The following is a 57671-nucleotide window of genomic DNA, read 5'->3' on the forward strand; positions in this document are numbered from 1 at the left end:
GAGCGCCTCGCGCGTGGGCTCCGGGTTGATGAAGTGGGCGAAGGCGTAGGGGAGGCCGATCTCCGCCGCCGCACGAGCGCTCCACATGCTCGAGCCGAGCAGCCACACGTCGGGGCCTCCGGGCATGTCCGGCGTGACCAGGATGCGGCCGAATGGGTGCGCCTGGGGGAACTCGCGGCGAAGAAACGCGAGGAGTTCCAGCAGTTGGTCGGGAAAATCGTCGACCCATTCCTGACGGCTCCGGTCGCGACGCAGCGCGTAAGCTTCGAGCGGCGCGCTGCCGGGCGCCCGGCCGATGCCGAGGTCGATCCGGCCCGGGTACAGCGCGTGCAGCACCCGGAAGACCTCGGCAACCTTCAACGGGCTGTAGTGGGGCAGCAGGACGCCGCCGGACCCGACTCGGATGCCGGAGGTTTCCGCCGCGACGCGGGCGATCAGGACCTCCGGGGCCGGACTCGCAAAGCCGGGCGTCGCGTGGTGCTCGGCGATCCAGTACCGCTCGTAGCCGAGGGCGTCGGCGCGCTTCGCCAGGTCGATCGTGTTGCGCAGCGCGTCCGCCGGCGTCGAACCGGAGGAGACCGGGGACTGATCGATGATGGAGAGTCTCACCGGTGAACCTAACGACGTGTGCCGCCGGAGAATTTCCGGCTTTCTGATTCCAACGCCGGGCGGCTAGGAGGAAGGGAATGGCCGACTCCAACGGTCTGTTACGCGCGGCCGCCGATCGATCGCTGCGCTATCTCGACGAGATCCGCGACCGGCGCGTGGCGCCGGGTCCGCAGCCGATCGATGGGCTGAAGGCGCTCGGCGGCCCGTTTCCGGAAGGTCCGACGGACCCGGCGGCCGTGCTGGCGCTGCTGGACGACGTCGGGTCGCCCGCGACGGTGGCGTCGGCGGGCGGCCGGTACTTCGGCTTCGTGATCGGCGGCTCGTTGCCCGTGACGCTCGCCGCCAACTGGCTCGCGGGAGCGTGGGATCAAAACGGCGGCCTCGTGGTCTCGTCGCCGGTCGCGGCGGCCCTCGAGGAGATCGCGCTGCGGTGGCTCGTCGACGCGCTGGCGCTGCCGGCCGGGACGGGGGGCGGCTTTGTTACCGGGGCGACGATGGCGAACTTCACGGCCCTGGCCGCGGCCCGGCACGCCGTGCTTGCCGCCGCCGGTTGGGACGCGGAAGCCGCCGGCCTGCTTGGAGCGCCTGCCATCACCGTGATCGTCGGCGACGAGGTGCACATCAGCCTGCTGCGGGCACTGACGCTGCTCGGGCTCGGCCGCGATCGCGTCACTCGGGTTCCGGTGGACACGCAGGGGCGCATGCGGGCCGAGGCGCTGCCGCCGCTGCGGGGGCCGGCCATTGTCTGCGCGCAGGCGGGCAACGTGAACAGCGGCGCGTTCGACCCGATCGGGCAGATCTGCGAGGCCGCGCACGCGGCCGGCGCCTGGGTGCACGTGGACGGGGCTTTCGGGTTGTGGGCCGCGGCCGCGCCGGAGCGATCGCATCTGACCCGGGGCGTCGAGCGGGCGGACTCGTGGGCGCTCGACGCGCACAAGTGGCTCAACGTTCCGTACGACAGCGGTCTCGCGTTTGTCCGGCAGCCCGAGCACTTGAGATCGGCGATGGCCACGTCGGCGGCGTATATCCCGCAGACCGAGCAGCGGGAGCCCTTTCAATACACGCCGGAGATGTCACGCCGCGCCCGCGGGGTGGAGATCTGGGCGGCGCTGCGCGCGCTCGGCCGCGCGGGTCTGGCGGATCTCATCGAGCGCACCTGCCGGCAGGCGGCGCGCTTCGCCGCGGGACTGCGCGACGCAGGATACGAGATCTTGAACGATGTCGTGCTGAACCAGGTGCTGGTCGCGTTCGGAGACGACGAGACGACCCGCCGCGTCATCGCCGGCGTACAGTCGGACGGGACGTGCTGGTGCGGCGGGACGGTGTGGCACGGCCGCGCGGCGATGCGCATCAGCGTGTCCTCGTGGGCGACGACGGACGAGGACGTCGACCGCAGCCTGGCAGCGATGCTTCGAGTGGCGCGAGCCATGCGCGCCTGACCGCGGGTACCTCGGAGGCGGCCTAGCGATGATTGCCGCGCTGCTCCACGCGATCGATCTGGCGTCGGCGATGCTCTGGGAGATCCTGTGGCCGCTGATTCTGGGTTTCGCGCTGTCTGCCGCCGTGCAGGCGCTCGTCTCCAAGCGGCAGATGGTCCGGCTGCTGGGCGACGATTCCCCTCGATCCATCGCGCTGGCGAGCCTGTTCGGGTTCGCGTCGTCGTCGTGCTCGTACGCGGCGGTGGCGCTGGCCCGGTCGCTCTTCCGTCGCGGCGCGAATTTCACCGCCGCGATCGTGTTCCAGTTCGCGTCGACCAACCTGGTCATCGAGTTGGGGATCATCATGGCGGTGCTCCTCGGCTGGCAGTTCACCGCCGCCGAGTTCATCGGCGGACCGATCATGATCGTCCTCCTGTGGCGCCTTTTCCGCGCCACCCTCCGTCCGCCGCTCGTCGACGAGGCGCGCCGCCAGGCCGACGCCGGCCGCACGGGGCGGATGGAGGGGCACGCGCAGATGGACATGGCCGTGGTGGACGACCGGCCGCTGCTTGTCCGTCTGACGTCGCCGGAGGGCGTCACGGCCATCAGCCACCACTTCGTCATGGACTGGGCGGCGGTATGGCTCGACGTCGCGGGGGGCCTCTTGATCGCCGGGGCGATCGCGGCGTGGGTGCCGGACGCGTTCTGGCGGACCTTTTTTCTGACGGGCAGTCCCCTCGGCAACCTCCTTTGGAGCCCGATCGTGGCGCCCCTCGTGGCCATTCTCTCGTTCGTCTGCTCGGTCGGAAACGTACCGCTCGCCGCGGTGCTCTGGAACGGCGGCGTCAGCTTCGGCGGGGTGGTGGCGTTCATCTTCGCGGACCTGATCGTCCTGCCGATCCTCGACATCTACCGGAAGTACTATGGCCGCCGCATGGCGCTCTATTTGCTGGTCACGTCCTACGCGGTGATGGCGGCCGCCGGCCTCCTGGTCGACCTGCTCTTCCGCGCGGCGGGACTGGTGCCGAGAGTTCATCACGCCATCGTCGTCGAGGCGCGCCTGACGTGGAACTACACCTCAATTCTGAACCTTGTCTTTCTCGCGCTCGCCGCCGTGCTCGTCTGGCGGTTCGTCCGCACAGGTGGGCCGGAGATGTTGCGGATGATGAACGCGCCGGCCGGAACGAAAGCGTCGTGAGGCGAGAAGGGCCGAGGGGTTCGCCCCGACGCACCTGAAGGCTAAGTTGACAGCGGGCCGGGAACCGAGGCATACTGCAGCACGGGGGATTGCGAGGACCGGATGACCTGGAAGTTCTCCGTCAGCACCCAGACAGACCCTGAGGCCCTGCGAATCGTACGCCGGATGATCCGGGACCTCGTCGAGCGAGAAGGCGGGTCAGAGGAGGACGGCTGGAGCCTCGAACTCGCCCTCGGCGAGGCGTTGTTCAACGCCCGCAGCCATGCCTACGGCGACGCGACCGGGCCCGTCGAGGTCGCCGTCTCGTTCGACCAGGGCGTCTTTACGCTGACCGTGCGCGATCGCGGCGCGCCGGCCTCGGTGCCGCAGATTCCCCGCGATCTCCCCGCCGACCGAAAGCGTCTCGGCCTGTTCTTGATCTCGGCGGTCGTCGACCGCGTCGACGTGAGCCAGAACGAGGACGCGGCGGGGGGCCTGCGTGTCACCATGATCAAGAGAGTTCAGCCTTCGGTTATGCCGTCGATGTCAGAGTGAGATAAGCGCACCCCGGTCCAACGCCCGCTCTGGTTTCCTCGTCCTGAAAACTTATCAAGTCTGAAATGTCACCGATCCCTTGCGTGCCGGTATAGGGTGCCTGGCGACGTAAGTCGGACGCCTGAGGGGGAATCGGGTCCTCGTCGGATTCTCTCCGCGGAGGCGGTAACGCTACGTTCTTTATGAAGGGGATTGCTCTTCTTGAAGGGAGACACGCTATGCCCGTAGCCACGTCAGACCGCGTAACTGTTGAAGGACACGTCAGCCGCGGCTTTGAGGCCGTCCGCGACGTGTTTGCCGAGAACGTCGCTCAGAGGGATGAACTGGGCGGCGCCTGTTGCGCCTATTACCGCGGCGAGAAAGTGGTCGACTTGTGGGGCGGCGTTCGGGACAAGCGAACTGGCGAGCCGTGGGAGCGGGATACCATGGTCCTCGTTTGGTCCGCGACCAAGGGACTCGCCGCGATGACAATGGCCCTCGCCCACTCCCGAGGCTGGCTCGACTACGAGGCGCCGGTGTGCCGCTACTGGCCGGAATTCGCGCAGCAGGGGAAGGAGAAGATCACCGTCCGTCAGCTCCTCGCTCACCAGGCCGGGCTGTTCGCCTTTGATGAGCCCGTCGATCGCAGCGTGGTCGCCGACCTGGATCGCCTGGCGATTGTGCTGGCCCGTCAGAAGCCCGCGTGGGAGCCGGGGACGCGGCAAGGCTATCACGCCCTGACCCTCGGGTTCTATGAAGGCGAGCTCCTGCGGCGCGTGGATCCTCAACATCGCAGCCTGGGACAGGTCTTTCAGGACGAGATCGCGTCGCCGCTTGGGCTGGACGTCTATATCCGTGTCCCGGAGTGGATCCCGAACTCCAGGCTGGCATGGCTCGCACCGCCGAGCCCGATTGACATGCTGCTCAACTTTCCGCTTCGCCTCACGCTGGACTCGATGAACCACCACTCGAACATCTACCGGGCGTTGATCGCGAACCCGGGGACCGGGATCGTCCTCGACAAAGACCGCGTCTACGCGCGCAACTTCGAAGTGCCGTCCGGGGGTGGCGTCGGCACTGCGCGAGGTATCGCGCAGGCCTACAGCGTCTTTGCCACGGGAGGACGGGAACTGGGGTTGCGCCCCGAGACCCTACAGTCGTTAGCAGCCCCGGCGATCCCGCCGACGCGCGGCTTTTATGACGAGTGCATGAAGGGCTTCGGCGCGGAGTTCGCCCTCGGTTTCATGAAGTCGAGCCGGGCTTGGCCGTTCGGCAGCGCGGGTTCGTTCGGCGCACCCGGAAGCGGTGGTTCGCTCGGCTTTGCCGATCCGGTGGCCGGCGTCGGCTACGCCTACGTGACCAGCCAGATGGGGACGCGCTTGGCAGGGGACCCGCGCGATGTGGCGCTGAGGAACGCGGTCTATTCCGTGATCCGACCGGCCTGAATGTCCATGCCGCGTGGATGAGGCGCGTCGGGGGGGGACATCGAGGGCCTCCCCCTCTAGCCCGCGCCCGCGTTGACGGGATATAGGAGATAAGACACCCCGAAACACCATCGAACCGTCTCGTTTTTATAGCCAGGCATCAGAACATTCGAGTCCCCGGACAAGCGAGAATCTCCGAAAAGCCATGCACGCGACGCGATTATCCTCGATCGCTCGAAAGGTCCGAAGGTTCACATTCCGCGCGCAACGAACCCCCGACCCTAATCGGCGGCGGCGATCTTCCGTCGTGGGGGCTGACTGATGGCTCGTAGGTCAGGGAAGCGGGTCGCGAAGGGACGGGTACGCCGGCAGCCGACGCGGTCCACTCGGCAAAAGAGCAGCGCAGGCTCGTCTCTTCCGGCGCGTTTCCACAACCTCCCCACCCAACTCACTACATTCATTGGCCGCCAGCAAGAGAGCGCGGAGATCAAGCGCCTTCTCGGCACGACACGATTGCTCACGCTGACGGGATCAGGCGGCTGCGGCAAGACCCGGCTGGCGCTCCAGGTGGTGGCCGAGGTGGTCGGCGATCATCGCGACGGCGTGTGGCTCGCCGAATTTGCGCCCCTCGGGGACCCGATCCTCGTCCCTAAGGCGGTTGCCTCTGCATTAAGCGTGCCGGAGCAGCGTGGCCGCGCAGTTACTGAAACGTTGGTGGATGTGCTCCGGTCCAAAGCTCTGTTGCTCGTGCTGGACAATTGCGAGCATCTACTGGAGGCGTGCAGAGATCTCACCGTGGAGCTTCTACGCATGTGCCCGCAGGTGCGCATCCTGGCCACGAGCCGCGAAGGATTGGGCATCCCGGGCGAAATTCTATGGCGGGTTCCCTCCCTTTCTGTGCCGCAGGATGTCCGCCATCTCCCGCCAGCCGAGGAACTGGTTCTGTATGACGCGGTGCGCCTGTTTGCTGACCGCACAACGGCAACCGCTCCGAGATTTGCGGTCAGTGCCGAGAATGCGGCCGCAGTAACAAGGATCTGCCAGCGGCTGGACGGCATCCCGTTGGCGATTGAACTGGCCGCCGCCCGAATGAAAGTGTTGACGGTCGAGCAGATCGCGTCTCGGCTGGATGATCGGTTCCAACTACTGACGGGAGGTAGTCAAACAGTTCTTCCACGGCATCAGACGCTCCGCGCAGCGATTGATTGGAGTCACAACCTGCTCTCGGAGTCGGAGCGAACCCTATTTCGGAGGTTGTCAGTATTTGCCGGCGGATGGACCGTAGAAGCAGCCGAATCGATTTGCTCAGGCGGAGGCCTCGAGATCGGTCAGATCCTCGACGTACTAACATCTCTCGTGGACAAGTCACTTGTACTCGTGGCGACGCAGGGTGGTGAAGCGCGCTACCGACTCCTAGAGACTATGCGTCAGTTCGCTCATGATCAGCTGGTGACCGCTGACGAAGAGAGTGATGTGCGGATCAGGCACGAGGACTGGTACCTCAACTTCGCCGAGCGCACTGCCCGAGAACTCTCAGGACCGCGATCTGGGCGCTTGGTTGAATTGTTCGAGACGGAACACGACAATCTGCGAAGCGCCTTGGAATGGACGAGAGTCCAGAGGAATGGGGCCGAAGCAAGGTTACGGCTCGTGGGGGCACTATACGGGTTTTGGTATCGGGCCGGGCACTGGCGCGAAGCGAGTGAATGGCTGGCTAGCGCGCTCGCAGGCAGCGATGCGGCATCGCTTCCGCTGCGCACGAAGGCCTTCACGGCGGCCGCTCAGTTCGCATGGCGCCTTGGTGACCATAGACGCGCCGCAAGGCTCGGCGAGCAAGGTCTAGTCCTTTGTCGACAACTAGGCGACAAGGAAGCCAGTGCCTGGCTGCTCACCTATATCAGTGTGGCCGCAATGCACCAGGGCGACTATGACCACGCGACCGCGCTTTGCGAGGAAGCTCTGGGCATCGGACGGGAACTAGGGGACAAGAATATCATTTCCATGCAGCTCGCCCACTTGGGAATCGTGGCTCGGCATGTTGGTGAATACGAACGCGCCGCGACGTTACAGACTGAAAGTCTCGCTATCGCGAGAGAACAGCACGATAGCGCGAGCATCGCCTTCGTCCTTCGCAATCTCGGCAAACTGGCACTCCGCCAAAAAGATCCGCAGCGCGCGTCAATCTATTTTACGGAGAGCCTGGTCCTATCCAACGAGAGTAGCGACAAATGGCTCAGCGAAGAAGCACTAGCAGGACTCGCGGCGGTTTCATTAGCCGCCGGCGACTATCGAAGATCGGCTCGCTTGATGGCGGCGGCAGAACGTCTCCGCGAAATCCTAGGCTGGCACCCGTCGCCCCCCGATCAAGCCGATTATGATGAATGCCAGGCGGCTGCGCGCACCGCACTTGGCGATGCCGCGTTTGCGGTCGCCCGGACGCGTGGGCAGGCGATGACGCTTGAGCAAGCGGTCGAGTACGCGCTGGCATCCGTCAGGTCGAAAGAACGTGCAGGACATCCGACGCGCGACAGAAGACCAAAGAGCGACTCTGTCACCACCCGGGAACTTGAGGTTGTTAGGCTTGTCTCGCGCGGTTTCACGAACCGGCAGATTGCTCGAGCGCTCGTCCTGTCGCGACGGACGGTTGACGCGCACGTGCAAAACATTCTAAACAAACTCGGTTTTGATTCCCGCTCGCAGATCGCTGCTTGGGCGACCGAACGGAGCCTTCGTGGCCATGTGGACCCTGAAGCCTTCACCTATGATGATGATCCTTCGCACGTTCACCGGGATACCTAGGTAAGGCAACTCAGTCCTCCAAAAACGAAAATAGGTAATACGCTCGGTAATTCCCTCGATGTTGAGGACCTCGGATTCCGGCTAATGTGATGTCGACATAGGACGGACACCGGGATCGGTGGGATTGGAAGATGATCGACGACCCCAGACTCCTCCCGTGGATCGCTGAACAGAAAATTGCAGAGGCTCGCGAGGCGGCGAAGCGCCGTAGGTTGGCATTAACGGCCAAGCGCTCGCAGCATGATCCCCAGCGGGACAAAGCGTCGTTGGCCAATTGGCTGCCGATCGCTCGCCGATTTATTGCGAGCTTATGCGGGCGGAGCCGACTGACACGCCACGTACCCTGCAGGACTCGATGAGTGCCAAACAGGCGTGCGGGCCAGCGCGGGTCTTCGTTATCTGCGGCTCTACGACGGTGATCTCGAACATGTGAGGCTTGGTCTGCAACAGTGGGCGCGTGTGGAAAGGAAACGATAATGCAGTGGGCGACAGGGCTGAGAGTCCTCGCTACCGCGCTCGCTGCCGGTATGGTCGCATGCGCTGCGAGCGACGTCAGGAAGTCTTTCGTGGTTTCCGACACATTCCTCGAAGCGGCACCTCGTGCGGCGCCCACGTCTCCGATCTTACCCGGCCCTCAGAGCCGTCAAGTGTCCTACGGGAATTCCATCGCAGGCATGCCGCCACAACCTGTGGATCCACAACGTCGCAGCATCGTCGCCCCAGGCCACGCGCTTGGCCCTGTGATGCTCGGCATGCGCGGAGTGGAGGCAGACTCAGCGGCGGCACAATTCGCGCGCACGACCGGCCGCGTTATCGACGTGCTTTTTCAGGATGGGCTGGTGGTGGCAGTCGGAACAGTCGTGAGCACGCGCGACCAACTTGTCAACATGTTCGGCGCAGCGAGGGTTGTGCGTGAGGGACACGATAAGCTGGCGCTGATATTCGCAAGTGGACTCGTAGCGGAAGTCCGCCAAACTCAGGCGGGAGATAGTACTGTAACCTATCTCGCCGTCCAAGCAACAAGTAGTATGGCGGTGCCTGCTATCGGCAATTTTGCTCCATGGATTGAGGGCGTAACGGATGGCGTCGCAGTGGCTTATCTTCCTATCCAATCGGAAAACAGTATGTCCGCGTCAGGTATCAGTCATCTTTCCCAGTGGAGTGACGAGCCGGCGGAAGGCGCGATTGTCCCAGGGCGCTCCATTGGGCCGGTGGCCCTGGGCATGTCGATTCAGAAGGCACGCGAGGCCGCCTCTATCTTCGGAAAACAAACCAGGTGCAGCATCGATCTGCTTGCAGCACACGAAGTTGTGATTGCCGCAGGTACTCCTTGGGCCGCGTGCTTGAACCTTCAACTACCATACCAGACCGCGGCGCCAATAGTTGTTATCGGCAGCCCGCCGGCGGTACTTGCCGATATGTATGGCATCCCTTGGGTTGTGCAATTGGGTGCAGATCGCTCGGCGCACGTCTTTACTAACGGCCTTGTAGCTCACGTGGGCGTTCTTCATGTGCGGGGCGGTTTCGTGACTTACTTAGCAGTCCAACCGCGCGGTTGGAGAACGGTGCCGACGATCGGACACTTCATCGATCGGTCAGAAGCACTGGTAGCGAAGCGATGAAGGAAGCGACGCACTAACAGAGGGATACAAGCCATCCGCGAGTGAGGTTACCAAGGCGGTGGATTGCCTTTCCGCAATTGTGAGGTGACCGCGACAGTCACCGGGAAGTGAATCGTGAACAAGGAGATTGGTCAAGCCTCCGGTAAAGAGATCGACACCGCGGTCGACTTAAGTTCGTAAGAAGCGCATTGTGTTGCCGAACGGCGGATGGCTGGAGCTTGATGGCATGTGTGACACACCGAAAGTCCCGTGTGAAGCAGACGAGGAGAGGGCCCGGTGGCCATTGTTGGCGAGGTTGAAAGCCTGTGGCGGTACCCCGTCAAGAGTATGCGCGGGGAACAACTGAGCGAGGCGTTTGTCAGTTTCGCCGGCATTTTCGGCGACCGCCTTTTTGCGTTCCGTGGCGCCGCCAGGCCCAAGGCGTTCCCGTACCTGACCGGGCGAGAGCAAGCAACGATGCTGCTTTACCGGCCGCGCTTCCGCCATCCTGAAAAGGCGACGAAACCGCCGAACTGGGCCGAGGCCGAAGATGCCGGGCCTGGGCTGAATCCGATTCCCGCGAATGCGCAGGATCTCGCCGTCGACGTCGAGACCCCTTCGGGCGCCATGCTTGCCGTCGATGACCCGGCGCTCGCGCGGGAACTGAGTGAGCGGCTCGCCAAGCCCGAGGGGCTCACGTTGCTGCGCTCTGACAAGTCGATGACCGACTGTCGCCCCGTTTCGCTGTTCTCGGTCCAAACCGCGCGCCAGCTCGGCGCTGAGCTCGGCACCAACATGGACAAGCGGCGGTTCAGGGCCAACATCTTCGCGGATCTCGCGCCTGCGGCAGGATTCGCGGAAGACGACTTCGTCGGCCGGACGCTCCGGATCGGCCGTAGGGTCGTGATCTCGATCCTCGAGCGCGACTCGCGTTGCGCCATGATTACGATCGATCCCGATACCACGGAACGCAACCCGACGATCCTTAGCCACGTCGTTAAGACCCGAAACGGCGAGGCGGGCGTGTACGGCGCCGTGCTCGTCGAAGGGGTGATACGGGTGGGGGACCCGATCGAATCGAGCGGCTGAGTTTACAAAAAATTATTACCGCCTTATATTCGATCGTTGACAATCGGCCTGACGGCATCTTGGCAAGGTAGGTTAAGATCGTGTCGCTACCGCCAGATGTCGTGGAAAGCGCTAAAGAGCGCACAGGGGGGCGTCATTCGGCGGAGCATCGGTAGTACCCCGGCAATGCGTTGACCAGTCCGGGCCACGCCTCCTATACTAAAGCCACGCCAGTGTCCACGATCCAGATCCCCGGAGGTGCTGCATGGAGCTCACCGGCAAGCGGGTTGCCGTCCTCGCCGAGAACTACTACGAGAACCTTGAATTGTGGTATCCGGTCATGCGGTTTCGCGAAGCCGGGGCGACCGTGACGATCGTCGGCCCTAAGGCCGGCGAGGCGTACAAGAGCAAAGAAGGGTATCCTGCCAAGGCCGACATCTCGATGGAGGACGCGAAGGCGTCCGACTTCGACGCGGTCATCGTCCCGGGCGGCTACGCGCCGGACCACATGCGCCGCCACCAGGCGATGCTGCGGCTCGTCCGCGAGACGTTCCAGCAGGGCAAGGTCGTTGCCTCGATCTGTCACGCGGGGTGGGTGCCGATCTCGGCCGGGATTCTGAAGGGCAAGACCATGACCTGCGTCAGCGCGATCAAGGACGACGTCATCAACGCCGGCGCCACGTACGTCGACAAGGAAGTCGTCGTCGACGGCAACCTGATCTCGTCGCGGACGCCCGCGGACCTGCCGGCGTTCTGCCGGGAGATCATCAAGGCGCTGAGCGTCGCCAAAGTCGGGGCGCGGGCGTAACGGCAGACGGACACCATGCGCCGGGCCGGCCGGACGCCACGATGATCATCGAGGGGTTCCCGGTCGGCCCGGTCGGCGCCAATTGTTACATTTTCGGGGACGACGCGACCCGGGACGTCTTTGTCATCGACCCGGGCGACGAGGCCGAGCGGATTCTCGCCGTGCTGCACCACCTGAACGCGCGCCCGATCGCGGTCGTGAACACGCACGGCCACTTCGATCACGTGCAGGCCGTGGACGCCGTCCGCCGCGCGACACACGCGCCGTTCTGGATTCATGAGGCGGAGCGGCCGGTGCTGGAGAGCGGGCCCGCCCGGGCTAAGGTGCTCTTCGGGATCGACCTGCCGCCGTCGCCGGTGCCGGACCGCTGGCTCACCGAGGGCGACGTGCTGCGCGTGGGCAGCCTGCAATTGACCGTCCACCACACGCCCGGCCACAGCCCCGGCGGCGTGTGCCTGGTCGGCGACGGTCTCGTGTTTACCGGCGACACGCTGTTCGCGGGCAGCGTCGGCCGGACCGACCTGCCCGGCGCCAATCAGGACGCCTTGTTCGCGTCGATCGCCCGGGTGCTGCTGCCGCTGCCCGACGACACCGTCTGCTATCCCGGCCACGGTCCCGAAACGACGATCGGCGAGGAAAAGCGGAGCAATCCGTTCGTCGAGCCGCTCGTCCGGGCGTCGCAGCGGCCGCACCGCGCCTGATGGCCGTGTGGGGCGGAGGGACCGCGCCGGAGGCCCGAGAAGTACGCGCGCCGTGAGCGCCCGTATCGAGACGATCCAGGGCATCGGCCCGCGCGAGCTGCGCGCGCGCATCCGGCGCGGCGAGTGGCGCAAGCCCACGGCGGGACTCGCCGCCGGGTACGCGCAGGCCAACCTGGTCGTGCTGCCGCGCGACGCGGCGTACGACTTCCTCGTCTTCTGTCAGCGAAATCCGAAGCCGTGCCCGCTCATCGAAGTGACGGATCCGGGCAGCCCCGAGCCGGCCGTCACCGCGCCGGGCGCCGATCTGCGGGTGGACGTGCCCAAGTACCGCGTGTACCGCCGCGGGCGGCCGGTGACCGAGGAGGACGACATCCGGCCGTACTGGCGCGACGATCTCGTCGCGTGTCTGCTGGGATGTTCGTTCACGTTCGAGGGCGCGATGCAGCGGGCGGGCATCCCCGTTCGCCACGTCGACTGCGGCCGCAACGTGCCGATGTACGTGACGTCGATCCCGTGCCGGTCCGCCGGTGCGCTCCACGGACCCATGGTCGTCAGCATGCGTCCGCTGCCGGCGGCGCACGTCCCGCGCGCCGTGCTGATCACGGGCCGCTACGTCCGGGCGCACGGGGCGCCCGTGCACATCGGCGATCCCACGGCGATTGGGATCAACGATCTCAGCCGTCCGGACTACGGCGAGCCGCCGGTGATCGAGCCCGGCGAGGCGCCGGTGTTCTGGGCCTGCGGCGTGACGCCGCAGGCGGTGGCGATGGCCGCGGGCGTCGAGTTCATGATCACCCACGCGCCCGGGCACATGTTCGTGACCGATCTGCGTGACGAGGATCTGACCGCGGGATAGCAGGGAGAAGGGGTGGGGAGATGGTGCGGTCCGGAGTGACGCGGCGCGAGTGGCTGAAAGTCGCATCCGGTGCGGCGGTCTTTGCGGCGGGCGGCTGGCGGGCGTCGCCGGTGTCAGCCCAGGGCGGGGAGATTGCGATCGGGGCCTTGTATCCGCTCACCGGGTCGCTTGCGCTCGTCGGTGCCGACACCCGGAAGGCGGTCGAGCTCGCAGCGGAGATCGTCAACACACCCCATCCGGACCTCGCACCCCTCACGCTGGCCGCTACGAGCGGCCTCCCCAAGCTCGGCGGCCGCAAGCTCCGAGTCATCTGGGCGGACGCGAAGGACCCGGCCACCGCCCGCGCGGAGGCGGAGCGGCTGATCGATCAGGAGAAGGTCGTCGCCCTCATGGGCTGCTACGCGAGCGGCTTCACGCAGACCGCGAGCATCGCCGCCGAGACGCGCGGCATCCCCTTCCTCAATCCGGAGTCGTCGTCGCCCACGCTGACGGAGCGGGGGTTCAAGTGGTTCTTTCGCACGGGGCCGCACGACCGGACGTTCACGTCGATGTTCTACCAGACGTTCGCCGACCTCAAGAAGCGCGGCCGGAAGATCAGCAAGTTCGCAATTCTGTCCGAGAACACCGAGTTCGGCGCGACCGCGGCCCGGGTCGAGGAAGAGATGGGCCGGCAGCAAGGCTACCAATTGGTGGCCCGCGAGATGTACACGTCGCCGCCCGCCTCGCTCGACGCGGAACTGGCGCGCGTCCGCTCGGCCGCACCGGACGTGCTGATCGCCAACAACTATTTGATCGACGCCGTGACGGCGATCCGGACGCTCAAGACGATGCGGTACATGCCGCCGGCGATCGTCGTGCAGGACTCGGGCTACGTGCAGCCCGACTACCTGAAGCAGACGGGCAAGGACGGCTACTACGTCATCAGCCGCGCGGCATGGGCGCTCGGCCTCGGCGCGCGCAAACCGCTGGTGCGCAAGATTAACGAACTGTTCCACGGCCGCTACAACCAGAACATGGACGAGACCAACGCGCGCAGCTTCACAGGATTCCTCGCGCTGGCGGACGCTCTCAATCGCGGCGGCGGCACCTCGCCGACGCAGATCCTGCAGGGTCTGCTGACGACGAACGTGCCCGCGAGCGACACCATCATGCCGTGGGGCGTCAAGTTCGACAAGGACGGGCAGAACGAACAGGCGAGCGGCGTGATGGTGCAGATCCTCGACGCCGCGTACAAGGTCGTCTGGCCCTTCGATCTCGCGGAGACCCCCATCGTGTGGCCGGCGCCCGCGTGGGACAAGCGCTAACCGCGACGATCGGCGGCGGCTTATTGACGGCCCGGCGCGGACCGCGCCGGGCCGTCCGCTGAGCGGGCCCGTGGACCTCTTCCTCGCCGCCGCGGTCGGCGGGCTCGTGATGGGGCTCGTTTACGCGCTCGTGTCGCTCGGCCTCGGCCTTATCTGGGGCGTCATGGACGTCATCAATTTCGCCCACGCCGAGTACATGATGCTCGCGATGTACGCGATGTTCTTCGCGAACCGGTGGTTCGGCCTCACACCGCCGGGCGGCCTCCTGGTGATTGTGCCGCTGGCCTTCGTCGCCGGCGTCGCGACGTACCGGGTGCTGATCCGCCGCGTGGTGCAGGCGCCGCCCGTGACGCAGATTTTCACGACGTTCGGCCTCTTGTTCTTCCTCCGCTACCTCGCTTTCGCGGCGTTCGGACCGAATTACCGCGGGATCGTGTGGCCCGCCGCGTCTGGCGCCGTCGTCATCGCGGGCGTGCCGGTCGGCGGGGAGAAGGTGGCGGCGGCGCTCGCGGCGCTGGTGACGTACGCGCTGCTCCACGCGTGGCTGCGCGGCACCAAGACCGGCAAGGCGCTCCAGGCCACCGCGCAGAATCCGCTGGCGGCGCTGGCCTTGGGGATCGAGGTCGAGCGAATGTACGCGCTCGCGTGGGGCCTCAGCATCGCCAGCGCCGCGGTGGCGGGTGTGTTTCTCCTGCCCTTCTATCAGGCGAGCCCCACCGTCGCCGACGCGTTCGTGCTGATCGCGTTCGCGAGCGTCGTGCTCGGTGGATTCGGCAGCCTGCTGGGACCGCTCGTCGGTGGGGTCGCGATCGGCCTGATCGAGGGCATCGCGGGGACCCTGCTCTCGCCAACGTTCAAACTCGTGTTTGTGTTCGCGGCGTTTCTGCTCGTCCTATTCGTCCGGCCGACGGGCCTGCTCGGCCGCGCGACGCCGTGAGCCCGCCCGTGCTGGCGCTGTGGATCGCGGCCGCCTGCGTCCCGCTCGCCGTCCACGACGCCTATTTGATGAACGGCCTCATCCTGACGTGCATCTACGGCACGGCCGCGCAGGCCTGGAACCTTCTCGGCGGGTACGGCGGCCAGCTGTCGTTCGGCCATGCGGTCTTCTTCGGCGCAGGCGCGTACACAAGCACGCTGCTGCTGACATCGGCGGCGGTGAGTCCCTGGGCCGGCATGTGGATCGGGGCCGGGGTCGCCGCGGCCGTCGCGTTGATCGTCGGGTACCCGACCTTCCGCCTCCGCCGCCACTACTTCGCGCTGGCGACGCTCGCGCTGGCGGAACTGGTCCGGATCGTGGTCCTCAACTGGCCGCTGGTCGGCGGGGCCGTCGGCCTGTACCTTCCCGTTCGGCTGATCGGCCGGACGGGCGCGATGATGTGGCGGACGAAGCCGCCGTATTATGAGCTGGCGCTCGCGCTGCTGGCCCTCGCGTGCGCGCTCGCGTGGCTCGTCGACCGGACGCGGCTCGGCATGTATCTCCGGGCGGTCGATCAGGACGAGGGCGCCGCGCAGGCCCTCGGCGTGCCGACGCGCCGTTACAAGCTGCTCGCGATTGGCCTGAGCGCGGGCCTCACCGCGCTCGCGGGCTCCGTGTTCGCACAGTACGTGCTCTACATCGATCCGTCCACGGTCCTCGATTCGTCCCGCTCGGTCCTGTTCGCCGTCATGGCGCTGCTCGGCGGCCGCGGCACCGTCATCGGTCCCGTGCTGGGCGCCGGGTTTCTGACGCTCTTGTCGCAGTACGCCGGCGGCGCCCTCGGCGGCCTTGGCCGGGGATACGATTACGTCTTGTACGGACTGGCGATCATGCTCGTCGCGATCTATGAGCCCCGTGGTCTTGCCGGTCTCTTCGCACACTTCCGTCGCGCGGGCGGCGGCGCGCCGCACGTCGAGCCCCAGGCGAACGGCGAGTCCGGTGCGGCGGCGGGGCGCCGCGATGCCGGCCCGGCCGTTCTCGAGGTGCAGGATCTCGCGATGCATTTCGGCGGCGTGCGGGCATTGCGCGGGGTGACGCTGGACGTGAAGCGGGGCGAGATCGTCGGCATTCTGGGCCCGAACGGCGCCGGCAAGTCGACGCTCTTCGACTGCGTCACCGGCTTTCTCGCCCCGTCCGGCGGCCGCGTCCTGTTGCGCGGCGGCCACGGCTCCCCGGATCGGCGCGGGCCGACGGCCATCGGCGGGCGCGCGCCGGCCTGGATCGCCCAGCAGGGCCTCGCGCGGACGTTTCAACTCATGCGGGTGTTCCCGGCGATGACCGTGATGGAAAACCTGTTGGTCGCCCACGAGCACCGCGGCGAGTCGCTCCTCGCGTCGCTCACGCCGAGTCCGGGGGCGGCGCACGTCCGCGCCGCGGAGCTGCTCCATTTCGTGGGGCTCGCCGGTCACCGCGACGCGACGGCCTCGGTCCTGTCGTACGGCCAGCAAAAGCTGCTCTCGCTGGCGATGGCGCTCATGCGGCGGCCGCGTCTTGTGCTCCTGGACGAGCCGGTCGCCGGCGTGAACCTCACGGTGATCGAGCGCATCAAGGAACACATCCGGGCGCAAAACGCCGCCGGCGTGACGTTCCTGATCATCGAGCACAACATGGACGTGATCATGGAGCTCGCCGACCGGCTGTATTTCCTGGCCGAGGGGCGCGTGGTCACGGAGGGCGCGCCGGAGGCGATCCAGCGCAACGAGGAGGTCCTCCGCCTCTACTATGGGCGCTGACAACGCGGGCCTGCTCGACGTCGCCGACGTGCACGGCGGCTACGGCCAGCAGGAAGTCCTGCGGGGGTTGTCGCTCCGCGTCCGGCCCGCCGAAACGGTGTGCGTGATCGGACCGAACGGCGCCGGCAAGTCCACCCTGCTCAAGATGGTGTTTGGCTATCTCCGGCCGGCGCGCGGCGACGTGCTCTTTGAGGGCGTCTCGCTCCTCGGGCGCCGTCCGCCGGAGATCCTGCGCCGGGGCATCGCCTACGTGCCGCAGGGCCCGAGTGTCTTGCCACATCTGACCGTCGAAGACAACCTCGAACTCGCCGCGTACGTGCGCTCGGACCGGCAGGTGCGCGGGGACGTGCAGCGCCTGCTCGAGGAGTTTCCGGGGCTGGCCGCGCGCCGGCGCGCCCGCGCCGGAACGCTGAGCGGCGGCGAGCGGCGGATGCTCGAGATCGCCCGGGTACTGCTGGTGAACCCTCGCCTGGTGCTGCTCGACGAGCCGACGATTGGGCTGTCCGTCGCGGCGACCGACTTCGTGTACGCCAAGGTGCGCGAATTCCACCGGCGCGGGGTCGCCGTGCTGATCGTCGAGCAGAACGCCCGCACCGCGCTGCGCAACAGCGACCGGGCGTACGTGCTGGAGCAGGGCCGCGTGCGGTTCGAAGGCAGCGGGGAAGAGATCCTGGGGCATCCGGACGTACGGCGGGCCTACCTTGGAGCACGGGCGTGAGCGAGATCCGCGTCTCCGCCGCCGGCGCGTCGCTGGACGGTGATCTGACGGTTCCCACGGACGCGCGCGGCGTGGTGCTGTTCGCGCACGGCAGCGGCAGCAGCCGTTTCAGTCCGCGCAACCGGCGCGTCGCCGCCGCCCTGCAGGCGCTCGGCATCGGGACGCTGCTGATCGACCTGCTGACGCGCGACGAGGAGGCCGCGGACCGGCGGACGGCGGAGCTGCGGTTCGACATCGGCCTGCTGGCCCGACGCCTCGGCGGTATCGTGGAGTGGCTCGCGGCCCGGCCCGAAGGAAGGCCGGGCACGATCGGGCTCTTCGGGGCGAGCACGGGCGCGGCGGCCGCCGCGATCGCGGCAGCCGGACATCCGAATCTGGTCGGCGCCGTGGTGTCCCGGGGCGGCCGAATCGACCTCGCGGGCGACGGCGTGTTGGAGCGTCTGGGGGCTCCCACGCTGCTGATCGTCGGCGACCGGGATGTGCCGGTGCTGAGGCTGAACGAAGCGGCGCTCGCCCGCATCCGCAGTCTGCGCGCGCTCGCGATCGTGCCGGGCGCCTCGCACCTGTTCGAAGAGCCCGGGGCGCTCGACGAGGTGGTGCGTCTCGCCGGTATGTGGTTCGGGCAGTATCTGAGCCGCAGGAGTTCCGCGCCAGAAGGCCAATCGTAGCGTTCACATTATTGCCCGAGGGGGGATGGAATGAAGCTGTCACGCGTTGCACTCGGCCGCGAACACCGGGTCGGTCCCGACACGGGTAGCGGTAAGTTACCTGATCCCGAAGGGTTCGGAGGTCATCACGTGGGTGAAATGACCCCGCGCGACTGAAGCCGCACTCGCGCAGATGTTCGACCGGGCCGGGGGCGCGGCTGAAGGCCTGCCCCCGGCCCGGGCACGTCTCCCGCACTTCGCCGGAAATCCCGCTTCCGAACCCGCCCGTCCCTAGTCCCGTTCGTCCGGAATCATCGAGGAGCGGCCCACCGAGCGCGGGTCCCGCGGCGGCCACCGCCCCGACTCCGCCAGCGTGAGAAACTCCAGCACCGCGGCGTTGAATGCCCCGGGCTCCTCCAGATTGACGACATGGCCCGTGTTCGGCACGACGAGCAGGCCGGCCGTCTTGATCTGCCGCTTCATGAACACGCCGGGCTCGAGACACGGCTCGTCCTCGTCGCCGGTCACGATCAGGGTGGGGACCGTCAACCGCGCGAGGCGGTCCTGCAGCGAATAGACCGTCGGCCGCCGTCCCTGCACGCCCCGCAGCGTCATCGCGCTGCCGGTCGTGGAGTGCCGCGCGAGCGCGTCGGCGAACGCGCGCCAGCCCTGCGGGTCCTTGCGCTGGAACTGCACGCGCATCGGGCCCTCCGCGTACACCGGCGCCACCGCGGCCATTCCGTTTCGCTGGATCCGCTCGCCGAGCGCGTCGGCGTCCCGCTGGAACGCCTCGGGCGTGTCGGAGCCGTAGCCGCAGTCGGCGACGACCAGCGACCGCGCCAGGTCCGGGTAGCGCAGGCCGAAGTGGAGCGTGGCGTAGCCGCCCATCGACAGGCCGCAGATGTGCGCCGGTCCGCCGGCGACCTGCTCGACGACGCCGCGCAGATCGTCGACGGCGATGTCCTGCGAGTACGCGTCGAGCGTCTCCGGCACATCCGACGGCGGATACCCCCGTGCGTTGTACGCGATCGCCCGGTACCGGCGGGCGAAATAGGCGACCTGGGGATCCCAGCTGCGGCAGTCGCCGGCAAACTCGTGGACGAAGACGAGCGGCGTGCCATGGCCGGTTGCCTCGTAGTAGAGCCGGACGCCGTTGACCGACGCGTGGGGCATCCCGCGCCTCCGATCAGGCCGGCCGCCCGGGCGGCGTGCCGGCGGCGCGCACCTCGACGCCGAGCGCGCGCTCCCAGACCTTGACGAGCGCGATCGTGTCCTCGCCGTCGAGGCCGAGGCCCCGCGCAAGCGCGTAGGTCAGGAGCGCCCCGGACGTCATCGGCTGCGCGTGGTTCACTTCCTCGGCGAGCTCGCGGCCGAGCCGGAGATCCTTGTGTCCGAGCTCGAGCCGGAACGAGGGCGCGAAGTCGTTCTTGAGAATGCGCGCGCCGCGGCCCGGTATGGCGAACGTGGCCCCCGACCCGGCGCTGAGCGCGTCGAGCATCTGCCGCGGATCGAGCCCGAGCCGCACGCCGAGCGGCAGCACCTCGGCGAGCAGCGCCATCGACCCCTGTGAGAGCATCTGGTTCAGGAGCTTGGTGACGTGCCCCGTGCCGGGCGGTCCCATGTGCATGATGGTGCGGCCCATCGCCTTGAGCGCAGGATGCACGCGCCCGACCGGGTCCGGTTCCCCGCCGACGTAGATCGTGAGGCTCCCCTCGGTCGCGCCGCGCACGCCCCCGGTGATGGGCGCGTCGACCATCGCGAGACGCCGCTCCCGCAGGCGGGCCGCGAGCATCCGCGTCGACGCCGGGCGGCTCGTGCCCATATCCACGAAGACGGCGCCGTCGCCCGCGGACTCCAGCACGCCGTCCGGACCGAGTACGACCTCTTCGACCTCTGTCGAAGTCGGCACGCAGGCGATGATGATCGTGGCGTCCGCGATGAGATCGCGGCGCGACGCGGCGATGCGGGCGCCCTGCGCTTCGAGGGCCCGCGCGGGCTCGGGATGCCGGTGCACAACCGTCGTCACAGAGAAGCCGCGGCGGAGGAGGTTGGCGGCCATGGGCTGCCCCATCGCGCCGACGCCGAGGAAACCGATGCGTTCGCTCATGCCGGGTGGTTCGGGCCGTCGCAAAGGGCCTCCTGGGAGGGCAGGGCTTCCTCCCGGCCGGGCCGTACAAATCGTGCAGCAGACAGGAGGGATCCCGCGTGCCCCGCACCATCGACCTCAACAGCGACCTCGGCGAGAGCTTCGGCGCCTACACGATCGGCAGCGACGAGGCGATGATGCCGGAGATTACCTCGGCGAACATCGCCTGCGGCCTGCACGGCGGCGACCCGCTCGTGATGGAGCGTACGGTGCGCCTCGCCCGCGAGCACGGCGTCGGCATCGGCGCGCACCCGGGCTTTCCCGATCTCGCGGGCTTCGGGCGGCGGGAGATGCGCCTGTCGCTCGCCGAGCTGCGCTCGACGGTCGTCTATCAGATCGGCGCCCTGTGGGCGTTCGCGCACGCCCAGGGCGCGGCGCTGCAGCACGTGAAGGGGCACGGCGCCCTCTACAACATGGCGGTCAACGACGAGGCGCAGTCGCGTGCGATCGCCGAGGCCGTGCGCGGCGTCGATCCCGGGCTCATTCTCGTCGTCCTGCACGGAACGGTGATGGAGCGCGTGTCGCGCGAGACGGGACTCCGGATCGCGCGCGAGGCGTTCGCCGACCGGGGCTACACGCCGGCCGGGACGCTGGTAAGCCGGTCGTCGCCGCAGGCCCTTATCACGGACCCCGACGCCGTCGCGCGCCGCGTCGTGCGCATGGTGACCGAAGGCGTCGTCGAGGCGGCGGACGGCAGCGAGATCCGCATGACACCCGACACAATCTGCTTTCACGGCGACACCCCGGGGGCGCCGCGGCTCGTGCACGCCGCGCGCGAGGCGCTGCGGCGCGCGGGCGTGGACGTCGCACCCATGGGCCGATGGCTCAAGTAACCACCGCCGCGCCGCCCTACGACTGGCGGCTGACGATCGCCGGCATCGACCAGAACGGCACGGAGATGGAGCGCGCCCGTCTGCGGGGCATTCTCGGACGGCCGCGGCCGGACACGAAGATCATCCGCGTGATCGAGGCGCGCCAGAACGAAGACGGCGGCTTTCCGCACCAGATGGCCTCCGGGCGCCTCTCGACGATCGACGCGACCGCGACGACGCTGGAGTGGCTGTGGGACCTCGCCCTGGCGGAGAGTCCGTACGTCGAGCGCGCGTGCACCTACCTGCTGTCGACCCAGCGGCCGGACGGCGCGTGGGACGAGCCGCCGGGACTGCTGCGGTATTCGCCGCCGCCGCGCCTGCTGCCGGGCGATCCGCGGGTGCGCTGCCGGGCCACGGCGCTGGTGGCGTTCTGGCTGGCTCGGGCGGGATACCGCGACGACGCGCCGCGCCGCGCCATCGATTACGTGGCCGCGCGCCAGGCCCCGGACGGGCGCGTCCTGGGATTTCGCGAAACGACGTGGCTGCTCGCCGCCGCGTCGTCGCTCCTCGACGGGCCGGCATCGGCCCTGACCGTGCGCGCGCTCGAGTCTCTGGCCGCCGTCCCGGACGCCCGCTGGAGCGTGGGGGCGCTCGCCGGGATGCTGGACTCTCTGGGCGCCGCGGGACTGTCCCGGTCGGTCGCGGTGATCGCCCGCGGCATCGACCGGCTTCGCGTGCTCGTCCGGCCGGACGGCACCTGGCTGTCGGAGGAGGGCGAGGCGTATCACATGGACGTGACGCTCGCCGCGCTGCGGGCGCTCGTCTTTCACGGCGCGGTCGTGCCGGCGGACCCGCCGCCGGCCCGCATGACATCGCCGCCGGCCGATTCCGGGCCTGCGGCGAGAGCCAATAACGCGCCGGCCACCGCGACTTCAGAGCCGGTCGCCGGGGCGGAGGGAACGACGGCATGAGCGAGCAGGTGATCAAGTCGCTGCAGACGATGTTCAGCGAAGCGCTCGAGGAGCGCCGGGGCATCGTGGTCTATTCGCGGCTCGAGCCGGCGGAGATGGACCGTATGGCGCGGCGGGTCGAGCGCGAGACGCTGGAGAAGTTCCGCGGCGCGCTGCCGGACGAAACGATCGACCAGCGGGTGCTCGACCTGCGCGAACGCCTGACGCGCATGGAGGGGGACCTGGCGGAGCTCGGCGAGGTCGGCGACATTCGCGAAGCCAGCCGGCAGCTGCAAACCGACGAGATCATCTGGCAGGCGTTCGAAGACATCGCCTGGATGCTCGGCTTCAACGAGGCGCGGCGCGACTAACGTGGCCGCCGGGCGCACGGAGCCCGCGGGTCCCGCGCCGGCCGCGCTCCACGCGCGGCTGGATGCGCTGGCGGACGCGCTCGTCGCGGAGATCCTGGCGCTCGCCGCGATCCCCGCGCCGAGCTTCGAAGAGCAGGAGCGCGCGGCGTACGTGGCCGCACGGTTCCGGGAGGCCGGACTCCGCGACGTCGCGATCGACGGCGCCGGCAACGTCCGCGGCCGCCTTTCCGGCGCGGCGCATCCGGCCGGCCGCGCTCTGCTCGTCGCGGCGCACATCGACACCGTCTACCCGCGCGCCGCGCACGAACCGCCCCGCCGCGACGGCGGCCGCCTCGTCGGGTCGAGCATCCGCGACAACTCCGCGGGAGCCGCGGCCCTGGTGATTCTGGCGCGCGCGCTGCGGGACGCCGGCGTCGCGCTGCCCTGTGCCGTCGAATTCGTCGCGACGACCGGCGAAGAGGGGCTCGGGGACTTGCGCGGGATGCGCTACCGCCTGCGGCCCGAGGAGGCGCGTCCCGACGCGGTGCTGGCCGTGGACGGCCCGCTCGGTCAGATCGTGCATCAGGGCATTGCGGTGCGGCGCTTCGCGGTGCGGTTCGAGACCGCGGGCGGGCACAGCTGGAGTCAGTTCGGCGAGCCGAGCGCGATCCATCATCTCGCGCGCGTCATCGACCGGCTCGCGGCGGCGCCGGTTCCCGCGGCGCCGAAAACAACCCTGAACGTCGGCGTCGTGCGCGGGGGGACGTCCGTCAACTCGATCGCGGCGTCGGCGGAGATGCAGGTGGACTTCCGATCGCTCGACGTGGCGCCGGTGGACCGGCTGAGTGAGACGCTGCGCGGTCTGGTGGCGGCGGAAGAGCAGGCCGGGGTGCGCGCATCGGTCACGATCGTCGGTGACCGCCCCGGCGGGGCGATCCCGGCGGATCATCCGCTGGTCGCGGCCGTGCGGGGCGGCTATCTCGCCTGGGGCGTCGAGCCGCGCCTCACCGCCGCGAGCACCGACGCCAACATCCCGCTGGCGCTCGGCATTCCGGCCGTCTCGGCCGGCGTGTCATCGGGCGGCAACACGCACGCGCCCGGGGAGTGGCTGGAGATCGAGTCGCTGCGGCCGGGCATACACGCCCTGGCGGAAAACGTCGCGCGGGTCGCGGAGTGGGTCGCGGGGAGGAATTAGCGGCGGCGGCCGCCGCGCTTCGCTTCGGTGTTGCGCTTGAGGTCGAGGAGCCGCTCCTCGCTCTCTTTCATGAACTTCGTCAGCTTCTCTTCGAACGAGGCCTTGGATCGCACGCGCGCCTGGCGTTCCGAGGCGTCGAGCGCCTGTTTGACTGACAGATCGAGTTTGCCCTTGTCGTTGTAGCCGAGGACCTTCACCTTGACGCGCTCTTGTTCCTTGAGATAGTCGCGGACGTCTTTGACGTAGGTGTCGGCGATTTCTGAGATGTGGACGAGGCCGCTCTTGCCGTCCCCGAGTTCTACGAACGCGCCGTAATGGGTGATCTTGACGACAACACCTTCGAGAATACTACCTGCCTCAAGACTCATTCCGGGCCGGCGCCCTCCTCCGAGATGGCAAAATGCGCAACGATTGTAGCCTAACCCCTCTGTGGTGTCAAGAAAAACCGCCTGTTTCCCGCATCAGATAGCCTACCGCGGCGGGCGGCGCACGTCGCGGCCGGCGGCGCGCATCGTGACGATGGGCATCGAGAGGACTAGCGGTGGAGCTTGGGAATCAGCCGGAGCACCGCATCGCGCACGCCGGCGGCCCACACGCCGATGCCGCGGCGAGGCTGCGGCAGTGTCGGTGCCGCGGCAGGCGCCGGCGAATCGCCGGGCCGGGCGCCTTCCGCCGGCGGCGCCGGCGCGACAGATCCGCCGCCCGCGCTCGTCGGCGCGGCCGCGCCGCCGCGCAGGGTGGCGCCGGGCGGCGACACCGTTCCATCGTAGGGAACGACAAGCAGCTCCACCTCGCCGGGCCGCACGAGGCCGAGCTGCTCCCGCGCGATCTGTTCGATGTACCGGTCATCCGTCCGCAGGCGTTCGATCTCGTCGCGCAGGCGCGTGTTGTCCGCGATCAACTCGCGACGGCGCTGCTCCAGCCGCGTCTCGTCGCGGGCGAGTGTGTAGGTTTTCGTGTATTGATTGAACAGCACGGTGACCGTCACCGCCAGCACGGCCGCCGCTCCGATCGTCATCAGGCGGCGCCGGCCCGTGCGTGCCTCGGCGGCCCTGGGGACCGCGCGCATCTGCCCGCGCGGCGTCATCGCGAGGCTCCCGTCAGCGCCACGCCGCCGGTTTCGGGCCGGTGCAGCGGGAGGAGCCACGGCAGCGTCATGACGGCGAGCACAACGACGAGCGCTCCACGGAGGCGCCGCCACAGATCGAAGCGGCGGATCACGCCCGACCAGAACCGCGTCAAGGTGCCCGTCGATTGCAGGTGGTACCAGGCGAGCGCGACTTGGCGCATGTAGCGCGTCGTCTCCGGGTACGGCGGCACGCCGCGATACCGTGCCACCGGGACCGCACCCGCGTTGTAGGCCGCTACCGCGAGGACCATGTTGCCGCCGAAGCGGTCGGCCAGGCGCCGCAGATAGGCGGCGCCCACGGCGAGGTTCTCGCCCGGCTCTTGGATGCACTCCGGCACAGCGCCGTCCGCCGCCGCGGGCCGGCACCCCGCGGTCCCGCCGATTTCCCGCCATGTGCCCGGCATCACCTGCATGAGCCCGTACGCGCCGCGCGGGGAGCGGGCCTGGGCGTCGAACCCGCTCTCGGCGCTGATCATCGCGGCCAGCAGCGCCGGATTCAGCCGGGCCGCGGTGGCCGTGCGGTTGATCAGATCGGCGTACGGGATGCCTCGCACAGCGCGGGGCGTGGCGGCGTCACGGGCAAAGCGGGTTTCGGCGGTCCGGACGTGGACCGTCGTCAGGTAGACGAGCGAGAGTGTGAGTAGGAGGGTCGCCGCAAACAGGCCGGCGTAGATCCAAAGCCACCACGGCGCCCCTCCCCTGCGGCGACCGTTGGGCATAACCTTCCTCACGTTCTGGGCTCGGCGCGGGATTCCTGCCCCGTCTGGCCGCGGGACCTCCGGCTGCTTCGCAGCCTCCTGCCAGAACGCGGTGCTTAGCGCCGAAACGCCTCTGTCCCGGGATAGCGCGCCGCGGCCCGGAGCGATTCGGCGATGCGCAGCAGCCGATTGTACTTGCCGACGCGCTCCGAGCGCGCCGGCGCGCCGGTCTTGATCTGGCCCGCGCCGGTCGCGACGGCGAGGTCCGCGATGGTCGTGTCCTCGGTCTCCCCGGACCGGTGCGAGATCACGGCGGCCCACCGCTGCCGCTGCGTCAGGCGGATCGCCTGGAGCGTCTCCGTGAGCGTGCCGATCTGGTTCAGCTTGATCAGCACCGCGTTGCCCGCGCCGCGCGCGATGCCCTCGTCGATCCGCCGGAGATTGGTGACGTAGAGATCGTCGCCGACGAGCTGCAGGCGCTCGCCGAGCCGGCGCGTGAGCGCCGCCCAGCCGTCCCAATCGTCCTCGGCGAGGCCGTCTTCGATCGAGACGATGGGAAACCGGTCCGCAAGGCGCGCGTAGTAGTCGACGAGCTCCGGCGACGAGTACGCGGCGCCGCCGATCCGGTAGCGCCCGTCGTCGAAGAAGCTGCTGGAGGCCGGATCGAGCGCGAGCGCGGCGTCCCGGCCGGGCGCGTAGCCGGCGCGCCCGATCGCGTCGATCAGCAGCTCGAGCGCCTGCTCGTTGCCGGCGAGCCGCGGCGCGAATCCGCCCTCGTCGCCGACGCCGGTCGCGAGCCCCCGTTCGAGCAGCACCCGGTGCAGCGCATGATAGATCTCCGCGCCCATCCGCAGCGCTTCCGGGAACGTCGGGGCGCCGAGCGGCACGACCATGAACTCCTGAAACTCGAGGCCGTTATCGGCGTGCTTGCCGCCGTTGAGGACGTTCATGAGCGGCACCGGCAGCGTGGACGCCTCGGGGCCGCCGAGATACCGGAAGAGCGCCTGCCCGCGGTCCGCGGCCGCGGCGTGCGCGACGGCGAGCGACACGCCGAGGATGGCGTTGGCGCCGAGCCGGCTCTTGTTCGGCGTGCCGTCGGCGGCGATGAGGGCTTCGTCGATGCCGCGCTGGTCGGCCGGATCCCGGCCCGCGAGCAGCGGCGCCAGCGTCTCCCGCACGTGCCCGACCGCGGTGAGCACGCCGAGCCCCCCGTAGCGGTGTGGGTCGCGGTCGCGGAGCTCGATCGCCTCGTGCACGCCGGTGCTGGCGCCCGACGGTACCGCGGCGGCGCCGCGCGCGCCGGAGTCGAGGACAACCTCGACCTCGACGGTCGGGTTGCCCCGCGAATCGAGAATTTCACGCGCGCTCGTGCTGATGATGCGGGCCATGCGGTCCTCCTCGCTACGTCCGGAGCAGCGGCCGGCCGGGGTCAGGCCGGCGGGCCGCCGTCGAGAATCTCGCAGCAGTCGGCGTCCGGGCGGGGCCCTTCCGGAACGCCGCGCACACGCGCCCGGACGCGGCGGTCGCCGACTTCGACCTCGATGATGTCGCCGGCGCGTACCGCGGCGGCCGGCTCGGCGCGCCGGCCGTTCACGGTGACACGTCCCGCGCCGCACAGGCGGTTGGCGAGGGCGCGCCGCTTGACGAGCCGGCTGACCTGCAAGAACTTATCGAGCCTCACGTGCCTCCCGCCACAGCGATGCCAGTTCGTCCGGCGCGTAGTCCGCGAGCGCTTTTCCGCGCGCCCGGACCAGCGCTTCCATCCGGGCGAAGCGCGCGCGGTACCGATCGCAGGCGGCGCGCAGCGCGAGTTCCGCGTCCACGTCGAGGGCCCGCGCCGCGGCGGCCGCGGCAAAGAGGAGATCGCCGGCCGCCTCCTCCTCCGCCGCGTGCGGGGCGCGCGCGAGTTCGTCGAGCGCCCGGCGGACACCGGCGCGCGCGCCTTCGGGTCCCGCGCCGCCGGGGATGGTGAACCCCGCGCGTCCTGCCCGGACCAGCATCTGCTGTGCCAGCATGAGCGCCGGCAGCGTTCGCGCCAGGCCGGCGAGGGCACCCGATTCCGTACCGGCGTTCGCCGCCGCCGCGGGGCCGGCGCCCGCGGCCGCGTTCGCGGACCCGGCGCCGGCCGCGTTGTCTTGAACGCCGCCGGCCGCGCGGTTATGTAGGCGCTCGGCCTGTTTGATCGCCTCCCAGCGCGTCACGACCGCGTCGGGCGTCGCGGCCGTCGCCGTGCCGAAGACGTGAGGGTGCCGCCGGATCAGCTTCTCCACCAAGCCGGCCACGACGTCGTCGATCGTGAAGGCGCCGGTTTCCGCGGCCATCTCCGAGTGGAAGACAACTTGAAGCAGCAGGTCCCCCAACTCTTCCTTAAGACGGGCAGGGACGCCGCTGTCGATCGCCTCGAGCGTCTCGTAGGCTTCCTCGAGCAGGTACGGCCGGAGCGACGCCGGCGTTTGCGCGCGGTCCCACGGGCACCCGCCGGGCGCGCGCAGGCCGGCCATTGTCGCGACGAGATCGGTGAAATCGGGCCGCCGCTCACTCATTGCGTCATCCTGTGGCCGCGCGGCGGGGTGGCCGGGTCCCGCGGATGCCGCCCGACGCGCCCGACCCGGCCGCAGCGCCGGCCGGCGGACCCGCCGCCGGCGACGAGGAAACGGAAGCGGGCTGTCCCGGCGCGTCCGTATCGCGCCGCGCCTCCGCGGCGAGCCACTCCAGGAACCGCTCGACCGTCTGAATGATCGTGTCCGCGTCCATGCCGGCCGTCGGAATGAAGATCCCTTCCGCGGTCCAGCGCAGCCGCCCGCGCGACTGTGCGATCCGCGTGTGCACCCGCGGCCCGGCGGCCGCGGCATGCAGGAGGCGGACCAGCACGCCGCCTGCGCCGCGGGAGATCGTCGCGACGCCCGCCGCGCGCGCGCGCGCCCGCAGCCGGACCACGTCTCCGAGGCGCCGCACAGGGTCCGGCGGCGGACCGTAGCGATCGCGGAGCTCCTCGACCGCGGCGGCCGCGTCCTCGGGCGTGCGTGTCTCGGCGAGCCGTCGGTACGCCGCGACCCGCTGGGCCGGCACCTCGACGTACGACTCCGGCAGGTAGGCCTCGACGCCGAGGTCGACGGTCGGGTCGGGCGTTTCCTCGACGATCTCGCCCCGCAGCTCCCGGATCGCCTCGTCCAGGAGCCGCATGTACAGGTCGAAGCCGACCGCGGCGAGGTGTCCGTGCTGCTCGGAGCCGAGGATGTTGCCGGCGCCCCGGATCTCGAGGTCGCGCATCGCCAGACGCATGCCGGAGCCGAGTTCGACGAACTCCCGCATCGCGACGAGCCGCTGTTCCGCCTCGGGCGTGAGCCGCGCGTCGCGCGGATGCAGCAGGTACGCGTAGGCCTGGCGGTCGGCCCGGCCCACGCGGCCCCGCAGCTGGTAGAGCTGCGCGAGCCCCAGCAGGTGCGCGTTCTCGATCAGGATGGTGTTCACGCGCGGGATGTCGAGCCCGATCTCCACGATCGTCGTGCAGACGAGGACGTCCGCGCGCCCGCCGAGGAAGTCGAGCATGATCCGCTCGAGCTGCGTCTCCGGCATCTGGCCGTGCGCGACCACGACGCGCGCCTCCGGGACGAGCCGGCGGATCCGTTCGGCCGCGCGGTCGATCGTCTCGACGCGGTTGTGCACCACGTAGACCTGACCGTCGCGGGCGAGCTCACGGCGGATCGCATCGGCGATCACGGCCGGATCGTCCTCGTGGATGTACGTTCGAATGGGCTGGCGCGCCTCCGGGGGGGTCTCCATCACGGACAGGTCCCGCAGGCCGGCCAGCGACATGTGCAGCGTGCGCGGAATCGGCGTCGCCGTCAGCGTCAGCACGTCGACCTGCGTGCGCAGTTGCTTGAGACGCTCCTTGTGCCGGACGCCGAACCGCTGCTCCTCGTCCACGACGACGAGCCCGAGCGCGTGGAAGGTCACGTTCTTGTTGAGCAGGGCGTGCGTGCCGATCACCACGTCGATCGTCCCGTCGCGCAGCCCCTCGAGCACCGCGCGCTGTTCCTTCGGCGACTTGAAGCGGCTCAGCATCTCGACCCGGACGGGGAACGGTGCGAAGCGCTCGTGGAAGACCGTATAGTGCTGCTGCGCGAGCAGCGTGGTGGGGACGAGCACCGCGACTTGACGGCCGTCCATCACCGCCTTGAAGGCGGCGCGCAGGGCCACCTCGGTCTTGCCGTAGCCGACGTCGCCGCAGACGAGCCGGTCCATCGGGCGCCCGGCCTCCATGTCCCGCTTGACGTCCTCGATCGCCTTGCGCTGATCCGGGGTCTCCTCGTACAGAAACGCCTCTTCCATCTCCTGCTGCCACGGCGTGTCCGTGCCGAAGGCGTGGCCCCCGGCGCGCTCCCGGGCCGCGTAGAGGTCGAGCAGCTCGCGCGCCATCTCCCTGGTCCGCTCGCGCACGCGGCGCTTCTCGCGCTCCCACTCGGTGCCGCCGAGCCGGTTGATCTGCGGCGCCTGCCCGTCGACGCCGACATACCGCTGCACCAGCGAGATCTGGTCGGTGGGCACGTACAGCGCGTCGCCCTGCGCGTACTCGAGGTGCAGGTAGTCGCGCGCGCCCCCATCCATGGTGAGCCGCTCGAGGCCGCGATAGACGCCGATGCCGTGGTGCACGTGCACGATGAGGTCGCCGGGCACGAGCTCCGTCCAGCTCGCGAGACGGGCGCCGTCCCGGAACCAGCGCGGCCGGCCGCGCCGCCGCCGCCAGCCCAGGATCTCGCTGTCGGTCACGACGACGAGGTCGTCGAGCGAGAACCCCTGCGTGAGCGGCTGTCCCACCACGGTGATGGTGCCGGGCTCGGGCGGGGCGTCGAGCGCCCCGCTCTCCGCGGCGATCACCCCGTGCTCGGCCAGCAGCTCGCGCACCCGGTGCGCCTGGCGGCTCGCCACCACGACCCGCTGCCGGCCGGCGATCCAGCGCCGCGTCTGCTCGGCGAACCCCTCGACCTGGCCGGCGAACGACTCCACCGTCCCAAAGCCGATCGGCGCCGCGACGTAGCCGCCGCGCTCGGGAGGCGTGCGCAGCGTGGAGAGGGCGAGGAGGCGGTGCGCGCCGAGGGCGGCGGCGAGGTCCTCCCACGGGACGACGGCCACCGGCGTGCCGTCCGGGATCTGCTCGGTCTCGACGGCGTGGTCGCGCGCGGCTTCGGCCTGCTTGACCAGCGCGGCCGCCTGGCGCGCGACTTCGTCCGGTTCGTCGAGCACGCACACGGCCTCGCCGTCGAGGAGCGAGGGCAGGAGCGCGCCGGACGCGGGGCGGCCCGCTTCGCGTTCGGGGGCGACCGTCATGTCCGCGCGGGCGGGGAGAATCACGACGGCGTCGATCGTTCCGGTCGTGCGCTGCGTCTCCGGGTCGAAGAGCCGGACCGACTCGATCTCGTCTCCGACCCACTCGGCCCGCACCGGATGGTCGGAAGACGGGGGGTACACGTCGACGATGCCGCCGCGCACGCTCATCTCGCCCGGGACGTGGACGAGGTCGACGCGCTCGTAGCCGCCGGCGGCGAGGCGCGCCGTGGCGTTCTCGAGCCGGAGGGGCGCGCCCGCGCGGAGCTCCACGCGGACGCCCGCGAGCCAGGCGGGATCCGGCATCGGCACGACGAGGCCCGCCGCCGAGGCCACGGCGACGACCGGCTCGCCGCGATGCAGGGCTTCGAGGAGGCGCTGGCGCGTGCGCTCGGCGTCGAGCGAGAGCGGCTCGCCGGGGAGCGGGGGATCCCACAACTCGACGAGATGCACGGCGGGCGCCCCCGCCGGGAGAAACGCCGCGAGATCGTCGGCCAGGCGCTCGGCATGATCGCGGTCCGGCGCGACGGCCAGCCACGCCGGAATCCGAGTGCCGGCACGCATGACCAGCGCCGCGAGCAGGCATGCCTTTCCCGCGCCCGCCGGACCCGTAACCCACGGGCGCCGGCCGGCCTCCAATGCCTCGCCAACGACAAGAAACTCCCGTCTGCGCTGCAGGACCGGGAGCACACCGGACAGGGACATCACAAAGCCTCCGCTCCGCCATTGTACGGGAGGGCGGGAAAACGCGTCAAATGCAGGATCAGGCGCTGGGTGGGCGGGTAGGCGCTGTGTCCAGGGCGCGGCGGCCGCGGTACCAGTTCGTAATCGGCAGCCGCCGGTCGCGTCCGAACGCCTTCGGCGTGATCTTGATCCCGGGGGGCGCCTGGCGCCGCTTGTACTCGCTCACGTCGACCATCCGGATCACGCGGGCGACGGTCGCCGGATCGAAGCCGTGCGCGATGATCTCCTCCGCGGAGCGGTCGTCCTCGACGTACAGCCGGAGGATCGGATCGAGGACCTCGTACGGCGGCAGCGTGTCCTGATCGGTCTGCTGCTCGCGCAGTTCCGCGGTGGGGGCGCGGCCGATGACGCCCGCGGGGATGAGGTCCCGGCCCGCGCGCTCGTTGAGCCGGCGCGCCAGCCGGTAGACCAGCGTCTTCGGCACGTCCTTGATGACCGCGAAGCCGCCCGCCATGTCCCCGTACAGGGTCGCGTAGCCGACGCTCATCTCGCTCTTGTTGCCGGTCGTCAGCACGAGCCAGTTAAACTTGTTGGACAATCCCATGAGCAGCGTGCCGCGGATCCGCGCCTGGATGTTTTCCTCCGCCTCGTTGCGCGGCTTGCCGGCAAAGGCCGGCGCGAGCGCGGCCTCGTAGGCCCCGGCCATCGGCTCGATCGGCAGGTCGATGGTCCGGATGCCGAGCGCGCCGGCCAGCGCCGCCGCGTACCGGCGGCTCTCCTCCGACGTGAACCGCGACGGCATCGTGACGCCGGTGACGGCGTCGGGGCCGAGCGCGTCCGCGGCGATCGCGGCGACGAGCGACGAATCCACGCCGCCGCTCAGGCCCACCACGACGTGGCGAAACCGGTTCTTGCGGACGTAGTCGCGGGTGCCGAGGACGAGGGCACGGTAGACCTCCTCGACTTCGCCGGGCGGGTCCGTCTCCTCGGCCCGCGGCAGGGCCGGGCGCCCGGCCTCGGGCGGATCGGTGGAGAGCGTGTAGACCGGCGCCCGCACGCCTTCGCCGGTCAGCGCGTCCAAGGTCCGAATCGGATTGTAGCGCCGCAGGGTCCGGATCGCCTCGACGTCCAGGTCGGCGACGATGAGCGCCTCGTCGAACGCCGGCCCGCGCGCCACCACCCCGCCGGCCGCATCGACGACGAAGCCGAGTCCGTCGAAGACGAGCTCGTCCTGGCCGCCGACCATGTTGTTGTAGGCGATCGCGATCGCGTAGTCGCGGGCCCGCGTCCGCAGCATCTCCTCGCGGAGCCGCCACTTGCCCATCGAGTAGGGCGAGCCGTTGACGTTCACCGCGACGAGCGCGCCGGCGAGCGCCTGGGCGAGCAGCGGGCCGCCGGGCGCCCAGACGTCCTCGCACACCGTCACGCCGACCGGTACGCCGCGCACGACGAACACCGGCGCGTCCGTGCCCGGCTGAAAGTAGCGCTTCTCGTCGAAGACCCCGTAGTTCGGGAGGCGCATCTTGCGGTACATGCCGGCGATCCGTCCGCCGGCGAGGACCGCGGCGGCGTTGTAGAGATGCTCGCCGGAGTCGACGCAGCCCACGACCGCGACGGTGCGGCTCGTGTGCCGCGCGATCTCGTGGAGGCAGGCGAGATTTTCCTCGATGAAGTCCGCCTTGACCAGCAGGTCCTCGGGCGGGTAGCCGGGGACGGCGAGCTCGGGGAACGACACCACGTCCGCGCCGAGGGCCTGCGCCTCGTCGAGGCGCTCGATGATCTTGCGCGTGTTGCCCTCGAAGTCCCCGACCGTGGGGTTGATCTGAGCCATCGCGATCCGAAACCGCGGCGTCATCACGTTCATTATAACATGGCCCTACCGGCCGCCTTCCGCCGCGAGACGCACCCCCGCGCCGACCAGCACGGCGCCCGTGATCCGGTCGAGCGAGCGCGACACCGCGGGGCGCTGCAGCAGACGGCCGACCGACCGGGTCGCGACGATCAGGAGCCCGAGCCAGATTACGCTCAGCGCGACGTGGATCACGACGAGCAGCGCGATCCAGGGGGCGACGGCCACGTCCGCCGGCACGAACTGCGGCAGGAACGTGATGAAGAAGACGCCGACCTTCGGATTGGTCACGTTGGAGAGCAGGCCCCGCCAGAACCAGGCCGCGTCGGTGCCGTCGGTGACCTGCGGTGCGTCGCCGTCCGCCGGGGTTCGGCGCGGCCGGAGGAAGAAGATACTGCATCCGAGCCAGACGAGCCAAGCGGCACCGATCGCACGCAGGACCGCGTAGGCGGTATGCGAGGCCGCGAGCACCACGCTGATGCCGAGCGCCGCGGCGAGACCCCACCACAAGAGGCCGAAGCAGATGCCGGCCGAGGTGTAGGCGCCGCGCCGCGGACCTTCGACCGCGGCGGTCCGCAGCACGAGCGCGGTGTCGGGTCCCGGCGTCACGATCAAGACGCACCCCGCGGCGATGAAGGCGAGCAGCGCAACGGCCGGCGACATACGGATCGTCCTCCTCGGCGTCAGCCTTCGACGGTGGCGTTTTCCACAATCGCCCGCCCGACCCGCTGAATCGCGAGCCGTCCCGCGGCCGGCGCGGTCAGGTCGTTTGTGTAGACGGCGGCGATCACGGGACCCGACGGGAGGAACAGGATCCCGCTGTCGTTCTGGACGCCGGGCAGCTCCCCGGTTTTGTGCGCGGCGGCCGTATCGGCCGGCAGCCAGGCGGGCAGCTTGTCGTGCAGCTGCTGGGCGCGGAGGATCTCGAGGACGGCCTCGGTCGAGGCGGCGGAGAGGAGCCTCCCGCCGAGGAGCCGGACGAACAGATCGGCGGTCTCGCGCGGGGTGGAGAAGTTGTCGCGGCCGCGCGCGCGGGCGTCGAAGTCGAACATCCGGCGGCCGAGGATCGTGCCCGGCCATCCGGCCCGCCGGCAGTAGTCGTTGATGCGGTCCAGCCCCAGGAGATCGATGACCAGATTCGTCGCCCGGTTGTCGCTGACGATGATCATCAGCACCGCCACGTCGCGCAGCGTGTATTCGGGGCGCGACAGATGCTGAATGACGCCGCTGCCCGCCGCCGCGTCGTCCCGGTTTACGGGCACGACGTCCTCCCAGCGGCGCTCGCCCGCGTCCACCGACGCGGCCAGGGCGATCAGGATCGGGACCTTGATCACGCTGGCGGTGACGAAGCGCTCGTCGGCGCGGTGGGACGCCCAGACGCCGCCGGCCGCGTCGCAGATGTGACAGCCGAGCCGTCCCGGCAACTCGTTCGCGGTCTGCCGGACGGCCTGCGTGAGCGCGGATTTCATCGGCGGCCTCCCGGTACTCAGAGTCTCGGGTCCAGCGCATCGCGCAGCCCGTCGCCGAGCAGGTTGAAACCGAGCACGGCGAGTGAGATCGCGAGCCCGGGGAACACCGCGACGTGGGGCGCCGAGACCATGAACTGCCGCGCCTCGTTCAGCATGGTGCCCCAGTCCGGCGCCGGCGGCGGCGTCCCCGCGCCGAGAAAGGACAGCCCCGCGTCGATGACGATCGCGCTCGCGAAGCCGAGCGTCGCTTGCACGAGCACCGGCGCGATGCAGTTCGGCAGCACGTGGCGGCGGAGGATGGCGAGGTCCGTCTGCCCCAGCGCGCGGGCGGCTTCCACGTACTCCTCCTGCCGGCGGACCAGCACGGCGCCCCGGGTGACGCGCGCAAACACCGGCACGTAGACGACGCCGATCGCGATGATGCCGCTTTCGGTCCCCAACCCGAGCGCCGCCACCAGGCCGATCGCCAGCAGCAGTCCCGGGAATGCGAGGATCGCGTCCATGCCGCGCATCACGAGCGCGTCGAACGCCCCGCCGGCGTATCCGGCGGCCGCGCCGAGCGGCACGCCGGCCGCGGTCGCGAGCAGCATCGAGGCCAACCCGACCGTGATCGAGAGCCGCGCGCCGTAGACGACCCGCGACCAGACGTCCCGTCCGAACTCGTCCGTGCCGAACCAGTGCTGCGGCGTGGGCGGCTGGAGCGACTGCGACATCTGCATCGCGAGGGGATCCTGCGTCCGCCACAAAGGCGCCCCGGCCGCGGCCAGCAGCATTGCGGCGACCACGACCCCGCCGGTCATGCCGAGCCGGTGGCGCAGGAACCGGGACCGCCGCCGCTTCATCCGAAGCGGATCCTCGGATTCATGACGGCGTAGGCGAGATCGACGAGCAGCTGGACCACCGCGGCCAGCACCGCCACGATCAGAATCCCGCCCTGCAGCACCGGATAGTCGCGGCTCTGGACCGCCTGGACGATCAGCTGGCCCACACCGGGCCAGGCGAAGATCTGCTCCGTGATGACGGCGCCGCCGAGCAGCACGCTGACCTGGACGCCGAGCACCGTCAGCGTCGGCAGCAGCGCGTTGCGGAGGATGTGCCGGGCGATGACGCGCGCGAACCTGAGGCCCTTGGCCCTCGCGGTGCGCACGTACTCGCGGCCCAATTCCTCCAGGACGTCGGACCGGACCATCCGGGTCAGGGCGCCGGCGAGTCCGAGGCCCAGGGTCACCGCCGGGAGCACCATGTGCCGCAGCGCGTCCGCGGGATCGCGGGCGACCGGCACGTAGCCGATCGCGGGAAAGAGCCGCCAGTGCAGCGAGAACAGCAAGATCAGCATCACGCCGAGCCAGAACGACGGAATTGAGACGCCGCCGAGCGCGATGCCCATGGCACCCAGGTCGACCGCCGAGTTGCGCCGCACCGCGGCGAGCACGCCGGCCGGCAGCGCGATGGACAGTCCCACGATCATCGCGGCCGCGGTCAGCTGGAGGGTCACCGGCAGCTTCTGGCCCAGGATCGCCGCGACGGGTTGATGCGTGCGCACCGATTCGCCGAGGTTCCCCCGCAGGGCCCCGCCGACCCACAGCGCGTACTGCGCGAGCAGCGGGCGGTCGAGGCCCATCGCGTGCCGCAGGCTCTGCTGCGTCTCCTGATCCACTTCCGTCCCGAGGATGGCGACGACCGGATCGCCCGGGATCAGATGCACAAACGAGAACACGATCACGGACATCAAGGCGAGCACCAGGACCAGCGCGAGCAGGCGGCCCTGCAGGTAGCGGATCACCGGCCGGCAGCAGGAAGGGGAGCCGGCGCGCGGCTCCCCTCCGGCGCCCCGTTCGGCGTTACTTCGCCAGCCATGCCTCCTGGAGGCCGCCTCCGGCGTAGGACAGCGCGCCGATCAGCTGCGGCGAGTAGCCCTGAACGTTCGACCGCCAGCCGGCGGCGGAGTGGCCGCTTCCGAAGATCAGCATCGACGCCGAATCCTGTAAAATCTCCACGACCCGCGTGTACGTCGTCTTGGCCTTCGCGATGTCGGCCTCGGTCCGGCCCTCGTCCAGCAGCCGGTCGAGCTCGGGATCGTTCAGGTAGCCGCTGAGCTGCCAGACCCCGCCGTTCGAGTGGGTGTAGCGGTAGTAGGCGTCGTCCGGATCGACCTTCGCGAAGAACCCCGTGAGATCGATATCGAAATTCCCGGTGTTGATGCGGTTGGCCCACGACGGCACGTCGTAGAGTTGGATGGCGACGTCGACGCCGATCCGGCGCACCTGCGCCTGGATCACCTGTGCGACCTCCGGAAACCCGTAGCCGTTGGCGATCGATATCGTGATCTTGAAGCCGTTCGGCATGCCGGCCTCGGCCAGCAGCGACTTGGCGCGCGCGACGTCGAACGGGCGGTCCTTCACCGGCAGATACCACGGCGAGGTGGGCGAGAAGTTCTGGTTGTCGGTCACGCCCCAGCCGCGGTACTGCGCGTCCACCATCTCGCGCTTGTTCACCGCGTAGGCGACCGCCTGGCGGACCTTCACGTTGTCGAACGGCTTACGGCGGGTGTTGAGCACGATGACGCCCTGGCCGGCGCCGCCACGCACGAGGCGGATCACGTAATCGCGGGAGGGCTGGGCGAACAACCCCTGCAGGCGCGCCTGCGGCACGGAGTCCACAATCGAGACGTCGCCCGTCTGAAGCGCCGTGAGCCGCACTGTCTCGTCGGGAATCGGCTTCAGCGTCACCTCGTCGAGATACGGCTTGCCGGACTCCCAGTAGCCGTCGAAGCGCCGCATGGTCAGATGGTCGTTCGTCACCCAGTCGCCGAACTGGAACGGCCCGGTGCCGATCGGCTTCGTGACGTTGTTGCTCGCGTTGACGGCCTCCCGCGGTATGATGGCCTGGTACGTCGTCGCGAGCTTGTTCGGGAAGAAGCCGAACGGCGCTTTCAGCCGGAAGACGACGGTGTTGGGGTCGGGCGTGTCGATCGCCGCGATGGCGCTCAAGTCGCCGCGGCCGCGCGCGCCGGTCTTGGGGTCGAGGATGCGCTCGACGCTGAACCGCACGTCGCGCGACGTCAGCGTCCGGCCGTTGTGGAACCGGACCCCGCGCCGCAGCGCAAACGTCCACGACAACCCGTCCGGGGAGACCTTCCACGATGTCGCCAGCTGCGGACGCAGCTCGAGGTTGGGGCCGAGCTCGGTCAGCGCCTGGTACATCGGCGAGAGGCTGACGTACGAGATCGTGAGCGCGGTCCGGTGCGGGTCGAGGTGAGGAATTTCCGCCTGGACGCCGACGGTCACGCGTCCCCCGCGGACCGGCGCGGCCGCGGCGGGTGCCGCGCCCAGCCACGGAGCGGTCGCCAGCCCCGCGCCGATCGCGGCCGTCCCGCGGACGAACCCCCTCCTCGTCAGTCTGCGGTGCGTCATTCGATCATCCCCCTCTCGTGCGAGTGACTCGGAACGATGGGCCGTACCACCGGAATAGACGCGAACACGCCGAAGACGGTTCAGACCCCCAGGTGTTCGGTCCCGCGCACCGATGCCCTGTCGGGCGGCAAAGATGACGAGGCCCGGGATGCTGTCCCGGGCCTCGCGACCGGCGTCGTGCGCCGGCCTGCTTACACGTCGTAGTATAGGAAGAACTCGTACGGGACCGGACGGATATTGACCTCGTGCACCTCTTTGGTGCGCTTGTAGTCGAGCCACGTGTCGATCAGGTCGCGCGTGAAGACGTCGCCCTCCATCAGGAACTCGTGGTCGTTCTCCAGCGCGTCGAGCGCCGCGGACAGCGAGCCCGGGACGCTCTTGATCTTCGCGGCCTCGTCCGGCGGCAGGTCGTACGTGTTCTTGTCGAGCGGGCCGAAGCCGGCCTTCACCGGATCGATCTTGCGTTTGACGCCGTCGAGCCCCGCCATGAGCATCGCCGAGAACGCAAGGTACGGGTTGCACGTCGCGTCGGGGCAGCGGAACTCGATCCGCTTCGCCGACGCGCCCGCCGGGCCGGTGTGGTACATCGGGATCCGGATCGCCGCGCTGCGGTTGCGCTTGCTGAACGCGATGTTGACCGGCGCCTCGTAATGCGGGACCAGGCGGCGGTACGAGTTCGTGGTGCAGGCGCACAGCCCGAGCAGCGCGTCGACGTGCGTCAGCAGGCCGCCGATGTAGTGGAGCGCCTCCTGGCTGAGCTCGGCGTAACCGCCTTCGCTGTAGAAGAGATTCGCCCCGCCTTTCCAGATGCTCTGGTGGCAGTGCATGCCGGTTCCGTTATCGCCGAACAGCGGCTTCGGCATGAACGTCGCCGTCATGCCGTGGCGGCGCGCCACGTTCTTGACGATGTACTTGTAGGCCAGCAGGCTGTCGGCCATCCGGGTCAGGGTGTTGTACTTCATGTCGATCTCGCCCTGGGAGCTCGCGACCTCGTGGTGCTGCATCTCGACCTCGATCCCCCACTTCTCCATCTCGAGCGACATCTCGCTGCGGAGGTCCAGCTGCGTGTCGGCGGGCGGGACGGGGAAGTAGCCCTCCTTCGTGCGGATGCGGTGCGCCAGGCCGGGCTGGCCGGAGTTCCAAATGCCTTCCGGGCCGTCGATGCTGTACCCCATGCGATACGGCTGGATGTCGTACTGGACGTTGCCGAAGACGAAGAACTCGGCCTCCGGCCCCCAGTAGCTGACCTCGCCGACGCCGGAGGCCTTGAGGTGCTCCTCGGCCTTCTGTGCGACATAGCGGGGATCGCGGCTGTACGGCTTGCCGGTGATCGGGTCGAAGATGTTGCAGATCACCGACAGCGTCGGGATCTCCGTGAAGGGGTCGGGGCGGGCGGTCGCGGCATCGGGCATGAGCAACATGTCGCTCTCTTCGATCGCCTGAAAGCCGCGGATGCTGCTGCCGTCGAATCCGATGCCGCGCTTGAACGTCTTCTCGTCCACCTGGCTCGCGGGGATCGTCGCGTGCTGCCAGGTGCCTGGCACGTCGACGAACTTGAAGTCGACCATCTTGACCCCGCGGTCCTTGATGTACGCGACGACGTCCTGCACCGTCATCTCCTTGCCCGCCATTGCGTCACCTCCGTGTCCCGCCCGGGACTGTGCGGTGCCGGTAAAAACGAAGACGCCCTCTGAGGGGTATCCCCAGAGGGCGTCTCGGCCCGCGGTACCTCTTAGTACCGTCCCTTATATACCACGGGGTCCCGGCCCCGTCAACCGCAAATTCCCGTTGATTTCAGGCCTCCCGCGACTACATTCCCTTGACCAGGCCGATCATATGCCCCTCGGGGTCCGCGAACATCGCGATGCTTGGGCCGTTCGGTATGTCCATCGGGTCCGAGATCTTGCGGCCGCCGAGGCTCTCGACTTTCTTCAGCGCCGCGTTGAGGTCGTCGACGGCGATGTAGAACGTGACGTGTCCCGGGCTGCCGCCCATGGCCGCGCCGATTCCCCCGTTGATCCCGGTCGAGCCGCCCGGCTTCACCATCGCGTACTCCGGCATCATCGACTCGATCGCCCAACCGAACGCGTTCTTGTAAAAGTTCTGCAGCGCCTTCGCATCCTTGCCCACCACTTCGAAGTGCACGACCGGGTTTGGCATACCCGCTACCTCTCTTCCGTCTGCTCTATCCGATCAGTCTCGGCTTGCCGAGCAGCGCGCGCAGCGTCGCAATCTTGCCGATGTGATTGTTCACGAGAGGGCTCCGTCGGGCGTCCTCATTTGATGATGCCGATCCGGTTGCCCTCCGGGTCGGTGAACACGGCGAAGGTCACCATGTCCGGAATGTGCGTCGGCGGGACCGCCGTGCTGCCGCCCATCTCGGCGACTCTCCTCAGGACGGCGTCGAGGTTCGGGACGCGTACGTAGAACGTGACGCCCGGAATTCCCTGCGCCGGCCCGATCCCGCCGTTGATGCCGTTGCCGCCGGCCGTGACCAGTCCGTACCCCATCGGATTGTCCGCGTTGATCTTCCACCCGAACAGCTCCGCGTAGAAGCCGTGGAGCGCCTTTGGGTCGCGCGCGTTGATCTCCCAGTGCACGACGGGATGGCCGGCACCCCGGCGCGCCGACGCCCTCCGCGCGCCGCCGCGGGGGCGCGCGCCTGTCCCTCGCTTCGCGGTCTTCCTTGCGGGTCGCGATCGACGTTGCGCCATGTTCATCACTCTCCTTGGCGGGCGATTTGGGAGCATCTCTTGATCGGGGAGGTACCGTGTCCAGCATCGCGGGTGTATGTCACGGTTCTGTTATCTTAGCCCGCCCATGGGTCCGGGCCGGGATCGCCGCCGGCCGCCGCGGCGGCGAGGCGCGACAAGTAGTGATCCCATACTTCGGCGTGCCCTTCGCGGGCGGTCTCGGGCAGCATCGCGTGGGCGATCCGCAGCACGGTGCCGCTTCCGTCGGGCGCCAGATCGAACTGGACGATCGTGGATCCCGGCGGCATCGCCGGGCTGTCGATCCATCCCCATGTGCAGACCACGCGGCGGTGGGGCAGCACTTCGACGTACTCGCCGCTCACGATGTGGCCGGGGTTGATGACGGTCCGATGCGCGCCCCCGAGCCGCGGGTCGCTTTCGGCGTGGGTTCCGGCCCAGCGGATCCGCTTGGCCGCGTCGGTGAGGAACTCGAACACGGTGTCCGGCGCCGCGGCGATCCGCACTTCCCGCCGGACGACTTCCGGACCGTGCGGCGTCGCGGCGGGCATGGGCATGGCGGACGGTTCAGCGCCTGCGGCGGGTGGTGCGGCGTCCGGAGGCGCGCGCGCGCGCCGGCGCCCGGCGCTTGGGCGCGGCCTTCCGCGCCGCCGATGCGGGGCGCTTCGCCGCCCGCTTCCGAGACGGTTTCGCCGTCTTCGGACGCCGGGAGGCTCGCGCGGGACGTTTCGCCGGGGGCGGGGCCGGCGGCGTGCCGCCCACCGGTACGAGCTCGAATCGCGTCGTCGGCGCCGGCACCCCGGCCCCCTTGACCGTGCCAGGCAGAATCCGGAAGACCGGGCACAGCACGGCGTCGATCCGGCCGCCGCCGGGGGCGAACAGCGCCGGGATCTGGAGCGTGCGCAGTCCGACAAGGGTCATCGGTCCCGTCGGCGGCGCCGACAGCCAGCGCCGCACCATGTCGTAGGCCGGCGTGCCGGGGACCGCCACGGCGGTGATCCGCAGGCGGCCCGGGGCGTCTCCGAAGGCGAACAGGAACGGACGGCCCTCGACGAACTGGCTGCGCCCGCCGTAGAAGCGTCCCGTCATATACACGTACGCGGTGTCCTGCGCGGGCGCGTGCCGGAACGTGAGCGCGGCGCCGGCGATCGCGAGCCGCGTCGGCGACTGGAAGTCCGAGAACGGCATCGGGTGGACCGTCTCGACCCGGGTCCACTCCTCGCCGCCCGGCGCGTCGAGCGCGATCGGCGGGAATACGAGGCCGCGCTCCGTCGCCACGCTGCGCACCGGATGGATCTCGATGAGGTGCGGGAGCTCCGGATGGTCGGCCGACGCGTGGTCGGGCAGCAGCCGGAGAAATCCGCTGACCGTAACGCGCTGCTGGGTCGTGATGATCTCGTCGAGCAGCTGCGCGTAGGTGCTGTGGGCCGTCCCGCCGGCGTCGAGCGCGCCCGGCCGGATGGCGTTCTGGATCACCGCCGCGACGATGCCCTCGCGCTCGGCCGGTGAGGGGGCCAGCCCGAACGCCATGCCGAGCCCGTAGGCGCCCTCGGCCGTCCGGTTGGTGACGTAGCCCTCGACCGTGACCTCCGCGCCCGGACCGAGGCGCAGGTAGCCCATCGGCTCCAGGCCGGAGGCCATGATGTCCGTCTCCGCCGAGCCCCCGGGGACGATCCGGATCCCGGACAGCACGCGCAGCAGGTCCGCGGGCGTGCGGATGACGATGCGGGTGGCGGACTGCGACGGCACCGTTCGCCGGAGCTCGTCCGACACGAGGATCGCGCGGGCGATCTCGCGCATCGGCGTCCGGGTGTTGCGGCTCTGGCGCTGAATGCGCAGAAAGGCCTCCTGCTCGTCGACGCCCTCGCGCGACATCAGGATCCCCTTGGCGCGTTCGACGAGCTTGCGGGTCTCGAGCGTGTCCTTGAGGTTGCCGACTTCCTGCTGCAGCGTGCGCAGCTCGGCGAACCGGGCCATCGCGATCTCGATCGCCGGCACGAGCTCGGCCTCGCGCACCGGCTTGACGAGGTACGCCAGCACGCCGGCCTCCTGCGCCCGCTGCACCAGATCCCGCTCGCTCCACGCCGTCAGCAGGATGATCGGCTTCGGCGCCCGCGACATGATCGTGGCCGCCGCGGAGATGCCGTCGAGTCCCGGCATCTTAATGTCCATGAAGATCAGGTCGGGCGACGTCTTGTGCGCCAGGGCGACGGCTTCTTCGCCGTCCGGCGCCTCCCCGACGACCTTGTACCCGTGCTCCTCCAGCATGGCTTTGAGGCCCATGCGGATGACGGGCTCGTCGTCGGCGATCAGGATCTTCAGCGCGTCCGGCATCAGGCCGCCGCCGGACGGGGCATCGTGATGACGACGCGCGCGCCGCCGGCGTTCGTAAACCAGATGCGGCCCTTCAGGTCGTCCTGGACGAGGGTGCGCACGATTTCGAGCCCGAGGTCGCTCGACCGCTCCAGCGCGAACCCGTCGGGCAGCCCGACCCCGTCGTCGCGAACCTCGACGCGCAGCGCTTCCGGCCCGAGCATCAGCACGATGACGACCTGGCCCTGCGCGCGGCCGGGGAACGCGTGCTCCATCGCGTTTTGCAGGAGCTCGTTCACGACCAGCGCCAGCGACGTGGCCTGCTGGGTCGGCAGATGCACGTCGTCGCCGCTCACGCGCGCGTCGAGCGCGAAGCCGGGCGGCGCCATCGTCTGCGTCACCGTGTGCACGACGCGGTCGAGCATCTCGCGGACGCTCACCGTGCCGAGGCCCTCCGCGGCCAGGATCTCGTGCACCGCGGCGATGCTGAGGATGCGGTTGATCGTCTCGGTAAGGACCTCGCGGCCGGACACCTCGCGGCCGTCCCGCATCTGCAGGCGCAGCAGCATCGCGATCATCTGGAGGTTGTTCTTGACGCGGTGATGCATCTCGCGGACCATCGCCGACTTGACCACGAGGCCCGCGTTCTCGATCGCGAGCGCGGTCTGGTTGGCCAGCGTCTGCAGCATCGTCGTCTCGGGCGGCGTGAACGCGTGCGGCCGGCCGAGATAGACGGTCACGACCCCGAGCGTCCGATCGCGCACGCGCAGGGGGACGGCGAGCGCCGAGCGCGCCGGCCCGCGGCCGAGCATCTCCTCGGCGAGAAAGCGCGGATCCGCCCCGGCGTCCTCGCTGCTCACCGCCTCGCCCGAGGCGGCGGCGTGCCCGGGCAGGCCCGCCCCGAGCCGGAGCGCCATCCGCGGCCGCGCGGCGGCGTTGGGATCCGCCGGGTGGGCGGCGGCGAGCACCAGCTCGTCCGCGTCCGTCAGCATGAGCGTGCAGAGCGACGCGTCGAACACGCGCGAGGCCATCTCGACGAGGAGGCGGAAGATCTGCTCCAGGTAGAGCGGCGACGTGAGCGTCTCGCTGACCTCCGCGAGCGTGCGCAGCTCGAGGATCTGCCGGCGCATGCTGTCGTAGAGCCGGGCCTTTTCGAGGGCGCCGCCGGCGAGGTCGGCGATGATGCTCAGCAGCTCCACCTCGTCGTCGGCCCAGGCGTGCACCCCGGTGGTCTGGACGTTGACCGCGCCGAGGACGCGGCCCGCCACCGTCAACGGCACCGCGAGCAGCGACTGGAACAGCGTTTCGTGGGTTTCCGGCAGGTACTTGAACCGCGGATCCGCGGTCGCGTTGCTCGACGCGACCGCCTCGCCGTGCTCGGCGGCCCAGCCCGTCAGGCCCTCGCCGAAACGGAGGCGCGCGCGGCCGACGGCTTCGGCGGCGAGCCCCGTCGTCGCCTTGAGGACGAGGTATTCGCGCGAGGCGTCGAGCAGGTAGATCGAGCAGCTGTCGACGCGCATCACTTCCGCCGTCGTGCGGGTAATGAGCGTGAGCGTCGTGTCGAGATCGAGCGCGGCGCCGATCGCGCGGCTGATCTTCCGCAGCGCCGACAGCTCCTCGGCCTTGCGCGCGAGGGCGTCGGCGGGCGTCCGGTCCACGCGCTGCGCGGTCATCCCGGCTCCGCAACGCCCCGCGCCGCCGCGGCCATGTCTTCGGGGCTGACCGAGCTGCGGCGGTTCATCGCCACCGCCCACGCCATCAGCGCGAGGGTCAGGGCGACCACGAGCGCGCGCACCCCCCAGCCGATCGGCAGGATCGCGACCGGCGCGATGAGGATGCTCACGAGGTTCATGACCTTGATGAGCGGGTTGAGGGCCGGGCCGGCGGTATCTTTCAGCGGATCGCCGACCGTGTCCCCGATGACGCCGGCTTTGTGGTACTCCGTGCCCTTGCCGCCGAGGAAGCCGTCCTCGATCTTCTTCTTCGCGTTGTCCCACGCGCCGCCGGTGTTGGCCATGAAGACGGCCATGAGCTGGCCGGTGAGGATCGCGCCGGCGAGGAACGCCCCGAGCGGCGCCGCGCCGAGCCCGATCCCGACCATGACCGGGGCGGAGATCGCGACGACCGCGGGGGCCAGCAGCTCCCGCTGCGCCGCGCGCGTGACGATGTCGACGCAGCGCTGGTAGTCCGGCCGGGCGGTGCCCTGCATGATGCCCGGGATCGTCCGGAACTGCCGGCGGACCTCTTCCACGACGTCGAACGCGGACCGGCCGACGGCGCGGATCAGGAACGCGGAGACGAGCATCGGGACGGCACCGCCGATCAGCATGCCGATGAAGACGAGCGGCAGGTTGACCTGGATGCCCACGCGCTCGAGGGCGGTCGTGGCCGCCTCCCCCGCCTGCGACAGCGTCGTGCCGAACGACGCGGCCGCGGGCAGCAGATGCGCCTGGTCCACGAACGACCGGAACAGCGCCGTCGCGGCGATCACCGCGGTCGCGATCGCGAAGCCCTTCGTGAGGGCCTTCGTCGTGTTGCCGGCCTGGTCGAGGTGCGCGATGATGCGGCCGGGCTCCTCGCCGCCCACGCCGGACATCTCGAAGATGCCGTTCGCGTTGTCGACGATCGGCCCGAACGTGTCCATCGCCAGGATGTACCCGGTGACGGTGAGGAGGCCGAGCCCGGACAGCGCGATGCCGTAGCCGGCGAGGGCGACGTCGCCCTGAAAGATCGTGAACGAGGCGAGGATCGTCGCCGCGATCGCAAGGATCGCCCACACGGAGGACTCGAGGCCGAAGCCGAGCCCCGAGAGGATGAGCGTCGCCGGCCCGGTCTTCGTGGCGTACGCCATCTCGCCGACCGGCCGGTGGTTGGCGCTCGTGTATTGGTCGGTGAGCCACCTGATGACGCCCGCGAGCACGAGGCCGGTGAGCGTCGCGAACGTGAACCGCCAGTCCGGCGCGCCCGTGCGCGGGTCCGTGAGGTACAGGGCGTTGACCGCGGCGAAGCCGGCGACCGCGGCCGCGCTGGCGACCCAGAAGCCGCGGGCGATCGGGCGCATCGGGTCGCGTTCCTCCTCGCGCGCCCGCACGGCCCAGGTGCCGATGATCGACGCGAAGACGCCGATCGCCTGGACCAGCAGCGGAAAGAGGATCAGCTTGAGCGCGAAGCCGCCCGCGGCGGCGCCGTACGTCGCGCGGAAGCGCGCGTCGAGCAGCGTGCCGGCGGCAAGGATGATCGCGGCGACGAGCGTGACCTCGTACGATTCGAAGACGTCGGCCGCCATCCCGGCGCAGTCGCCGACGTTGTCGCCCACGTTGTCCGCGATCGTCGCGGGGTTGCGGGGGTCGTCTTCCGGAATGCCGGCCTCGACCTTGCCGACGAGGTCGGCGCCGACGTCGGCCGCCTTCGTGTAGATCCCGCCGCCGATCCGCATGAACGACGCGACGAGCGACCCGCCGAATCCGAATCCGATGAGCACGCGCGTGGCGTCGCCGCGGAAGATGACGAAGATGATCGTGGCACCGAGGAGGCCGAGTCCGACGGTGAACATGCCGGAGACGGTGCCGGCCTGGAACGCCGTCTCGAGCGCCTCGCGGAAGCCGCGTGTCGCGGCATAGGCGGTCCGCACGTTGCCGCGGACGGCGAGCTGCATGCCGACGGAGCCCGCGCCGTAGCTCGCGAGGCAGCCCATCAGGAAGGCGAGGGCGATGCCGACCGACAGGGCGGGATTCGTGTAGATCGGCCGGTACAGGACGTAGAGGGCGATCGTGATCAGGACGATGAACAGCGCCATCGTCCGGAACTGCCGGGTGAGATAGGCGCGGGCGCCCTCCTGAATCGCCGCGGCGACGTTCTGCATCGACGCCGGTCCGGCGCTGCGGCGGAGGACCCGTGCGCTGAGCCACCATCCATAAAGGAGGGCGGCGGCCGCGGCGGCAAGGACCAGCCACAGCAGCAGCGACTCCAAGCCGCCGAAGGACGGCAGGGTGATGGCGGATTCGCTCATTCAGGCCTCCCGGACGTGGGCGTGCGCGGCGTCATTCATAATAGCAGGTTGCATCGCGGCCCATCAAGCAATTTTCGACAAAAATCGTCGAAAATACGCGATTTTGCGCGGTTCCTCGATATAGAAGCGCGGTTTTGAGGCCAGACGAGGTTCGCTTATGGCTTGGGAGGGTCGCTCGGCGTGAAGCGGACCTGCGCGCGCCCGTCGAGGCCGTGCGCTTTGAAAAACCCCTGGTTCACTTCGAGCGCGTAGCGATACGACTTGGTCGGCGCCCAGAGGTCGCCGGGCGGCGGGTCGGCGGGGTTCGGCGCCACGCGCATGTCGAAGAGGCCGACGACCTGCCAGCGATTGTCGAGGAACGCGATCGAGAGCGGGATCAGCGTGTTCTTCATCCAGAACGGCTCGCGGGTGAGGTCCGCGAAGACGAACAGCATGCCGGCATCCGGGTCGAGCGCGCGCCGGCACATCAGGCCGACCTCGCGTGCCTGCTCGGTGTCCGCGATCTCGACGCGGACGTCGACCGTGCTGCCGTGCTCGCTGAAGGCGACGACGCCGTGCCGGTACCGGAACGCGGGCACCGCGCAGTCGTCCGCCCCGGCCGGCGCCGGCGGGATCAGGCCCGCGGCCGCGAGCGCGGCGGCGGCGATCGCGGTCAGGACGCGCCGCAGTCTCATGCTGCCAACAACGCCCCCGCGACGGCGAAAGTTCCGGCGGGCCGGCCCGGAAAGTCGCGCGGGGGCGGTCACGGCGCCGCCCGGCGGCCCACGGACGGGAGCCAGTTGAGGATGGCGCCGACGGCCTGGTTGTCGACCGCGTCCTCGATGTCGAGGTGCGAGTACTGCGGGAAAATCGCGATGCGGATGCGGCTGCGCGGCGTGGCCGTATGGTCCAGGTAGAAGCTCGCCAGTTTCGGCGACCGGATGAGGCCGCGTCCCGCGCCGAGCAGCAGGATCGGCAGGTCCACGTACTGCATCTGCGTCAGGCTCACGTACTGCCGGGCGAATTCGCCGCTCGTGTCGAGGTTCAGGGACAACCCCAGATCGAGCACGAGCCGCCACGGCATGTACCACGCCGTGAAATCCCCGTCCGGCCGGAGGATCGCCCCCTCGAGCGCGCGCAGATCGACGAGGCCGCGCGGGGTGCTACGGTCGTACGGAATCCATTGGATGAGCGTCTGCCCGGGGACGGGACGGCCGGTCGACAGCTTGAGCAGGCCGTTCGGCGAAATGCCGGCGGGATCGGGCATCCGGTCGAAGCTGCCGAGAGGGCTGCCGATCGACGCCCGGATGAACATGTCGGGCTCCATCTGGTCCGAGAGCACGGCGCCGAGCAGCGCCTCGTTCGTGATGGGCAGTCCGTTGCGCGGGTAGCCCGGCAGCCGGCTCGACGCGTCCGGCCTGAGGTACGCGTACACCGCGACCGTGTCGAAGAGGATGCTGTCCTGCGTGCGCGCGATGCTCGACGTATCGGTGAAGGGGCTGACGCGTTTGCTCGGGTCCGCGGCCAGCAGGGCGTTGATCCCCGGAACCTTTCCGATGAGCGGGATCGAGAGGCCCTCGAGGTACTGCGAGGGCTGGAGCGAGACCGGCAGGTGAAGCGGGATGCCGTCGATCAGGACGAGGCCGTCGACATCGCGCGCGCCCGCCTCGGGCGATCGCTCGATCTTGCCGGCGACGTTCTCGATCGGCTCCGCGCCGGGCAGGCGTCCGAAATCGTACCCCGCGTACAGCGCCGCGAACATCGCGCCGAGGGAGTGACCGCCGAGCAGCACCCGGGCGTAGGGGAAGCGCTTCCGTACCTGGTTGACCACGACGCGGACGTCGCGGAGATTGAGATCGAGACCCCAGTAGGCCGCGGACGGCACCGTCTTCGGATCGAGCGCTTTGAACGTCTGCCCGTCGATCGCGAGGCCCCCGTAGTAATAGCCGAGGGCGAAGTCGGGGTTGCGGTTGGCGAGGGCGGCCGTGATTCCGCGGCGGTCCTGGAGGATGCCGGCCCGCGGCTCCGCGATCCACACTTCCATCGTGGGGCGGCGGCTGATGAGAGCCCGGGCGAGCAGGTCGAGCGTGTTGGGTCCGGAGTTGAGGCCCGGGATCAGCACGAGCACGGTATCGGGGCGGCCGTTCAGGTTGGCGGTCAGGTCGGCCGCGTAGCGGTAGGCGTCCACGCGATTGAGCGCCGGCGGCGTGTGCGGCTCCTCCGCGCCCTGAAAAGACAGCCGCTCGCGCTGGACGCTGTCGGGGGTGACCGACTCGGCGTGCACGTGGATCGCCGGTCCGGCCGCGAGGGCAAGGGTGAGAGCGCCGAACAGGGCGGCGCCGGCCGCGGAGAGTCGTGCGAGAACGCCTGCTCGGCGCGCGTGGCTCATCCGGTCACTCTAACGTTAGAAGCAGGGCAGGAAATGCCCTGCTCGGCCATCGAACCATGAGAGCCCCATGATGCGTTATGACGTCGTCGTCGTGGGTGCCGGTCCGGGCGGCGCGGAAGCGGCCCGGGCCGCCGCGGGACAGGGCCTTCGTACACTCCTGCTCGAGGAACACCGCAGCGTCGGTCTCCCGACGCATTGCACCGGCAAGCTCTCCCTGCACGCGTTCCGGGAATTCGACCTGCCGCCCGCCCTCGCCGTCAATGCGCTGAGCGCGGCCGTCTTTCACTCGCCGGGCGGGGTCGTCGTGCACGTCCGGCGGACCTCCGCCGATTCCTACGTCGTGGATCGCGTCAGGTTCGATCGGTGGCTCGTCGAGCGCGCGGCCTGCGCCGGCGCGGAGGTCGTGACCGGCGTGCGCGTCACGCACGCGGCCCGCCGGGGCGATCTGCTGCGCGTCCGGGGCGATTACGCCGGCCGGGCCGGGACGTTCGAGGCCGAGGCCCGGACAGTGATCGACGCCGAGGGCGCGTCTCCCCGGCTGCCGGCCTCGCTCGGTCTGCGCCTCGCGCGCACGTACGCCAACGGCCTCCAATACGAGATGCGGGGCATCGGGGGTCTCGAGGCGGACACCCCGGAGATGTTTTTCGGCCGCGACACGGCACCGGGGTTCTTCGCGTGGCTGCTGCCGCTCGACCGGCAGACCGCGCGCATCGGGCTGGCCGTCGATCCGCGCGAGACGCCGCACGCGCCCGTGCGGTACCTCGAGCGCCTGCTGGCCGCGCACCCGGCGCTGCGCCGCCGGGCGGCGGGCGCCGTGGTCGTGCGCAAGGTCGGCGGACGCATCCCGATGCTCACGGCCGGCGCGCCCACCGCGCGGGACGGCGTGCTCGTTGTCGGCGACGCCGCCGGCCAGGTGAAGGCGACGTCCGGCGGCGGCATCTACTACGCCATGACCGCGGGACGTCTTGCCGGCACCACCGCGGCGCGGTACGCCGCGGGCGACCGCCGGGCCGCGCAGGCGTACGAGCGCGGCTGGCGCCGCGCGTTCGGGCGCGAGGTCGCGTTCACCGCGCTCGGGCGCCGTGTGATCAACCGGCTCGCCGACCGCGAGCTCGACCTGGTGATGCGGTTCATCCACGCGAGTCCGGCGGTGCGGGCCAGCGTCGAGGCCGCGGGCGACACGCAGTATCAGTCCCGGCTCTTTCTGCCGCTGCTGCGCACGCTCGCCGCCGCGGCGCTGCGGCGGCCGGCGCTGCTGCCGGTCGTCGGGCTGGCGCTCGTGCAGGGCATGCTCGCGCAGATGTGAGCGCGCTCCGACGGAGGAGAAGGTTCCCGGCGCGTGAAACCATCTGACATGCCGGTGATTGCCGACCTGCACCTCCACTCGAAATTCAGCCGCGCCACCAGCCGGGACATGGATGTCGAAAACCTCGCCAGGTGGTGCGGCTTCAAAGGCATCACCGTTGTCGGCACCGGCGATTTCACCCATCCGGTCTGGCTGCGGGAGCTCAAGTCCAAGCTGAAGCCGAACGGCCAAGGGCTCTTCACGTACGGCGGGCAGCACTTCATGCTGACCGTCGAGGTCAGCAACATCTACCCGCAGGGCGGCCGGCTGCGCAAGATCCACATCGTCGTCCTCGCGCCGAGCTTCGAGGTCGTGGACCGCATCAACGCCGTGCTCGCGCGGTTCGGCAGCCTGATGGCGGACGGCCGGCCGACCTTGTCGCTGCCGAGCCACAAACTGGTCGAGTACGTGATGGAGATCTCCCCGGACTGCATGATCATCCCGGCGCACGTTTGGACGCCGTGGTTTTCCCTCTACGGCAGCAACTCGGGGTTCGACGCGCTATCGGAATGCTTCGGCGATCAGGCCCGCCACATTCGGGCCGTCGAGACCGGATTGAGCAGCGACCCGCCGATGAACTGGCGGCTCAGCCAGCTCGACGGGGTCATGTTGGTCAGCAACTCGGACGCGCATTCGCCGGCCAAGCTGGGCCGCGAGGCGAACGTCCTCGACTGCGCGCTCGATTACGCGGACATGCTGCGGGTCCTGCGCGGCGAAGACCGCGCGCGCTTCCTCTACACGATCGAGTTCTTTCCGGAGGAGGGCAAGTATCACTTCGACGGCCACCGCGCCTGCGGGCAGCGGCTGTCGCCGTCGGAGACGCGCACGGCGGGCGGGCGGTGTCCCGGCTGCGGCCGGCCGGTTACGGTCGGCGTCATGTCGCGCGTCGACGCGCTCGCGGACCGGCCCGAGGGCGGGGGCGGGGACGGCCGCGTGCGGTACCGCAACCTGATCCCGCTCGAGGAGATTATCGCCGCGGCGTTCGGCTCGCAGCCCGGCACGGGCGCAGTGCGGGAGGAGTACTTCAAGATCGTGCAGGCGCTCGGCGGCGAGTTCCACGTGCTGCTCGACGTTCCGCTCGAGGAGTTGGCGCGGCTGACGCGGCCGCGCGTGGTCGAGGGCGTGCGTCGGGTGCGCGACGGGCAGGTGTCGATCCGTCCCGGCTACGACGGCGTCTTCGGCGAGATTCACGTATTCGGAGGAGCGGCGGACGAAGAACGCCGTGCCGCGGCAGCGGCGCAGCCGGCCCAGACCAGCCTCTTCTGAATCCGCCGAGCTCAGTGGGGCTGCCACTGGGCCCGAGGCGCGAGCCGGGACGCGACGCCTCCCGATACGGTCCTCGAAGCGCCCGGCCGTGGTGCTGCACCCCGGGCGCGACGCGCGGCTGCGTGCCGGCCACCTGTGGGTCTACCGCGCCGAGATCGCGCGTCTTGTCGGCGAGGCGGAGGACGGCGAGACGGTCACGGTGCTGGACGCCGCCGGCCGTCACCTCGGCACCGGTTTTCTCAACACCCGCTCGCTCATCACGGTCCGTCTGCTCACCACCTCGGACCGCGACCTGGACGAGGCCTTTTTTCGCGAACGCCTCGAGCGCGCGGCCGCGTTTCGCCGCGGCGTCGTCGCCGACACCACCGCGTACCGTCTCGTCTTCGGCGAGAGCGATCTGCTGCCCGGCCTGATCGTCGACCGGTACGCCGGCACGCTCGTCGTGCAGACGCTGACCGCCGGCATGGACCGCCGCCGGGAGATGCTCGCGCGGCTGCTCCTGGAGCTGACCGGGGCCGGCTCCGTCTACGCCCGCAACGACCCCGCGGTCCGCCGGCTCGAAGGGCTGCCCCGCGAAACGGGGTGGGTGATTCCGCCGCGGGGCGGAGAGACCGGGGAAGCGCCGGCCGGTGACGGCCCGATCGAGGTGGCGATCGACGAATCGGGCGCGTCGTTCGTGGTGGACGTGGCCGGCGGACAAAAAACGGGCTTCTTTCTCGACCAGCGCGAGAACCGCGTGTACGCAGCCGGCCTCGTCCGCGGCGAGGTGCTCGACGTCTTCGCCTATACCGGCGCGTGGGCGGTGCACGCCGCCCGCCGGGGCGCGGAGGTGACCGCGGTCGAGATCTCGGAGCGGGCCGCCGCCGCGATCGCCCGGCACGCCGCGCTGAACGGCGTGGGAGACCGGTGCCGGGTGGTCACGGCGAACGCCTTCGACGAGCTGCGCCGCCTGGACCGCGCCCGGGCCCGGTTCGACGCCGTCATCCTGGATCCGCCGGCGTTTGTGAAGACGCGCGCCGCGCTCGAGGGCGGTCTCGCCGGGTACAAGGAGATCAACCTTAGGGCCCTCAAGGTGCTGCGCCCGGGAGGATGGCTGGTGACCTGCTCGTGCTCATACCACGTTGCCGAGGCCATGCTGGAGGCCGTGGTCCTCGACGCCGCCCGCGACGCCGGCCGCTGGGTGCGCCTCGCCGAGCGGCGGTCCCAGGCGCGCGACCATCCGGTCTCGCTCGGGGTGCCCGAGACGCGCTACCTGAAATGCCTGATTTTAGAGGTGGAGTAGGAAGCCGTTGCAGGGCAGGGCGGGAAAACCTATAATAATGGTAGCGATGCTTCGCCGATATCGGTGGACTCGACGGGAGGAGAACCCGCGCGGTTCTCCTCCTTGTCTTTTTGAGGCTCGCCGCCCGGGGGCATCGAGAACGAACCGGTGAGGTGACAGATGGTGGTCGCGAGCCACCAGATCCGGATTACCGACAACCTGGACCTCCTGCTCGAAATCCTGCCGCCGGAGATTCGCCGGCAGATCGAACTGCAGGCCGATCTCGACACGCTGCTGGAGATTGTGCTCGACCTGGGCCGGGAACCGGAGGCGCGATTCCCGGAGCGGGTGGTTCGAATCTCGGACGGATTCGTGGCGCGCGAGGACCTGCATCACGTCGCGAGCCGCGTGGGCGCCTTCGGAAAGGACAACCGCGCCGGCATCGAGCGCACGCTCCACCGGATCTCGGCGATCCGCAACCGGGCCGGCGACGTCATCGGGCTCACCCTGCGGGTCGGCCGCGCGGTGTTCGGGACGGTGGACATCGTGCGCGACGTGATCGAGGCGGGCCAGAGCGTGCTGCTGGTCGGACGTCCCGGCGTCGGCAAGACGACGCTGCTGCGCGAGGCCGCGCGCGTGCTCTCGGACGAGGCCGGCAAGCGTGTCGTGGTCGTCGACACCAGCAACGAGATCGCCGGCGACGGCGACATTCCGCACCCCGGCATCGGCCGGGCGCGCCGCATGCAGGTCCCGTACCCCGAACTGCAGCACGCGGTCATGATCGAGGCCGTCGAGAACCACATGCCCGAGGTGATCGTGATCGACGAGATCGGCACGGAAGCGGAAGCGCAGGCCGCCCGCACGATCGCCGAGCGCGGGGTGCAGCTGATCGCGACCGCGCACGGGAACACGCTCGACAACCTGCTGCAGAACCCGACCCTGTCCGACCTGGTCGGCGGCATCCAGGCGGTGACGCTCGGCGACGAGGAAGCGCGCCGCCGCGGCACCCAAAAGACGGTGCTCGAACGCAAGGCGCCGCCGACGTTCGACGTCGTGATCGAGATCCAGGACAAGGACCGGCTCGCCGTGCACCACGACGTGGCGCACGTGGTCGACCGGTTCCTGCGCGGCGCCCTGCCGAGGCCGGAGATCCGCACGCGGACCCCGGAGGGCGAAGTGCGCATCACCAGCGGCGAGGTTGCCGCGCAGGCGGCGGCCGCCTCGACGAACGGCCACGGCCATGCCGCTCCGGTTGCGCCGCCGCAGAAGATCGTGCGCATCTACCCGTATGCGGTGAGCCGCAACCGGCTCGAGCGGGCGATCCGGGAGCTGCGGGTGCCGGCGATGATCGCCGACGCGCTGCACGACGCCGACGTGCTGCTCACGCTCAAGTCGCAGGAGCGCCGGCAGCCGAAGCGGCTGCGCGAGGCGGGCCACCGCGGCCTGCCGACGCACATCATCAAGAGCAACACGCTGTCGCAGATCGAGACCGTGCTGCGCGAGATTTTCGGCGTGCAGGACCGCATGAGCCCCGAGGAGCAGGCGATGCGGGAGGCGGAGGAGGCGATCTCCGAGGTCATGGCCGCGGCGCAGCCGGTGGAGCTCGGTCCCCAGAACTCCTACCTGCGGCGGCTGCAGCACCAGCTGATCCAACGCTACGGTCTCGCGTCCGAGAGCAAGGGCACCGATCCGTTCCGTCGCGTGGTGATCTATCCCCAGTAGTTCCGACCGCCGGACGGCCGAGGCCCCCGGCCGATTCGTGACGCTCGAGGGGCCGGACGGCGCGGGAAAGACGACGCAGGCGGCGTTGCTCGTGGAGCACCTGCGCGCGGCCGGGCACGAGGTGGTCGCGCTGCGCGAGCCGGGCGGAACGGCGATCGGCGAACAGATCCGGTCGCTCTTGATCGATCCGCGCCACGCCGAGCTCGCCCCCCGGACGGAGATGCTCCTCTTCGCCGCCTCGCGCGCGCAGCTCGTCGCCGAGGTCATCGGGCCGGCGCTGGCCCGGGGACGGATCGTCGTCTGCGAGCGCTACCTCGACGCGTCTCTCGCCTATCAAGGGGTGGCGCGCGGCCTCGGCGTGGACCTGGTGCGGACCGTCAACGACGCCGCGACCGGCGCGCTCCGGCCGGATCTCACCCTCCTGCTCGACCTCGATCCGGAGACCGGGCTGCGGCGCGCCCGCGCGGCGTCCCGCCTGCGCGGGACTAGCCAGCGGGATGCGCTGGCGTCGGCGGGCGCGGGGTCCGAGGGGTGGGAGGGTGGCGACCGGATGGAGCGGGAGACGCTGGCGTTCCATGCCCGCGTTCGGGAGGGGTTTCTGGCGCTTGCCAGAATTGAGCCGCAGCGCATCCGGGTGGTCGACGCGCGCCGGCCCGTCGTGGACGTTCAGCGGGAGATTACGGCGGCAGTCGACGGACTGCTCCGGGCAGAGCGTCGCGCGGGAGGGGCTTCGTGAAGCTGATCCTGGCGATCGTGCAGGAAAAGGACCAGCGCCGGCTCATGGAAGGCCTCGTCGCCGCCGAATTTCAGGCCACGATGCTGGCCAGTACGGGCGGGTTCCTCCGCGAGGGCAACGCGACCATCCTGATCGGCGTCGAGGAAAACCGCGTCGACGATGTGATGGCCGTGATTCAAAAGTTCTGCCACGTCCGCGAGCAGCTGGTCAGTCCGCTGCCTCCCGTCGTCGAGCCCGTCGATTCGTACATCTCGTATCCGGTCAAGGTGCAGGTCGGGGGCGCGATCGTGTTCGTCCTGGACGTTGAGCGGATGGTGAAGGTCTAAGGCCGCACCCCGTGTTTTTTCGCGAACTGATCGGCCAGCGCGACGCCCGCGCGGTGCTGCAGGGGGCCCTCCGAAGCGGATGCGTGGCCCACGCGTACCTCTTTGTGGGCCCGGAAGGCGTCGGCCGCCGCGCCGCCGCGCTCGCCTTCGCCCAGGCCCTGCTCTGCGCGACCGGCTTCAATGACATGGTGGCCGGCGAGTCCGCCGACAGGCGGTCCGCCGGCGGAGACGACGCCTGCGGCACGTGCGCGGCGTGCCGGAAGGTCGCCGCGGGCGCGCACCCGGATCTCCGCATCATCGCCCCCGGGGGACGCACCGAGTCCGGCGCCGAGCGCCGCGCCGTCGGAATCGAGCAGATCCGCGATCTCAAGCGCGAGGCGTCCTACCCGCCCTACGAGGCCCGATGGAAGGTGTTCATCATCGAGGACGCGGAGGCGATGCGCGCCGAGGCGGCCAACAGCCTGCTCAAGGTGCTCGAAGAGCCGCCCGCGCAGAGCGTGATCATCCTCATCTCCGAGTCCGCCTCGGCGCTCCTGCCGACGATCGTGTCCCGCTCCCAGATTGTGCGCTTCACATTCGTGCCGGCGGCGGAGATCGCCGCGGCCCTGACCGAGCGCGCCGGCGTTCCCGCGGCGCAGGCGCCGTTCCTCGGCGCGCTGGCCGGCGGACGGCCGGGGCTCGCGCTGCGGGAGTCGGCGGAGGGCGGGGCGGCGCTGGAGTTCCGCCAGGACGTGGTGAAGACGCTTGGAGCGGTCGCCGGCGGCGGACCGGTCAGGCGGCTCGAGGCCGCGGAAGCGGTCTCACGGCAGAAGGACGAGATCAACCGCTGGCTCGACACCGCCCTGCTCTGGATCCGCGACGTGGCGGTCTGGCAGGCGGCGCACGACCCGGCGCTGCTCGTGAACCTCGACCGCCGCGATCAGATCGCGGCGTGGGCCGAGCGCGCGAGGCCGGAGGGTGTGCGGCACGCGGCCGCGGCGATCGAGGGCGCCAAGACAAATTTGCAGCACAATGTCAACCCGCGCCTGGTCCTGGAGCATCTGTTTGCCGGCATCCACCTCGCGCCGGCCGACAAGCGGCCGGCAACCATGTAATTAAAGCCGGCCGACAATGGGCCTGCGGTGCGAGCCACGAGCGCGCCCGTTAGTGGATCGCGAGCCGAAGCAGGAAGAACAACACCGCCGCCGCCAGCACGATAAGCCACCACGGGATGGGGCGCCG

The 57671-nt window shown here is 69.8% G+C and carries 52 protein-coding genes (1 of these 52 running past the window's edge); 26 read left to right on the forward strand and 26 right to left on the reverse strand.

Annotation, left to right across the window (positions count from 1 at the left end):
- Window positions 1-609: MsnO8 family LLM class oxidoreductase (locus VKT83_06335; GenBank protein ID HLY22070.1), on the reverse strand; the 609-nt coding region annotated here is incomplete at its 3' end.
- Between the two features lie 77 nt (window positions 610-686).
- Here VKT83_06335 and VKT83_06340 point away from each other — a divergent pair.
- From VKT83_06340 to VKT83_06410, 15 genes are all read left to right on the forward strand, one after another.
- Window positions 687-2048: an aminotransferase class V-fold PLP-dependent enzyme gene (locus tag VKT83_06340; protein HLY22071.1), complete on the forward strand. Its 1362-nt coding sequence runs from the start codon at window positions 687-689 to the stop codon at window positions 2046-2048.
- Window positions 2049-2079: 31 nt separating this feature from the next.
- Window positions 2080-3225 (forward strand): permease, encoded by a 1146-nt coding sequence (locus tag VKT83_06345; GenBank protein ID HLY22072.1) that lies wholly within the window; start codon window positions 2080-2082, stop codon window positions 3223-3225.
- Between the two features lie 102 nt (window positions 3226-3327).
- On the forward strand, window positions 3328-3759 hold the full coding sequence (locus tag VKT83_06350; protein ID HLY22073.1) for an ATP-binding protein: 432 nt from the start codon (window positions 3328-3330) through the stop codon (window positions 3757-3759).
- A gap of 218 nt (window positions 3760-3977) precedes the next feature.
- Window positions 3978-5183 carry a serine hydrolase domain-containing protein gene (locus VKT83_06355; GenBank protein HLY22074.1) on the forward strand — a complete coding sequence of 402 codons (1206 nt, stop codon included), beginning with the start codon at window positions 3978-3980 and terminating at the stop codon, window positions 5181-5183.
- 492 nt (window positions 5184-5675) lie between these two features.
- Entirely contained in the window at window positions 5676-7961 is a 2286-nt protein-coding gene (locus VKT83_06360) for a LuxR C-terminal-related transcriptional regulator (GenBank protein ID HLY22075.1), read from the forward strand.
- 740 nt (window positions 7962-8701) lie between these two features.
- Window positions 8702-9583: a hypothetical protein gene (locus VKT83_06365; protein HLY22076.1), complete on the forward strand. Its 882-nt coding sequence runs from the start codon at window positions 8702-8704 to the stop codon at window positions 9581-9583.
- Between the two features lie 276 nt (window positions 9584-9859).
- Complete coding sequence (locus VKT83_06370) at window positions 9860-10651, forward strand: MOSC domain-containing protein (GenBank protein ID HLY22077.1); 792 nt, start codon at window positions 9860-9862, stop codon at window positions 10649-10651.
- Between the two features lie 244 nt (window positions 10652-10895).
- Window positions 10896-11438 carry a type 1 glutamine amidotransferase domain-containing protein gene (locus VKT83_06375; protein HLY22078.1) on the forward strand — a complete coding sequence of 181 codons (543 nt, stop codon included), beginning with the start codon at window positions 10896-10898 and terminating at the stop codon, window positions 11436-11438.
- 41 nt (window positions 11439-11479) lie between these two features.
- A complete protein-coding gene (locus VKT83_06380) occupies window positions 11480-12139 on the forward strand; it encodes an MBL fold metallo-hydrolase (protein ID HLY22079.1) in 660 nt (219 codons plus the stop codon).
- A 52-nt stretch (window positions 12140-12191) separates the two neighbouring features.
- Window positions 12192-12995, forward strand: a complete 804-nt coding sequence (locus VKT83_06385) for a putative hydro-lyase (GenBank protein ID HLY22080.1) — start codon at window positions 12192-12194, stop codon at window positions 12993-12995.
- 20 nt (window positions 12996-13015) lie between these two features.
- On the forward strand, window positions 13016-14299 hold the full coding sequence (locus VKT83_06390) for an ABC transporter substrate-binding protein (protein ID HLY22081.1): 1284 nt from the start codon (window positions 13016-13018) through the stop codon (window positions 14297-14299).
- 70 nt (window positions 14300-14369) lie between these two features.
- On the forward strand, window positions 14370-15236 hold the full coding sequence (locus VKT83_06395; GenBank protein ID HLY22082.1) for a branched-chain amino acid ABC transporter permease: 867 nt from the start codon (window positions 14370-14372) through the stop codon (window positions 15234-15236).
- Complete coding sequence (locus tag VKT83_06400) at window positions 15233-17008, forward strand: branched-chain amino acid ABC transporter ATP-binding protein/permease (protein ID HLY22083.1); 1776 nt, start codon at window positions 15233-15235, stop codon at window positions 17006-17008. Before VKT83_06395 ends, VKT83_06400 begins: the two co-directional genes overlap by 4 nt.
- Window positions 16998-17726, forward strand: a complete 729-nt coding sequence (locus VKT83_06405; protein HLY22084.1) for an ABC transporter ATP-binding protein — start codon at window positions 16998-17000, stop codon at window positions 17724-17726. The genes VKT83_06400 and VKT83_06405 overlap by 11 nt, the downstream gene beginning before the upstream one ends.
- Complete coding sequence (locus VKT83_06410; GenBank protein ID HLY22085.1) at window positions 17723-18394, forward strand: hydrolase; 672 nt, start codon at window positions 17723-17725, stop codon at window positions 18392-18394. The genes VKT83_06405 and VKT83_06410 overlap by 4 nt, the downstream gene beginning before the upstream one ends.
- 270 nt (window positions 18395-18664) lie before the next feature.
- Here VKT83_06410 and VKT83_06415 read toward each other — a convergent pair whose 3' ends face one another.
- Window positions 18665-19546, reverse strand: a complete 882-nt coding sequence (locus VKT83_06415; protein HLY22086.1) for an alpha/beta fold hydrolase — start codon at window positions 19544-19546, stop codon at window positions 18665-18667.
- A 13-nt stretch (window positions 19547-19559) separates the two neighbouring features.
- Entirely contained in the window at window positions 19560-20480 is a 921-nt protein-coding gene (locus VKT83_06420; GenBank protein HLY22087.1) for an NAD(P)-dependent oxidoreductase, read from the reverse strand.
- Window positions 20481-20578: 98 nt separating this feature from the next.
- On the opposite strand from VKT83_06420, the gene VKT83_06425 reads away from it, so the two are divergent.
- The 4 genes from VKT83_06425 to VKT83_06440 are packed head-to-tail and all read left to right on the forward strand — an operon-like array spanning window position 20579 to window position 23826.
- Entirely contained in the window at window positions 20579-21352 is a 774-nt protein-coding gene (locus tag VKT83_06425; GenBank protein ID HLY22088.1) for a 5-oxoprolinase subunit PxpA, read from the forward strand.
- Window positions 21340-22302 carry a prenyltransferase/squalene oxidase repeat-containing protein gene (locus VKT83_06430; GenBank protein HLY22089.1) on the forward strand — a complete coding sequence of 321 codons (963 nt, stop codon included), beginning with the start codon at window positions 21340-21342 and terminating at the stop codon, window positions 22300-22302. Before VKT83_06425 ends, VKT83_06430 begins: the two co-directional genes overlap by 13 nt.
- A complete protein-coding gene (locus tag VKT83_06435) occupies window positions 22299-22652 on the forward strand; it encodes a hypothetical protein (GenBank protein HLY22090.1) in 354 nt (117 codons plus the stop codon). Before VKT83_06430 ends, VKT83_06435 begins: the two co-directional genes overlap by 4 nt.
- Window position 22653: 1 nt before the next feature.
- Complete coding sequence (locus VKT83_06440) at window positions 22654-23826, forward strand: M20/M25/M40 family metallo-hydrolase (protein HLY22091.1); 1173 nt, start codon at window positions 22654-22656, stop codon at window positions 23824-23826.
- On the opposite strand, the gene VKT83_06445 is transcribed toward VKT83_06440, so the two are convergent.
- The 22 genes from VKT83_06445 to VKT83_06550 all read right to left on the reverse strand — a co-directional run bounded on the left by VKT83_06445 (window position 23823) and on the right by VKT83_06550 (window position 49794).
- Window positions 23823-24194, reverse strand: coding sequence for a S1 RNA-binding domain-containing protein (locus tag VKT83_06445; GenBank protein HLY22092.1), 372 nt, complete (start codon window positions 24192-24194; stop codon window positions 23823-23825). The genes VKT83_06440 and VKT83_06445 overlap by 4 nt on opposite strands.
- Window positions 24195-24361: 167 nt before the next feature.
- On the reverse strand, window positions 24362-24913 hold the full coding sequence (locus VKT83_06450) for a septum formation initiator family protein (GenBank protein HLY22093.1): 552 nt from the start codon (window positions 24911-24913) through the stop codon (window positions 24362-24364).
- Window positions 24910-25674: a lytic transglycosylase domain-containing protein gene (locus tag VKT83_06455; protein ID HLY22094.1), complete on the reverse strand. Its 765-nt coding sequence runs from the start codon at window positions 25672-25674 to the stop codon at window positions 24910-24912. The genes VKT83_06450 and VKT83_06455 overlap by 4 nt, the downstream gene beginning before the upstream one ends.
- 95 nt (window positions 25675-25769) lie before the next feature.
- Complete coding sequence (gene eno, locus VKT83_06460) at window positions 25770-27041, reverse strand: phosphopyruvate hydratase (protein ID HLY22095.1); 1272 nt, start codon at window positions 27039-27041, stop codon at window positions 25770-25772.
- A 41-nt stretch (window positions 27042-27082) separates the two neighbouring features.
- Window positions 27083-27334, reverse strand: a complete 252-nt coding sequence (locus VKT83_06465) for a S4 domain-containing protein (GenBank protein HLY22096.1) — start codon at window positions 27332-27334, stop codon at window positions 27083-27085.
- Entirely contained in the window at window positions 27321-28196 is an 876-nt protein-coding gene (gene mazG / locus VKT83_06470) for a nucleoside triphosphate pyrophosphohydrolase (protein HLY22097.1), read from the reverse strand. Before mazG ends, VKT83_06465 begins: the two co-directional genes overlap by 14 nt.
- A 4-nt stretch (window positions 28197-28200) precedes the next feature.
- Window positions 28201-31683, reverse strand: coding sequence for a transcription-repair coupling factor (mfd, locus tag VKT83_06475; GenBank protein HLY22098.1), 3483 nt, complete (start codon window positions 31681-31683; stop codon window positions 28201-28203).
- Window positions 31684-31741: 58 nt separating this feature from the next.
- Entirely contained in the window at window positions 31742-33517 is a 1776-nt protein-coding gene (locus tag VKT83_06480; GenBank protein HLY22099.1) for an NAD+ synthase, read from the reverse strand.
- A gap of 21 nt (window positions 33518-33538) precedes the next feature.
- Complete coding sequence (locus VKT83_06485; GenBank protein ID HLY22100.1) at window positions 33539-34174, reverse strand: LysE family translocator; 636 nt, start codon at window positions 34172-34174, stop codon at window positions 33539-33541.
- A 20-nt stretch (window positions 34175-34194) separates the two neighbouring features.
- Entirely contained in the window at window positions 34195-34980 is a 786-nt protein-coding gene (locus tag VKT83_06490) for a serine hydrolase (protein HLY22101.1), read from the reverse strand.
- A 17-nt stretch (window positions 34981-34997) separates the two neighbouring features.
- Window positions 34998-35822 carry an ABC transporter permease gene (locus VKT83_06495; GenBank protein HLY22102.1) on the reverse strand — a complete coding sequence of 275 codons (825 nt, stop codon included), beginning with the start codon at window positions 35820-35822 and terminating at the stop codon, window positions 34998-35000.
- Window positions 35819-36763, reverse strand: coding sequence for an ABC transporter permease (locus tag VKT83_06500; GenBank protein ID HLY22103.1), 945 nt, complete (start codon window positions 36761-36763; stop codon window positions 35819-35821). The genes VKT83_06495 and VKT83_06500 overlap by 4 nt, the downstream gene beginning before the upstream one ends.
- 58 nt (window positions 36764-36821) lie before the next feature.
- The gene (locus tag VKT83_06505; GenBank protein ID HLY22104.1) at window positions 36822-38393 is read right to left on the reverse strand and encodes an ABC transporter substrate-binding protein; all 1572 of its coding nucleotides are present in this window, start codon (window positions 38391-38393) and stop codon (window positions 36822-36824) included.
- A 191-nt stretch (window positions 38394-38584) separates the two neighbouring features.
- On the reverse strand, window positions 38585-40024 hold the full coding sequence (glnA, locus tag VKT83_06510; protein ID HLY22105.1) for a type I glutamate--ammonia ligase: 1440 nt from the start codon (window positions 40022-40024) through the stop codon (window positions 38585-38587).
- Between the two features lie 178 nt (window positions 40025-40202).
- Entirely contained in the window at window positions 40203-40553 is a 351-nt protein-coding gene (locus tag VKT83_06515) for a VOC family protein (GenBank protein HLY22106.1), read from the reverse strand.
- A 116-nt stretch (window positions 40554-40669) separates the two neighbouring features.
- Window positions 40670-40993: a VOC family protein gene (locus tag VKT83_06520; GenBank protein HLY22107.1), complete on the reverse strand. Its 324-nt coding sequence runs from the start codon at window positions 40991-40993 to the stop codon at window positions 40670-40672.
- Between the two features lie 209 nt (window positions 40994-41202).
- Window positions 41203-41661, reverse strand: a complete 459-nt coding sequence (locus VKT83_06525; GenBank protein ID HLY22108.1) for an SRPBCC domain-containing protein — start codon at window positions 41659-41661, stop codon at window positions 41203-41205.
- Between the two features lie 10 nt (window positions 41662-41671).
- Entirely contained in the window at window positions 41672-43438 is a 1767-nt protein-coding gene (locus VKT83_06530) for a response regulator (GenBank protein ID HLY22109.1), read from the reverse strand.
- Complete coding sequence (locus VKT83_06535) at window positions 43438-45090, reverse strand: GAF domain-containing protein (protein ID HLY22110.1); 1653 nt, start codon at window positions 45088-45090, stop codon at window positions 43438-43440. The genes VKT83_06530 and VKT83_06535 overlap by 1 nt, the downstream gene beginning before the upstream one ends.
- Window positions 45087-47426 carry a sodium-translocating pyrophosphatase gene (locus VKT83_06540; protein HLY22111.1) on the reverse strand — a complete coding sequence of 780 codons (2340 nt, stop codon included), beginning with the start codon at window positions 47424-47426 and terminating at the stop codon, window positions 45087-45089. Before VKT83_06540 ends, VKT83_06535 begins: the two co-directional genes overlap by 4 nt.
- A gap of 155 nt (window positions 47427-47581) precedes the next feature.
- Entirely contained in the window at window positions 47582-48100 is a 519-nt protein-coding gene (locus VKT83_06545; GenBank protein ID HLY22112.1) for a DUF192 domain-containing protein, read from the reverse strand.
- Between the two features lie 68 nt (window positions 48101-48168).
- Window positions 48169-49794 carry a hypothetical protein gene (locus tag VKT83_06550; protein ID HLY22113.1) on the reverse strand — a complete coding sequence of 542 codons (1626 nt, stop codon included), beginning with the start codon at window positions 49792-49794 and terminating at the stop codon, window positions 48169-48171.
- Window positions 49795-49861: 67 nt separating this feature from the next.
- Here VKT83_06550 and VKT83_06555 point away from each other — a divergent pair, with 67 nt between their 5' ends.
- From VKT83_06555 to holB, 7 genes are all read left to right on the forward strand, one after another.
- Window positions 49862-51100, forward strand: a complete 1239-nt coding sequence (locus VKT83_06555) for an NAD(P)/FAD-dependent oxidoreductase (protein HLY22114.1) — start codon at window positions 49862-49864, stop codon at window positions 51098-51100.
- A gap of 33 nt (window positions 51101-51133) precedes the next feature.
- The gene (locus VKT83_06560; protein HLY22115.1) at window positions 51134-52405 is read left to right on the forward strand and encodes an endonuclease Q family protein; all 1272 of its coding nucleotides are present in this window, start codon (window positions 51134-51136) and stop codon (window positions 52403-52405) included.
- Window positions 52406-52493: 88 nt separating this feature from the next.
- Window positions 52494-53687 (forward strand): class I SAM-dependent rRNA methyltransferase, encoded by a 1194-nt coding sequence (locus VKT83_06565; GenBank protein ID HLY22116.1) that lies wholly within the window; start codon window positions 52494-52496, stop codon window positions 53685-53687.
- Window positions 53688-53846: 159 nt separating this feature from the next.
- On the forward strand, window positions 53847-55388 hold the full coding sequence (locus VKT83_06570) for a R3H domain-containing nucleic acid-binding protein (GenBank protein ID HLY22117.1): 1542 nt from the start codon (window positions 53847-53849) through the stop codon (window positions 55386-55388).
- Between the two features lie 37 nt (window positions 55389-55425).
- Complete coding sequence (tmk, locus tag VKT83_06575; GenBank protein ID HLY22118.1) at window positions 55426-56124, forward strand: dTMP kinase; 699 nt, start codon at window positions 55426-55428, stop codon at window positions 56122-56124.
- Window positions 56121-56450 carry a cyclic-di-AMP receptor gene (locus tag VKT83_06580; protein HLY22119.1) on the forward strand — a complete coding sequence of 110 codons (330 nt, stop codon included), beginning with the start codon at window positions 56121-56123 and terminating at the stop codon, window positions 56448-56450. The genes tmk and VKT83_06580 overlap by 4 nt, the downstream gene beginning before the upstream one ends.
- Before the next feature lie 11 nt (window positions 56451-56461).
- Window positions 56462-57544: a DNA polymerase III subunit delta' gene (gene holB, locus VKT83_06585; protein ID HLY22120.1), complete on the forward strand. Its 1083-nt coding sequence runs from the start codon at window positions 56462-56464 to the stop codon at window positions 57542-57544.
- Window positions 57545-57593: 49 nt separating this feature from the next.
- Here the strand turns inward: holB and VKT83_06590 are convergent, their stop codons facing one another.
- A protein-coding gene (locus VKT83_06590) for a B-box zinc finger protein (protein HLY22121.1) crosses the window boundary here: on the reverse strand, window positions 57594-57671 show its final stretch. The gene runs 144 nt beyond the window's last position; only the last 78 of its 222 coding nucleotides appear in the window; its start codon lies off the right edge, out of view; the stop codon is at window positions 57594-57596.

The sequence above is a fragment of the bacterium genome (assembly GCA_035308905.1).
Classification (GTDB): domain Bacteria; phylum Sysuimicrobiota; class Sysuimicrobiia; order Sysuimicrobiales; family Segetimicrobiaceae; genus DASSJF01.

Bases quoted from the DNA above. Each gene is read 5' to 3' on its own strand.
- VKT83_06340 (HLY22071.1), top strand. From the start codon at position 687: ATGGCCGACTCCAACGGTCTGTTACGCGCGGCCGCCGATCGATCGCTG.
- VKT83_06350 (HLY22073.1), top strand. From the start codon at position 3,328: ATGACCTGGAAGTTCTCCGTCAGCACCCAGACAGACCCTGAGGCCCTG.
- VKT83_06355 (HLY22074.1), top strand. From the start codon at position 3,978: ATGCCCGTAGCCACGTCAGACCGCGTAACTGTTGAAGGACACGTCAGC.
- VKT83_06375 (HLY22078.1), top strand. From the start codon at position 10,896: ATGGAGCTCACCGGCAAGCGGGTTGCCGTCCTCGCCGAGAACTACTAC.
- VKT83_06380 (HLY22079.1), top strand. From the start codon at position 11,480: ATGATCATCGAGGGGTTCCCGGTCGGCCCGGTCGGCGCCAATTGTTAC.
- VKT83_06390 (HLY22081.1), top strand. From the start codon at position 13,016: ATGGTGCGGTCCGGAGTGACGCGGCGCGAGTGGCTGAAAGTCGCATCC.
- VKT83_06405 (HLY22084.1), top strand. From the start codon at position 16,998: ATGGGCGCTGACAACGCGGGCCTGCTCGACGTCGCCGACGTGCACGGC.
- VKT83_06415 (HLY22086.1), bottom strand. From the start codon at position 19,546: ATGCCCCACGCGTCGGTCAACGGCGTCCGGCTCTACTACGAGGCAACC.
- VKT83_06420 (HLY22087.1), bottom strand. From the start codon at position 20,480: ATGAGCGAACGCATCGGTTTCCTCGGCGTCGGCGCGATGGGGCAGCCC.
- VKT83_06430 (HLY22089.1), top strand. From the start codon at position 21,340: ATGGCTCAAGTAACCACCGCCGCGCCGCCCTACGACTGGCGGCTGACG.
- VKT83_06435 (HLY22090.1), top strand. From the start codon at position 22,299: ATGAGCGAGCAGGTGATCAAGTCGCTGCAGACGATGTTCAGCGAAGCG.
- VKT83_06445 (HLY22092.1), bottom strand. From the start codon at position 24,194: ATGAGTCTTGAGGCAGGTAGTATTCTCGAAGGTGTTGTCGTCAAGATC.
- VKT83_06450 (HLY22093.1), bottom strand. From the start codon at position 24,913: ATGACGCCGCGCGGGCAGATGCGCGCGGTCCCCAGGGCCGCCGAGGCA.
- VKT83_06455 (HLY22094.1), bottom strand. From the start codon at position 25,674: ATGCCCAACGGTCGCCGCAGGGGAGGGGCGCCGTGGTGGCTTTGGATC.
- eno (HLY22095.1), bottom strand. From the start codon at position 27,041: ATGGCCCGCATCATCAGCACGAGCGCGCGTGAAATTCTCGATTCGCGG.
- mazG (HLY22097.1), bottom strand. From the start codon at position 28,196: ATGAGTGAGCGGCGGCCCGATTTCACCGATCTCGTCGCGACAATGGCC.
- mfd (HLY22098.1), bottom strand. From the start codon at position 31,683: ATGTCCCTGTCCGGTGTGCTCCCGGTCCTGCAGCGCAGACGGGAGTTT.
- VKT83_06480 (HLY22099.1), bottom strand. From the start codon at position 33,517: ATGACGCCGCGGTTTCGGATCGCGATGGCTCAGATCAACCCCACGGTC.
- VKT83_06485 (HLY22100.1), bottom strand. From the start codon at position 34,174: ATGTCGCCGGCCGTTGCGCTGCTCGCCTTCATCGCCGCGGGGTGCGTC.
- VKT83_06490 (HLY22101.1), bottom strand. From the start codon at position 34,980: ATGAAATCCGCGCTCACGCAGGCCGTCCGGCAGACCGCGAACGAGTTG.
- VKT83_06495 (HLY22102.1), bottom strand. From the start codon at position 35,822: ATGAAGCGGCGGCGGTCCCGGTTCCTGCGCCACCGGCTCGGCATGACC.
- VKT83_06505 (HLY22104.1), bottom strand. From the start codon at position 38,393: ATGACGCACCGCAGACTGACGAGGAGGGGGTTCGTCCGCGGGACGGCC.
- glnA (HLY22105.1), bottom strand. From the start codon at position 40,024: ATGGCGGGCAAGGAGATGACGGTGCAGGACGTCGTCGCGTACATCAAG.
- VKT83_06515 (HLY22106.1), bottom strand. From the start codon at position 40,553: ATGCCAAACCCGGTCGTGCACTTCGAAGTGGTGGGCAAGGATGCGAAG.
- VKT83_06525 (HLY22108.1), bottom strand. From the start codon at position 41,661: ATGCCCATGCCCGCCGCGACGCCGCACGGTCCGGAAGTCGTCCGGCGG.
- VKT83_06530 (HLY22109.1), bottom strand. From the start codon at position 43,438: ATGCCGGACGCGCTGAAGATCCTGATCGCCGACGACGAGCCCGTCATC.
- VKT83_06535 (HLY22110.1), bottom strand. From the start codon at position 45,090: ATGACCGCGCAGCGCGTGGACCGGACGCCCGCCGACGCCCTCGCGCGC.
- VKT83_06540 (HLY22111.1), bottom strand. From the start codon at position 47,426: ATGAGCGAATCCGCCATCACCCTGCCGTCCTTCGGCGGCTTGGAGTCG.
- VKT83_06545 (HLY22112.1), bottom strand. From the start codon at position 48,100: ATGAGACTGCGGCGCGTCCTGACCGCGATCGCCGCCGCCGCGCTCGCG.
- VKT83_06550 (HLY22113.1), bottom strand. From the start codon at position 49,794: ATGAGCCACGCGCGCCGAGCAGGCGTTCTCGCACGACTCTCCGCGGCC.
- VKT83_06555 (HLY22114.1), top strand. From the start codon at position 49,862: ATGATGCGTTATGACGTCGTCGTCGTGGGTGCCGGTCCGGGCGGCGCG.
- VKT83_06570 (HLY22117.1), top strand. From the start codon at position 53,847: ATGGTGGTCGCGAGCCACCAGATCCGGATTACCGACAACCTGGACCTC.